This is a genomic window from Azorhizobium sp. AG788, from assembly GCF_943371865.1.
Lineage (GTDB): Bacteria > Pseudomonadota > Alphaproteobacteria > Rhizobiales > Xanthobacteraceae > Azorhizobium.
This window is the reverse complement of the sequence record NZ_CALRWL010000025.1, coordinates 1-57,035: the sequence shown is the minus strand read 5'-3', so window position 1 is coordinate 57,035 and position 57,035 is coordinate 1. Positions and strand designations below refer to the sequence as shown.

The 57,035-nt window shown below is 63.9% G+C and carries 49 protein-coding genes and 3 pseudogenes; 18 read left to right on the top strand and 34 right to left on the bottom strand.

Translation table 11 applies throughout. The features are described from left to right. Positions 1–523: 523 nt before the first annotated feature. Entirely contained in the window at positions 524–1,867 is a 1,344-nt protein-coding gene (locus AAG816_RS15510) for an integrase arm-type DNA-binding domain-containing protein (RefSeq protein ID WP_341990554.1), read from the top strand. Between the two features lie 344 nt (positions 1,868–2,211). On the opposite strand, the gene AAG816_RS15505 is transcribed toward AAG816_RS15510, so the two are convergent. Continuing rightward, positions 2,212–3,108 carry a LysR substrate-binding domain-containing protein gene (locus tag AAG816_RS15505; protein ID WP_341990553.1) on the bottom strand — a complete coding sequence of 299 codons (897 nt, stop codon included), beginning with the start codon at positions 3,106–3,108 and terminating at the stop codon, positions 2,212–2,214. Between the two features lie 112 nt (positions 3,109–3,220). Between AAG816_RS15505 and AAG816_RS15500 the strand changes: the two genes are divergently transcribed. The 3 genes from AAG816_RS15500 (at position 3,221) to AAG816_RS15490 (ending at position 5,233) form a co-directional block, all read left to right on the top strand. Continuing rightward, positions 3,221–3,865 carry a DsbA family protein gene (locus tag AAG816_RS15500; RefSeq protein ID WP_341990552.1) on the top strand — a complete coding sequence of 215 codons (645 nt, stop codon included), beginning with the start codon at positions 3,221–3,223 and terminating at the stop codon, positions 3,863–3,865. 70 nt (positions 3,866–3,935) lie between these two features. Next, positions 3,936–4,835, top strand: coding sequence for an MBL fold metallo-hydrolase (locus tag AAG816_RS15495; RefSeq protein ID WP_341990551.1), 900 nt, complete (start codon positions 3,936–3,938; stop codon positions 4,833–4,835). A 2-nt stretch (positions 4,836–4,837) separates the two neighbouring features. After that, the gene (locus AAG816_RS15490; protein WP_341990550.1) at positions 4,838–5,233 is read left to right on the top strand and encodes a nuclear transport factor 2 family protein; all 396 of its coding nucleotides are present in this window, start codon (positions 4,838–4,840) and stop codon (positions 5,231–5,233) included. 284 nt (positions 5,234–5,517) lie between these two features. Here the strand turns inward: AAG816_RS15490 and AAG816_RS15485 are convergent, their stop codons facing one another. The 14 genes from AAG816_RS15485 to AAG816_RS15420 form a co-directional block, all read right to left on the bottom strand. Beyond that, positions 5,518–6,237: an isochorismatase family protein gene (locus tag AAG816_RS15485; protein WP_341990549.1), complete on the bottom strand. Its 720-nt coding sequence runs from the start codon at positions 6,235–6,237 to the stop codon at positions 5,518–5,520. 28 nt (positions 6,238–6,265) lie between these two features. Next, on the bottom strand, positions 6,266–7,576 hold the full coding sequence (locus AAG816_RS15480; RefSeq protein ID WP_341990548.1) for an amidase: 1,311 nt from the start codon (positions 7,574–7,576) through the stop codon (positions 6,266–6,268). A gap of 12 nt (positions 7,577–7,588) precedes the next feature. After that, positions 7,589–8,917 (bottom strand): amidase, encoded by a 1,329-nt coding sequence (locus AAG816_RS15475; protein ID WP_341990547.1) that lies wholly within the window; start codon positions 8,915–8,917, stop codon positions 7,589–7,591. After that, on the bottom strand, positions 8,914–9,123 hold the full coding sequence (locus AAG816_RS15470; protein ID WP_341990546.1) for a hypothetical protein: 210 nt from the start codon (positions 9,121–9,123) through the stop codon (positions 8,914–8,916). Before AAG816_RS15470 ends, AAG816_RS15475 begins: the two co-directional genes overlap by 4 nt. Positions 9,124–9,137: 14 nt before the next feature. Next, positions 9,138–10,577 (bottom strand): amidase, encoded by a 1,440-nt coding sequence (locus tag AAG816_RS15465; protein WP_341990545.1) that lies wholly within the window; start codon positions 10,575–10,577, stop codon positions 9,138–9,140. Between the two features lie 9 nt (positions 10,578–10,586). Further along, a complete protein-coding gene (locus AAG816_RS15460) occupies positions 10,587–11,672 on the bottom strand; it encodes an AbrB family transcriptional regulator (RefSeq protein ID WP_341990544.1) in 1,086 nt (361 codons plus the stop codon). Positions 11,673–11,683: 11 nt separating this feature from the next. After that, complete coding sequence (locus tag AAG816_RS15455) at positions 11,684–12,703, bottom strand: ABC transporter ATP-binding protein (protein WP_341990543.1); 1,020 nt, start codon at positions 12,701–12,703, stop codon at positions 11,684–11,686. Further along, positions 12,700–13,764: an oligopeptide/dipeptide ABC transporter ATP-binding protein gene (locus AAG816_RS15450; protein WP_341990542.1), complete on the bottom strand. Its 1,065-nt coding sequence runs from the start codon at positions 13,762–13,764 to the stop codon at positions 12,700–12,702. The genes AAG816_RS15455 and AAG816_RS15450 overlap by 4 nt, the downstream gene beginning before the upstream one ends. A 49-nt stretch (positions 13,765–13,813) precedes the next feature. Next, a complete protein-coding gene (locus AAG816_RS15445; RefSeq protein ID WP_341990541.1) occupies positions 13,814–14,716 on the bottom strand; it encodes an ABC transporter permease in 903 nt (300 codons plus the stop codon). Between the two features lie 13 nt (positions 14,717–14,729). Further along, complete coding sequence (locus AAG816_RS15440; protein ID WP_341990540.1) at positions 14,730–15,683, bottom strand: ABC transporter permease; 954 nt, start codon at positions 15,681–15,683, stop codon at positions 14,730–14,732. 107 nt (positions 15,684–15,790) lie between these two features. Then, positions 15,791–17,410, bottom strand: coding sequence for an ABC transporter substrate-binding protein (locus AAG816_RS15435; protein WP_341990539.1), 1,620 nt, complete (start codon positions 17,408–17,410; stop codon positions 15,791–15,793). Between the two features lie 99 nt (positions 17,411–17,509). Further along, positions 17,510–18,940 (bottom strand): amidase, encoded by a 1,431-nt coding sequence (locus AAG816_RS15430; protein WP_341990538.1) that lies wholly within the window; start codon positions 18,938–18,940, stop codon positions 17,510–17,512. Between the two features lie 4 nt (positions 18,941–18,944). Beyond that, positions 18,945–19,163, bottom strand: coding sequence for a hypothetical protein (locus AAG816_RS15425; RefSeq protein WP_341990537.1), 219 nt, complete (start codon positions 19,161–19,163; stop codon positions 18,945–18,947). A 15-nt stretch (positions 19,164–19,178) separates the two neighbouring features. Further along, entirely contained in the window at positions 19,179–20,558 is a 1,380-nt protein-coding gene (locus AAG816_RS15420; RefSeq protein ID WP_341990536.1) for an amidase, read from the bottom strand. A 552-nt stretch (positions 20,559–21,110) separates the two neighbouring features. On the opposite strand from AAG816_RS15420, the gene AAG816_RS15415 reads away from it, so the two are divergent. Further along, positions 21,111–21,821 (top strand): GntR family transcriptional regulator, encoded by a 711-nt coding sequence (locus tag AAG816_RS15415; RefSeq protein WP_341990535.1) that lies wholly within the window; start codon positions 21,111–21,113, stop codon positions 21,819–21,821. Positions 21,822–21,922: 101 nt separating this feature from the next. Here the strand turns inward: AAG816_RS15415 and AAG816_RS15410 are convergent, their stop codons facing one another. From AAG816_RS15410 to AAG816_RS15365, 10 genes are all read right to left on the bottom strand, one after another. Beyond that, positions 21,923–23,524 carry a GMC family oxidoreductase N-terminal domain-containing protein gene (locus AAG816_RS15410; RefSeq protein WP_341990534.1) on the bottom strand — a complete coding sequence of 534 codons (1,602 nt, stop codon included), beginning with the start codon at positions 23,522–23,524 and terminating at the stop codon, positions 21,923–21,925. A 47-nt stretch (positions 23,525–23,571) separates the two neighbouring features. Beyond that, positions 23,572–24,978: an FAD-binding oxidoreductase gene (locus AAG816_RS15405; RefSeq protein ID WP_341990533.1), complete on the bottom strand. Its 1,407-nt coding sequence runs from the start codon at positions 24,976–24,978 to the stop codon at positions 23,572–23,574. Further along, positions 24,975–27,182, bottom strand: a complete 2,208-nt coding sequence (locus AAG816_RS15400) for a thiamine pyrophosphate-dependent enzyme (RefSeq protein ID WP_341990532.1) — start codon at positions 27,180–27,182, stop codon at positions 24,975–24,977. The genes AAG816_RS15405 and AAG816_RS15400 overlap by 4 nt, the downstream gene beginning before the upstream one ends. Positions 27,183–27,230: 48 nt before the next feature. Next, positions 27,231–28,010, bottom strand: coding sequence for an SDR family NAD(P)-dependent oxidoreductase (locus tag AAG816_RS15395; RefSeq protein ID WP_341990531.1), 780 nt, complete (start codon positions 28,008–28,010; stop codon positions 27,231–27,233). Continuing rightward, the gene (locus AAG816_RS15390; protein WP_341990530.1) at positions 28,007–28,816 is read right to left on the bottom strand and encodes a shikimate dehydrogenase; all 810 of its coding nucleotides are present in this window, start codon (positions 28,814–28,816) and stop codon (positions 28,007–28,009) included. Before AAG816_RS15390 ends, AAG816_RS15395 begins: the two co-directional genes overlap by 4 nt. Positions 28,817–28,818: 2 nt before the next feature. Further along, positions 28,819–30,252 (bottom strand): aldehyde dehydrogenase family protein, encoded by a 1,434-nt coding sequence (locus AAG816_RS15385; RefSeq protein ID WP_341990529.1) that lies wholly within the window; start codon positions 30,250–30,252, stop codon positions 28,819–28,821. An 18-nt stretch (positions 30,253–30,270) separates the two neighbouring features. Next, positions 30,271–30,975, bottom strand: coding sequence for an ABC transporter ATP-binding protein (locus AAG816_RS15380; protein ID WP_341990528.1), 705 nt, complete (start codon positions 30,973–30,975; stop codon positions 30,271–30,273). Then, entirely contained in the window at positions 30,959–32,794 is a 1,836-nt protein-coding gene (locus tag AAG816_RS15375; RefSeq protein ID WP_341990527.1) for a branched-chain amino acid ABC transporter ATP-binding protein/permease, read from the bottom strand. Before AAG816_RS15375 ends, AAG816_RS15380 begins: the two co-directional genes overlap by 17 nt. Before the next feature lie 4 nt (positions 32,795–32,798). After that, complete coding sequence (locus AAG816_RS15370) at positions 32,799–33,671, bottom strand: branched-chain amino acid ABC transporter permease (protein WP_341990575.1); 873 nt, start codon at positions 33,669–33,671, stop codon at positions 32,799–32,801. Positions 33,672–33,823: 152 nt separating this feature from the next. Continuing rightward, positions 33,824–35,056 (bottom strand): ABC transporter substrate-binding protein, encoded by a 1,233-nt coding sequence (locus AAG816_RS15365; RefSeq protein ID WP_341990526.1) that lies wholly within the window; start codon positions 35,054–35,056, stop codon positions 33,824–33,826. A 160-nt stretch (positions 35,057–35,216) separates the two neighbouring features. On the opposite strand from AAG816_RS15365, the gene AAG816_RS15360 reads away from it, so the two are divergent. The 5 genes and pseudogenes from AAG816_RS15360 to AAG816_RS15340 all read left to right on the top strand — a co-directional run. Beyond that, positions 35,217–36,227: an NAD(P)H-quinone oxidoreductase gene (locus AAG816_RS15360; RefSeq protein ID WP_341990525.1), complete on the top strand. Its 1,011-nt coding sequence runs from the start codon at positions 35,217–35,219 to the stop codon at positions 36,225–36,227. Beyond that, positions 36,224–37,006 (top strand): SDR family NAD(P)-dependent oxidoreductase, encoded by a 783-nt coding sequence (locus tag AAG816_RS15355; RefSeq protein ID WP_341990524.1) that lies wholly within the window; start codon positions 36,224–36,226, stop codon positions 37,004–37,006. The genes AAG816_RS15360 and AAG816_RS15355 overlap by 4 nt, the downstream gene beginning before the upstream one ends. Before the next feature lie 33 nt (positions 37,007–37,039). Further along, positions 37,040–37,780 (top strand): SDR family NAD(P)-dependent oxidoreductase, encoded by a 741-nt coding sequence (locus AAG816_RS15350; protein WP_341990523.1) that lies wholly within the window; start codon positions 37,040–37,042, stop codon positions 37,778–37,780. Positions 37,781–37,972: 192 nt separating this feature from the next. Further along, positions 37,973–38,689 carry a FadR/GntR family transcriptional regulator gene (locus tag AAG816_RS15345; RefSeq protein ID WP_341990522.1) on the top strand — a complete coding sequence of 239 codons (717 nt, stop codon included), beginning with the start codon at positions 37,973–37,975 and terminating at the stop codon, positions 38,687–38,689. Positions 38,690–38,761: 72 nt separating this feature from the next. Beyond that, positions 38,762–38,932: pseudogene (locus tag AAG816_RS15340) on the top strand (transposase domain-containing protein); the annotation flags it as partial. A 303-nt stretch (positions 38,933–39,235) separates the two neighbouring features. Here the strand turns inward: AAG816_RS15340 and AAG816_RS15335 are convergent. The 4 genes and pseudogenes from AAG816_RS15335 to AAG816_RS15320 all read right to left on the bottom strand — a co-directional run bounded on the left by AAG816_RS15335 (position 39,236) and on the right by AAG816_RS15320 (position 42,346). Beyond that, a pseudogene (locus tag AAG816_RS15335) lies at positions 39,236–40,208 on the bottom strand (glutathione S-transferase family protein). Continuing rightward, positions 40,192–41,253 (bottom strand): LLM class flavin-dependent oxidoreductase, encoded by a 1,062-nt coding sequence (locus AAG816_RS15330; RefSeq protein WP_341990574.1) that lies wholly within the window; start codon positions 41,251–41,253, stop codon positions 40,192–40,194. The pseudogene AAG816_RS15335 and the gene AAG816_RS15330 overlap by 17 nt, the downstream one beginning before the upstream one ends. 37 nt (positions 41,254–41,290) lie before the next feature. Next, positions 41,291–41,686, bottom strand: a complete 396-nt coding sequence (locus AAG816_RS15325) for a DoxX family protein (RefSeq protein ID WP_341990521.1) — start codon at positions 41,684–41,686, stop codon at positions 41,291–41,293. Between the two features lie 48 nt (positions 41,687–41,734). Next, a complete protein-coding gene (locus AAG816_RS15320) occupies positions 41,735–42,346 on the bottom strand; it encodes an NAD(P)H-dependent oxidoreductase (protein ID WP_341990573.1) in 612 nt (203 codons plus the stop codon). Positions 42,347–42,550: 204 nt separating this feature from the next. Here AAG816_RS15320 and AAG816_RS15315 point away from each other — a divergent pair, with 204 nt between their 5' ends. From AAG816_RS15315 to AAG816_RS15305, 3 genes are all read left to right on the top strand, one after another. Further along, the gene (locus tag AAG816_RS15315) at positions 42,551–43,480 is read left to right on the top strand and encodes a LysR family transcriptional regulator (RefSeq protein ID WP_341990520.1); all 930 of its coding nucleotides are present in this window, start codon (positions 42,551–42,553) and stop codon (positions 43,478–43,480) included. 39 nt (positions 43,481–43,519) lie between these two features. Beyond that, positions 43,520–43,966: an Rrf2 family transcriptional regulator gene (locus AAG816_RS15310; protein WP_341990519.1), complete on the top strand. Its 447-nt coding sequence runs from the start codon at positions 43,520–43,522 to the stop codon at positions 43,964–43,966. Between the two features lie 149 nt (positions 43,967–44,115). Next, positions 44,116–44,760 (top strand): NADPH-dependent F420 reductase, encoded by a 645-nt coding sequence (locus AAG816_RS15305; protein ID WP_341990518.1) that lies wholly within the window; start codon positions 44,116–44,118, stop codon positions 44,758–44,760. 363 nt (positions 44,761–45,123) lie between these two features. On the opposite strand, the gene AAG816_RS15300 is transcribed toward AAG816_RS15305, so the two are convergent. Continuing rightward, complete coding sequence (locus AAG816_RS15300; protein ID WP_341990517.1) at positions 45,124–45,369, bottom strand: hypothetical protein; 246 nt, start codon at positions 45,367–45,369, stop codon at positions 45,124–45,126. Between the two features lie 973 nt (positions 45,370–46,342). Here AAG816_RS15300 and AAG816_RS15295 point away from each other — a divergent pair. Then, a complete protein-coding gene (locus AAG816_RS15295; protein ID WP_341990516.1) occupies positions 46,343–47,092 on the top strand; it encodes a Crp/Fnr family transcriptional regulator in 750 nt (249 codons plus the stop codon). A gap of 515 nt (positions 47,093–47,607) precedes the next feature. Beyond that, positions 47,608–47,703 (top strand): annotated as a pseudogene (locus AAG816_RS15290) (IS5/IS1182 family transposase); the annotation flags it as partial. Positions 47,704–47,920: 217 nt separating this feature from the next. Here the strand turns inward: AAG816_RS15290 and AAG816_RS15285 are convergent. Genes AAG816_RS15285 through AAG816_RS15270 form a run of 4 tightly spaced genes read right to left on the bottom strand, consistent with a single transcriptional unit; the run spans position 47,921 to position 51,599 of the window. Beyond that, positions 47,921–48,205: a copper-binding protein gene (locus AAG816_RS15285; protein ID WP_341990515.1), complete on the bottom strand. Its 285-nt coding sequence runs from the start codon at positions 48,203–48,205 to the stop codon at positions 47,921–47,923. 25 nt (positions 48,206–48,230) lie between these two features. Further along, on the bottom strand, positions 48,231–48,701 hold the full coding sequence (locus AAG816_RS15280) for a cupredoxin family protein (RefSeq protein ID WP_341990514.1): 471 nt from the start codon (positions 48,699–48,701) through the stop codon (positions 48,231–48,233). A gap of 13 nt (positions 48,702–48,714) precedes the next feature. Beyond that, entirely contained in the window at positions 48,715–50,112 is a 1,398-nt protein-coding gene (locus AAG816_RS15275; RefSeq protein WP_341990513.1) for a copper oxidase, read from the bottom strand. Between the two features lie 20 nt (positions 50,113–50,132). Then, complete coding sequence (locus AAG816_RS15270; RefSeq protein WP_341990572.1) at positions 50,133–51,599, bottom strand: TolC family protein; 1,467 nt, start codon at positions 51,597–51,599, stop codon at positions 50,133–50,135. Positions 51,600–52,845: 1,246 nt separating this feature from the next. Here AAG816_RS15270 and AAG816_RS15265 point away from each other — a divergent pair. From AAG816_RS15265 to AAG816_RS15255, 3 genes are all read left to right on the top strand, one after another. Next, positions 52,846–53,295: a hypothetical protein gene (locus tag AAG816_RS15265; protein WP_341990512.1), complete on the top strand. Its 450-nt coding sequence runs from the start codon at positions 52,846–52,848 to the stop codon at positions 53,293–53,295. A gap of 155 nt (positions 53,296–53,450) precedes the next feature. Beyond that, complete coding sequence (locus AAG816_RS15260; RefSeq protein ID WP_341990511.1) at positions 53,451–54,644, top strand: DUF932 domain-containing protein; 1,194 nt, start codon at positions 53,451–53,453, stop codon at positions 54,642–54,644. 166 nt (positions 54,645–54,810) lie between these two features. Continuing rightward, positions 54,811–56,874 (top strand): ParB/Srx family N-terminal domain-containing protein, encoded by a 2,064-nt coding sequence (locus AAG816_RS15255; RefSeq protein WP_341990510.1) that lies wholly within the window; start codon positions 54,811–54,813, stop codon positions 56,872–56,874. Positions 56,875–57,035 lie beyond the last annotated feature (161 nt).

The window sequence follows — 57,035 nt, the reverse complement described above, 5'->3', positions numbered from 1 at the left end:
GTCGGATGACGCCGCCAAAGTTCCACGGCATCGCTCTCGCTCCACAGGATGCGGGGCTTGGGGCGCAAGGAAGGCGCGGACGCGGCGCGATGGAGCCCGTCACCATCAAACTTCAAGGCAGGTCTGGGGCAGCGCGGCGCCGATGGGCGCGCGCAGGCGCATGCGTTCATCCCATGGGCTTCATTCAGCCCATGGCGACGCAAAAGCTGAAGTGTGTGCGCGTGAAGGGAGAGAAGACGGCCTGTGAGAGCCTTAAAACCATCCGCAGATGGCGAAGAAATGGGAAATGGCGCGCCCGAAAGGATTCGAACCTCTGACCCCCAGATTCGTAGTTTATTATTATCGCTCGCCGCCACTATCCAGTTGTGCCCGCAAACTGCATATTACTGATATCTGTCAGAGGTTTGAGTGGATTGTCGCATTTTGGCGTGGACGCGCCATCTGACCCTGTGCGAGTCTAAAACCGGCTGAAAAACCGGCTTAATTGGGGGCCGCCACGCACGGGGTTTGCAAGGATTGCGCTATGGCCGACATCCGTATCCTCCTCAACGACAGATCAGTCGGCGAGTTGAAACCGCCAAATTCCGGTCAGTATCGCGCGCGCGATACCCAGCTGAAGGGCTTCCATGTCGTGGTAGGCACGCGGACCAAGACATTCGCAGTCCAAGGCGACCTGCGGAAGGACGGCAGGCGTGTCGCCTCGATCTCGGTGCGCATCGGCGATGTGACAGCAATGTCGACACGCGAGGCTCGCGCGACGGCAAAATCACATCTCGCGCAGATCGCAAAGGGAGAGCACCCGGAACCCAAGACGTCGAACCCAACAACGTTACGAGCACGTGCATTGCTTGGGACTGATTCTAATGAGCGGCGAGATGTAACTTCCAACAGCATTGCCCTGCGGCAGGCGTGGGAGCGTTATCGTGATGCGCACCTTATCCGCAAGGGGCGAAGCGCCGGAACGATTGAAGGCTACCGCGATCACATAGAACGCCTTTTCAAGGATTGGCTGGATCTTCCCTTGCAGATCCTCGCAGAGGATCCTGGAAAAGTCATTGCGCGGCACGATCAAATTACGACGGAGCACGGCCCTTACATTGCAAATGGCAGCATGCGGACGCTGCGGGCCGTCTATAATCATGCGCGCAAGGCGCATCGCCATCTACCAACCGACAACCCAGCAAGCGCCGTTGACTGGAACTGCGAGCAGCGCCGCAGCACAGCCATGGGACTGAATGACCTGCCGCATTGGTTTCAACAGGTCGCAGCGCTGCCAAATCCCATTCGTCGCGAATTCCACCTACTCTCGTTACTGTCAGGAAGCCGGCCGACAGCGCTCATGGAAGCGAAGCTGCATCATCTCGATCTTCGCCGCCGAGTGCTGCATATCCCACGGCCGAAAGGCGGCGCCGAACGAGCGTTCGATATCCCGCTCTCGCGGCAGATGGTCTTGTGTCTTCTGCGGGTGATACGGTTTGGCCGGCATTTCTATCCGCATGAAGCCAATCAATGGCTGTTCCCATCAGATAGCGCGAGTGGGCATCTGGCCGAGCAGAAAGAAGCACGGCACGTTCTAGCGAAATGGGGAAATGATCTGCGCCAAACCTTCCGGACGCTCGCCACATCTGCTGGCGTATCCGAGTTTGATGCTCGCTTGTTGATGAATCACGCCATTCCGGGAGTGAATGCCGGCTACATATCTCGGCACAAATTGCTCGAGCATCATCTTCGGACCCAGCAGCAGGCGATCAGCGACACAATTTTTTGCTCCATTGGCGAACTTGCCTGGAATGATCAGGAAATTGGCTCCTGGCTCGGCCCGCGAGCATCGCAGCGCGCGTTATATCGTGCACGCATCGGTGCGTAACAGTGGCTTGCGATCCACAATCAGCGCCCACGTCACCCCACCGCCGGAGCGAACTCACCGCTGAATAGAAGGTGGGGGGCAACGTCACACGCTCTCATGCCACCGCAATGCGAGCCTCTACCGTACGCAGCTAGAATTGCATTCAGGTAAAAAAACGAACCTCCGATCCGATAGGTCGCCATGGTTCAAAGATCGAGCCGACGTGAATATCAAAGGAGGAAAATTCAAACCCAACGAAATCATCCGGCCTCAATCGAGGAGGAAATTGAGATCTATGAGAATTTTACTTTGTTGAAGCCGATGTCATCTATATCATCGGTGAAAATGAAGTTCTAAATACAGATTTACTGTTGCTTCTCCCCGTCCACGAGCATCGCAAGGAACGCGGTCACCTTTGCTGGTCGGAACCGGGCAGCGGGATAGACCGCATGGATGCCTCCGGCCGGCAATTGCCACTCCCGCGCGGCATGAACGAGATGGCCCGACAGGATCAGGTCGGCGACCAGAAAATCCGGCAGAACCGAAATGCCAGCGCCGGCCAAAACCGCGGCGAGGACGGCCGGGGTCGTATCGATGGCGATCGCTGCTTGCATGCGCACCGCACGGCGCTCAAGATCTCCCCGCGAAAACTGCCACAGCAGTGGTTCTTTCAAAGCCATATTGGCGACAAAGGGCAGCGCCGCCACGTCCTCAGGATCACGAGCGGCCGCAATCTGGTCTGCGAACCCGGCGCACCCGACCAGGATCTGCCGAAACGATCCGATCTTCCGGGCTTGAAGCCCTGAATCCTCCAGCCAACCGACACGGATCGCCATATCAACCTCACCGGAGAGGAGATCCACGGTCTGGTCACGGAGCATCAATTCAACTTTGCAAGCCGGATAGCGGGCAGTGAAGGCCGTTACTGTCGGAACCACCTTCGTGATGCCGTAGTCATTCGGCGCCGTAATGCGCAGCGTCCCAGTGGGTTCGGCCGCTACTTGTGCCAGTTCGCCGAATGCATCCTCTGCCTCACGCAAAATCAGGATGCAGCGGGCGTGAAACATTCGGCCTGCCTCGGTGGGATGCACCCGCCGCGTAGTGCGGATCAGGAGGCTTGTGCCGATCTCACGCTCTAATTCAGCCACCTGCTGGCTGACGACGGCCTTGGTGATGCGAAGCCGCTCGGCCGCCCGGGTGAAGGAGCCAGTGTCGACCACCGCTGCGAAATAGGCCAGCCGGTTTAGATTCATGGCGGTCACTAGACGTCATCACACCTGAAATTGTCAATATTAGACATACAGTGTGTTAATTTTGTTGGCCTTCCACATACCGATCGGGCCTGCCACTTTACGGTCGGACAGGGAGCAAGACATGGCCGACCGGACACACCTCACCTACCTCTTTGATCCTCTCTGTGGCTGGTGCTACGGGGCTTCGCCGACGCTCGATCAGATCGCGTCCCGCAGCGACTTCAAGCTCAAGCTAGCCCCGATAGGCCTTTTTGCCGGTGAGGGTAGCCGCCCTATGGATCCAAGTTTTGCAGCTTTTGCCTGGTCCAACGACCAGCGCATCAAGCGCCTGACTGGGCAAGAGTTCAGCGAGGATTATCGAAGCCAAATCTTGGGCGACCATACCCGTCTGTTCGACTCCGGACCTGCAACCTTGGCGCTCACCGCCGTGGTATTGTCAGCCCCCTCCCGCGAACTGGAGGCTTTGAACGCCATTCAGCGCGCTCGCTACGTAGAAGGTCGCGACACCACCGATTTCAAGATCCTCTCCGATGTGCTGAACAGTTTGGGGCTGTCGGAGGTTGCTGCGCGCTTACATCTGCCCGACGAGAGCCTTCTCGACGCATATCGCGAGCGCATCAAGGCCGCTCGGAATACCTCGCGTCAGTTCGGCAGCAATGGCGTCCCCTCTCTTATTGTCGGTGAAGGTGGTCACGGACGCCTCGTAAAGACGAGCGCGCTGCTTGCCGGCATCAATGCACTGCTTTCCGAGCTGCGAGCCACCTGATTTCCACCCCCGCGCCGATCCATCTCGCGTCTGTGACGCTTGTATCCATATTTCGCCAAGGAGAAGAACCATGTTCAACCGGAGAGACCTCATGAAGACCACACTCGCCGCCGCCGGGATGGCCGCGATGGCCCCCGCCGGCCTCGGCAGCGCCGCCGCGGCGGACCTGACCTGGAAGCACTTCCCCGCCGGTCCGAACGGCTTCTTCCGCGCCCCGGTGCTGGTCAGCGGCCCCACCGAGGCCATCCTGATCGACGGCGGCTTCACCTTGTCCGATGGTCGCGCGGTGGCCGAGGCCATCAAGGCCAATGGCAAGAAACTGACCACCGTCTATGTCAGCCAGAGCGACCCGGACTATTATTTCGGCCTGCGTCCGATCCAAGAGGCCTTCCCCGATGCGCGCATCATCGCCGCCTCGGAGACGATTGCCGCCATCAACGCCAATGTGGAAAAGAAGCTGGCCACCTGGGGCCCGCAGCTCAAGGACAACGGCCCCCAGACCCTCGCCGACGTGGTGATCCCCAAGCCGTTCGACGGCAAGACGCTGACTGTGGATGGCCAGACCATCGAGATCATCGATGCGCAGGGCCTGCCCAACCGGCGCTATCTGTGGGTTCCCTCTCTTCAGGCGGTGTTCGGCGGCGTGCTGATCTTCTCGGGCGTGCATGTCTGGACCGCGGACACCCAGACCAAGGAACTGCGCGCAGCCTGGATTGCCACCCTGGACGCCATCGCCGCCCGCCAGCCCGCCGTGGTCGTGCCCGGCCACATGACGGTGGATGCCGCGACCAATGTCTCGGCCGTGCAGTTCACCAAGGCCTATCTCATCGCCTTCGAGGAAGAACTGGCCAAGGCGAAGGGCTCGGCGGCGCTGATCTCCACCATGCAGGCCCGCTTCCCCGGCCTCGGCATGGAAGTGGCCCTCAACATCGGTGCCAAGGTGGCCACCGGCGAAATGAAGTGGGGCTGATCATGGGCGCCAATCTCGATCTCGTGCGCTCCACCTACGAGGGCACGTCGGAAGACAATGGCCGCAACCTGCTGGCGGCCCTTGCACCCGACGCCGAGTGGACCGAAGCCGCCGGCTTTCCCTATGCCGGCACCTATGTGGGCCCGCAGGCCATCACCGCCGGCGTGTTCCATCGCCTGGGCACCGAATGGATCGGCTATCGCGCCGAGGTCCACACCTTCATGGAGGACGGCGATCGCGTCGCCGCCTTCGGTGTCTACTCCGGCACCTACAAGGCCACCGGCAAGTCCATGCGCGCCAGCTTCGCCCACCTGTTCGAGGTGAAGAACGGCAAGATCGTGCGCATGACCCAATATGTGGACAGCGCCATGGTGCGGGCGGCCCTCAAGGCGGATTAGAGCCACCGTCTGGGACCTTCCTGCGGTCGGCCGGATCAAAGCTTCGGCCATTCCTCAATGGGTGGCCGAAGCAAATGAGGGGGTCCTAGCACCGCCTGACGCAAGGACGCCATTAGTGGATGGCAAAAGCGAGTAAGGCTGTCTCTCCCAATTATATCAAATGGCGCTGCGTCTTAAGTCAAGCGGCCTGAGGTTGACCAAGTCGTATAACGCAATTAATGCAATTTTCGTGAAATAATAACAATCAAATTACTTGAAGGGAGAGGAGTCATCTCCTCAGAGACCTAATCACTCAAGGGCTTGCGAGACCGGATCATCTGATGGCCGCCGAACTTCCTCTCGCCGCCAGATAATCCAGCACGCGGTCCAGCGGCTCCACATCGCCGAATTTTGCGTCGATGTCGAACAGGTTCCAGGCGATGGCATCCGGTGATGCGGTCGCCCACCGCTTCGCGCACCACGATCGGCCGGAAGCCTTCCGCCATGGCATCTTCGGTGGAGTGGCGAACGCAGGCAGAGGCTGTGACGCCGGTGAGCACCACCGTATCCACGCCGATGGCCTTCAACAGGCTGGAGAGCGGGGTGCCGTGAAAGGCGCTGGCGCGCTTCTTCAGGATCACGAACTCCCCGTCGCGCGGGGCGAGGGCGGCGTCGATCTCCGCCTCCCAGCTCCCGGTCTTCATCGCCTCCAGCGGCACCTTGCGCGCCCACAGCCCCATGTCGCTCGCCGAGCCAGCGGTGACGTCATAGGCGGTGGTGGTGAAGACGATGGGCAGGCCCCTGGCGCGGAAGGCCGCGAGCAGGGCCTGATTGGCCGGGATCACCGTCTCCATGCCCGAGCAGGAAAACGGGCTGCCCGGCTGGGTCCAGCCATTGGCCATGTCGATGATGATGAGCGCCGGGCTGGTGCCGAAGCCCACCCGTCGCTCGAACCCCCGTTCGGCGTAGAAGGCGGAATTGGCGGCGAAAATCGACCCGAGGGTCTGGTTGAGCACATCGGTCATGGCTGGATCTCCGCTGGCGGTGGGGGCGTCAGGCGTCGGCGCGGTAGAGCGGGGTTTCCATGTCGATGACCGGCGCAAGGGCTTCGCCCAGTGCCAGCAGTCGTGCATCGCCATAGCGTGGCGCCACGATCTGGATGCCCACCGGCAGGCCCATGGGGCCGGTGGTGCAGGGAATGCCCAGGCAGGGCACATGCAGCAGCGTCCAGATGGCGTTGAAGATGTGATTGCCGGTGTTGTAGGTGCCTTCCGGCGCCTCGCCGGGGGAGGCGGGGGTGAGCACCACGTCGAAATCTGCATAGAGGGCTTCGAAGGCCCGCCGGCAGTCGGCGGCAAGGTTATAGGCCGCGATCAACTGCTCCGGGGTGATGCCCAGGGCATTGGTGACCCGCTCATGGAAATCGGCGTGCAGGCGATCGCCGAACTCCAGCGCCACGTCCAGGAAGGAGGCGCGGCCCTCCGCCATCATGATGGTGTTCTGTGCCTCGAAAAGACCGTCGAAGGCCGGCGGCAAGGTCAGCTCCACCAGGGTCGCCCCCGCCTTGGCCAGGCGCGCGCAGGCGGCCTCCAGGGCTTTTTCGCCGGCAGGCTCGATCTTGTGCCAGGACGGTGATTTGCACCAGGCGACCTTGAGCGAGGAGACCGCCGGCGCGCCGAGCGCCCCCGCATCGTCCAGGCGGAAGGCGGTGGCCACCAGGGTGAGGTCCGCCACCGAGCGGCCATACCAGCCTATTGTATCGAGCGAGTTGGCATATTGCTTGGCACCCTCGCGGCTCACCGCCCCCCAGGTGGGCTTCAGACCATAGATGCCGTTGAACGAGGCCGGGCGGATGTGCGAGCCGCCGGTCTGGGTGCCGAAGGCAAGTTGCACCTGCCGGTCGCCCACCGCTGCGCCCGAGCCGGAGGAGGAACCGCCCGGCGTATGGGCGAAGTTCTTGGGATTGCGGGTGGCGGCGCGCCGGCCAGCGGCGGCGAACTCCAGCGTGTCCGTCTTGCCTAGGATCACCGCACCGGAGCGCCGGGCGACCCCGACGCAGGCGGCATCGCGCGCCGGGCGATAATCCTGGAACACCGGCGAATTATAGGTGGTGGGCATGTCGGCGGTGTCGATCATGTCCTTGACCCCGAACGGAAGCCCATGCAGCGGGCCCATGGGCGCGCGCTTGTCCAGCTCGCGCGCGGCGGCGATGGCCTGGGCCTTGTTCACATAAAGCCAGGCCTTCACCCGTGGGTCGCGCGCCTCGATGCGCGCGAGGCAGGAGCGGATGAGGGCTTCGCTGGTGAGCTTGCCATCGCGGATGTGGGCGGCCGCCTCGGCGGCGGTCAGAAAACAGGGTTCCATGATGGGGCTTTCTCAGGCGGCGGCGAGGAGGCTGGCGCGGGTGGGGGCGAAATCGTCGAGCACGGGCTGGAGCGCCTGCGCCACCGCGAGGAGGCGGGTGTCGGACAGGCGGGGGCCCACAAGCTGGATACCCACCGGCAGCCCGAGATCCCCCAGCACCGTAGGGATGGCGACGCAGGGCGTGTGCAGCAGAGTCCACAGGCCGTTGAAGATCCAATCGCCTACCGTGTGCAGGCCCTTGGGCGCTTCCCCGGTGGCGGCGGGGGCCAGCACCGCATCGAAGCCAGAGGCGATGGCATCGAATTCGCGGCGGCAGATGTCGGCGAAATCGTAGGCCGCGACCAGCCGCTGGGGCGTCACGCCGCGTCCATTCTCCACCGTCAGCCGCAATTCGGGATGCATGCCGTCGCGGTCGCGCAGATATTCGTCATAGAGCGCCACCCGGCCGTCGCCGAACATAATCATGGTGTGCGCTTCCGACAGATCGGCGAAATGCGCCGGCAGCACGATCTCCTCGACGATGGCGCCCGCCCGCTGCAGGCGCTCCACCGCCGCCGCCATGGCCTGCTTCGCCCCGGCTTCGGCCTTTGCCCAATAGGGCGTTTCGCAATAGCCGATGCGCAGCCCGCGCGGATCGCGCGCCGCCAGATCCGTGATGCCCGGCAGCTGGAAGGCCTGCGCCCCCAGGATCAGGTCATCGACGCTGCGGCCATACCAGCCCACCGTATCGAGGATGGGCGAGATCATGTGCACGCCCTCGCGGCTCACCGTGCCCCAGGAGGGCTTGAGGGCGTAGATGCCGTTGAACGAGGCGGGGCGGATGTGGGAGCCAGCTGTCTGGGTGCCGAAGGCGCAGGGCACCTGATAGTCGCCCACCGCCGCGCCCGAGCCCGAGGACGAGCCGCCCGGCGTGTGCGCCAGATTGTAGGGATTGCGGCTGGCGGCCTTGCGGGAGTTGAACGCGAATTCCACAGTGTCGGTCTTGCCGAGGATAATCCCGCCGCTGTGGCGGACGATGGACACGCAGGCCGCATCCCGTGTCGGCCGATGCTGCTGCCAGGCGGGCGAATTGTAGGTGGTGGGCATATCGGCGGTGTCCATGATGTCCTTCACCCCGAAGGGCAGGCCATGGAGCGGGCCGGTCGCCGGACGCTTGTCCCGTTCGCGCGCCTGCTGGATGGCCAGATCCGGGTCCACATGGAGCCAGGCCTTCACCGCGGGATCGCGCGCTTCGATGCGGGCTAGGCAGGAGCAGATCAGCGCCTCGCTGGTGAGGCGGCCGGCCTTCATCTCCGCGGCCGCCTGGGCGGCGGTGAGGAAGCAGGGTTCAATCGTGCTCATTTGGGATCTCGCAGGGCGGTCACGGTGAAGAGATGGGCGGGTTCGTCCTCTTCCGAGGGCATGCGCGGCAGCGCGAGGCCGGCCGCGCGCACGGTCTGGGCCAGTTCGGAGAGGCGGGAGAACTGGTCTTCCGGCAGGCCCGTGAGCCCGTGGCGCGCGGCATAAAGCCGGATCTCGTCGGTGGTGGAGGTCTGGATGTCGGACATGATGGTCCTCCGGATCAGAGCGCGGGGCGGCGATCGCGCCAGGGCGTGGCGGATTCATAGGCTTGGGCGATCTGCAGCACGGTCGCCTCATCGAAGAAGCGGCCGACGATCTGTGCATTCAGCGGCAATCCGCCGGCGTCATAGCCGGTGCAGATGGAGAGCGCGGGATGGCCGGTGACGTTGAACACCGTGGTGGCGGTATCGGCGGTGAACGGTGTCACCGTTTCCGGTTCATCGAAGCGGGGGGCCACATGAAATGCGCCGGCGATTAGCAGCGCATCGCAGGACCGCACCAGCGCGTCGGTGGCGGCGACAAGGGTGCGGCGCAGACGGGTGGCGGCCAGATAGTCCGCCGCGCGCACGGTGAAGCCGCACATCATCTTTTCGCGCAGGGCCTGACCCATCAGAGCGCTGCGTTCGAGGAAGTCCTGCTCGTGGATGGAATAGGATTCCGACCAGTTGATCACCTTGGTCACGGAGCGGTAGTGCGCCAGCGGCGCGGGCAATCGCACGTCGCGGATGATGGCCCCTTGCCGCTCCAGGATACGGGCGGTCTCCTCCAGGGCGGCGGCATTGGCGGCGTCCTGCGCGGTACCTTCCGGGCCGAGGTCGCGGACGAAGCCGATTACCCGCCCGCGCACGCCGGTATGCAGGCCCTGGCGATAGTCCGGCACCGGCACATCGGCGCTGGAGGGGTCGTCCGGGTCGAAGCCGGAGATGGCCTGCATCACGATGGCGGTGTCCTCCACCGTCCAAGTGAGGGGCCCGGTGTGGTCCAGGGTCCAGCAGTTCGGCAGGCAGTGGGCGCGGCTGACCCGACCGAAGGTGGCCTTGAAGCCTTGCAGGCCGCAGGCCGCCGCCGGTAGGCGGATGGAGCCGCCGGTGTCGGAGCCAAGCGCGAACATGGCGGTTCCGGCGGCCACCGCCGCCCCCGCGCCGGAGGAGGAGCCGCCGGTGAAGCGGGCGAGATCCCAGGGATTGCGCGCCACCGGGAACGGCAGATCGTGATAGACGCCGCCATTGCCGGTGCCATATTCCCAGGTGTTCAGCTTGCCCAGCAGGATCGCGCCCGCCGCCTCCAGCCGCGCCACGGCGGTGGAGGTGGCGGTGGCCACATGATCCAGCATCAGCCGGGAGCCGCCCGTGGTGGGGAGCCCGGCCACATGGTAATTGTCCTTCACCGCGAACGGGATGCCGTGCAGCGGCCCCTTCCAGCGCCCGGACCTGATCTCCTGCTCAGCGATGCGAGCCGCCGCCAGCGCCCGCTCGGCCGTGACCTTGATATAGCTGTGCAGGCGGGCATCGACGGCATCGATCCGGGCCAGGAAGGCTTCGGTGAGAGTGACGGGAGACAGGCTGCCGCTGCCGATGAGGTGGGAGGCCTCGGCCACGCTGAGGAAATGCAGCGGTGTGGCGGTGTCGGAGAATGCCGAGGCTGAACCAGATGTGTTCATGACGACCTTTCATTCGGCGGGGGCACGGGCGGGGACAGGCCCCGGCGGCGCCGGCAGGACGCCCATGGCCCGCAGCAGGCGGAACAGATAGGGCGCGGACAGGATGACCAGGAAGATGCGGACCAGATGGAAGGCGACGATGATCGGCACATCGAGATGCAACACCTTGGCGGTGATGCACATTTCGGTAACGCCGCCGGGGGAGGTGGCCAGGATCATGTTGGCGGGCGAGATGCCGGTGGCATAAGCCACCAGCACGCCGACGGAGGCGCATCCCGCCATCAGCACCACCAGGTTCACCAGCGCGGCAGGAATGAAACGCCGCATGCTGTAGATGAGCGTGCGCTCGAATTGCGAGCCCACCTGGGCGCCGATCAACACCTGGCCCGCCGCCGAGAGCCAGGGCGGGATGGCGGACAGATTGGCTTCGGACAGACCCAGCACGCAGCCCACCGCCATGGGCCCCAGCAGCCAGGCATTGCGGAACCGAAACCGCGCCAGCACGGCGGAGAAGGCAAAGCCCGCCACCAATGTCACCACCAGCCCCACAGGGGCGAACGGCAGAACGCCATGGACGTTCGTGCTGTTGCCCCCGGCGCCGAACAGCGTCAGCGTGCTGGGGATGAGGATGGTGACCGAGACCACGCGCAGCAGCTGCGTCACAGCGATGGGCAAGGGCCTGCCGCCGAACCGTTCCCCGACCATGCTCATTTCGGCGATGCCGCCCGGCACGCTGCAGAAGAAGGCGGTGACGTGATCCACCCGCGCGGTCTTGGCCAGCAGGAAGGACGCGCCGGCACCTACCACCAGCGTGGTGCCGCTGGCCGCGATGATCACCGGCAAATAGGAGAGCACGGCCATGGCCGCCTCCGGGGTGAAATAGAGCCCCAGCGCGATCCCGAGAACCAGCATGCCGGCGATGCGGCCCTCGCTGGAGCCGGTCACCGGCAGGCCGAGGAAGGTGGCCAGCCCGCTGAAGACGATGGGTCCGATCATCCACGGCAAGGGCGTGCCGAGCCAGGCGAACAGGGCGCCGCCGGCCGCGCTGATGGCAAGGCCGAGCGCGACCCGGCGAAGATAACCGTGTGTGGGCATGGGAGGATCGTTCAACTCGCGATCAGTAGCGGCGCCTTCGAAAAGGCGAGGCCTTCGGCATATTGCAGGCAGCGGGCCTGCTGCCCGCCCCCGAGCGAGAGGAGATCCGGTTGCTGGCCGAGGCACGGCTCGCGCGCGGCGGCACAGCGCGGGGCGAAGGCGCAGCCGGGGGGCAAATCGGTGAGGTCCGGCGGCGCGCCGGGAATGGGATCGAGCGCCACGCCGCGCATGTCAGCATGGATGGTCGAGTTCATCAGGCCCTGGGTGTAGGGATGGCGGGGCTGGTCGATCACCTGCTCCACCGTTCCAGTCTCCACGAACTTGCCGGCGTACATCACCGCCACCTGGTCCGCGACCTCGCACGCCACCCCCAGATCGTGGGTCACGAAGATGGTGGCCATGCCCAATTCGCGCTGCAGCTCCCGCAGCAGCAGCAGGATCTGGATCTGCACGGTGGCGTCGAGCGCGGTAGTGGGCTCGTCGGCCAGCAGCAGCTTCGGCTTGCAGGCGAGCGCGAGGGCGATCATCGCCCGCTGGCGCAGGCCGCCGGACAATTCATGCGGATAGGCCTCCAGCCGTCGCTTGGCCGAGGGCACCTGCACCAGTTCCAGCAATTGCAGGGCCCGGGCGTTCGCAGCGCGGAAGGAGATGCCCTCGTGATAGACCAGGGTTTCTGCGATCTGCTGGCCGATGGTGAATACCGGGTCCAGCGCGGTCATCGGCTCCTGGAAGATCATGGAGATCAGCCCGCCACGGATGCGGCGCAACTGGTGCTCGGCGAGGGCCAGCACGTCGATGCCATCCACGCGGATCGCGCCATCCAGCCGCGCGGTGGGCGGAAACAGGCGCATCAGCGCCCGCATGGTCACGCTCTTGCCCGAGCCGGATTCCCCCAGGATGCAGAGCGAGGAGCCGCGATCCAGGGTGAAGGACACGCCGTTGACCACCGGCACATCAAGGTCGCGGCCGGTGAAGCGGACGGTGAGGTTATTGACCTCGACCAGAGGGGAATTGGTGTCGGGGGCGTTCAATGCAGGGCTCCATCCGATGGGGCGGCGCTGTGCCCGGAGCCGGGGCGATGGGCGTGGCATGCCACCGGATGGTTGCCGGCGCCCCGGATCACGCCAAGGGCGGGCTCGGTCTGCGCGCAGACCGCTTCGGCGATCGGGCAGCGGGTGCGGAAGCGGCAGCCGCTGGGCGGATTGATGGGGTTGGGCGGATCACCGGCCAGCGGCGGCTTGGACATCCGCTGGCGCGGGTCCATGGACGGACGGGAGGAGAGCAGCGCGCGGGTGTAGGGGTGCTTCGGGGCGCGATAGATCTCGTCCACCGGGCCGACTTCCACTGCCTTGCCCAGATACATCACCAGCACGCGGTCGCTGATATATTGCACCACATTGAGGTCGTGCGAGATGAAGATGTAGGTGAGCTCCAGCTTCTGCTTCAGCTCCTGTAGGAGGTTCAGCACCTGGGCCTCGACGGACTTGTCCAAGGCGGAAACCGCCTCGTCCAGGATCAGCAGGCGCGGCCCCATGGTGAGGGCGCGGGCGATATTGACCCGCTGGCGCTGTCCGCCGGACAATTCGTGCGGATAGCGCTGGGCGAACATGTCCGGCGTCAGGCCCACCATGCGCAGCATGGATGTGGTCCGGGTCTTGGCCTCCTTCACCGGCTTGCCCTGGGCGATGAGGCCGAAGGCGATGGAATCCTCGATGGTCATGCGCGGGTTGAGGGAGGAATAGGAATCCTGGAACACCATCTGCATCTGTCGGCGCAGATCCCGCACCGAGACACCGCGCAGCGCGCCCACTTCATCCCCGTCGAACACGATCTCGCCCGCATCCGGCGTCATCAGCTGCATGAGCAGGCGCGCGGTCGTGGACTTGCCGCAGCCGGACTCGCCGACGATGCCGAGGGTCTCGCCCTTGTGGACCACCAGATCGACCCCATCCACCGCCTGGACCCAGGCCTGCGGCCGCCCCAGCAGGCCGCCGCGGATGGGAAAGTGCTTCTTCAGCCCCTCGACGATAAGCAGCGGCTGCGCCGGCCCGCCGCGGTCGCGCGGGTCGATGTCATTGGCGATGGCGGTCATGGCGGCACCTCGCGGTTGAGCCGAGCGGAGGAGAGACATGCCGTCCTCCCTACTGCTTGACGTTCATGGCGTCGCGCAGGCCGTCGCTCATGAGGTTGAAGCACATGGAGGTGATGAAGATCATCACGCCGGGCAGGACGGCATTGAGCGGCGCCACATAGATGGACTGGCGCAGCGTATTGAGCATCAGGCCCCATTCCGGCTCCGGCGGCGTGACGCCGAGACCGAGGAAGGACAAGCCCGCCGCAAGCACGATGGAGACGCTGATTAGGCTGGAGGCATAGCTCAGGATCGGGCTCATCACATTGGGCACCACATGGGCGGTGACGATGCGCCAGTTGGCGGCGCCGGTGGCGCGGGCAGCCTCGATGAAATCCTGCGCGCGCATCTGCGTCGCCACGCTTTCTGCCACGCGGGCGATGGGCGGGATGAACACCAGGGTCAGGGAGAAAATGGTGTTGCCGACGCCGGCCCCGAGCACGCCGGATATGGCCACCGCCAGGAGCACGGACGGGAAGGCATAGAACACGTCAATGACGCGCATGATCACCATGTTCACGGCGCCGCCCACATAGCCCGCGATCACGCCCAGCGTGCCGCCGATGGTGGTGGCGAGGATGACCGGCGCAAACCCCATGAACAGTGACAGCCGGCCGCCATAGATCAGGCGCGAGAGCAGGTCGCGGCCCAGTTCGTCGGTGCCGAGCCAGTAGCGGGCATCGCCGGGGGCTATCAGCCGCCGCGCCATGCTGGTGCGATAGGGATCATGGGGGGCGATCCACGGCGCGAAGATGGCGGCCAGGAGGATGAGCATCAGCACGGCGAAGCACATCAGGCTGACCGGGTCGTGCATCAGGCGGCGCAACACATTGCGCCAGAAGCTGCGGGTGGCGGGGCGCTTGCCCTTGGTGGGTGCGCCGGAGCCGGTGAGGGCGATGGAGGGTTGCGACATGAAAAGGCTCCCGTCAGGCGCGCTTGATGCGGGGATCGACGGCGGTCTGCACCACATCGACGACGAGGTTGATCAGGACGAAGAACATGGCCAGCACCAGGATCGTGCCCTGGAGCACCGGCAGGTCGCGGGTGAAGATGGCGTTGTTCAAGAGAAAGCCGGTGCCGGGCCAGGAGAACACCGTCTCCACCAGAATTGAGCCGCCGAGCAATTGCGCCAGTTGCAGGCCCATCACCGCCAGTACCGCGGGCAGGGCATTCTTGACCACATGGACGAAAATACGCCGGCCCGGCAGCCCCTTGGCCTGGAGCGTCTGCATGAAGTCCTGCTGGCGCACCTCCGCCACGGTGCCGCGCACCGAGCGAGCGATGATGCCGGCCGGGATCACCGCCAGGGTCAGCGCCGGCAGGATGAGATATTGCAGGCTGTCCCAGCCGAAGCCGAAGGTGCCGGAGCCGCCTTCGCCCATGCCGGTGGCGGGCAGGAGGTTGAGGTTGACCGCGAAGATTACCATCAGGACCATGCCGAGCCAGTAATGGGGAATGGACACGCCGGCGATGGACGCGGCCGTGACGATGCGGTCCGCCGGCTTGCCCATGAGATAGCCGGAGACGACGCCGGAGACGCAGCCCAGCATGAAGCCGAACAGCACGGCGGCGGAAGCCAGGGTCAGCGTATTGACCAGAGCGGGCAGCACCTCGGACATGACCGGGCGCTGGGTCATGATGGACTCGCCGAAATCCCCCTGCGCCACATGGCCCAGCCATTTGAGATATTGCACCGGCAGCGGCCGGTCGAAGCCGTAGGCGGTGCGGATCTGGGCCACGCGCTCGGGCGAGGCCCCCTCGGGAATGATCGCATTCAGCGGATCGCCTGGCGCAATATGGATCAGCGCGAAGCACACCATCGAGACGCCCATGGCGATGGGGATGGTGTAGAGGATGCGGCGCAGCACGTAGATCAGCATGGGGCGTCCTTTCGAGCGTCTGGCAGCCCCCCGGGCGCGCGTGCCGTCCGGGATGGGCGCTAGGCCTGAGCCGGTCGGAGCGCGGCGCGCTCCGACCAGAGCCGGCGCTATTCGACGGTGACGGGCGTCAGGTCCTGGAACCAGCTCTGGGCCTGGACGAAGCCCTTCACGTTCGGCCGCATGGCGCGGGGATTGAGGTCGTGCACCACCCAGATCCACATGGCCTCATCGACGATGTGGCTGTGCAATTCGGCCAGGATCTTGTTCTGCTCGGCGGGGTCGAACGCTGCCTTGGCCTTGAGCGACAGCTCATCGGTCTTGGCGTCCTTGAAGTCGCCCCAGTTGAAGCCGCCCGGCACCTTGGCGAAGGAGGCGGCGGTGCCGATCAGGCCGATGTCCGGGTCCCAATAGGCCCAGCTGTTGTTGATGCCGTGCCGGCCCTTGTTCTCCGGCGCCCAGGCGCCGAGGCGGCGGCGGGCGCGCAGGGCCTCCCAGTCCAGCACCTCGAATTCCAGGTCGATGCCCACGTCCTTGAAGTTCTCCTTGATGAACTCGTTCATGGGCAGTGGCAGCATCTGCCCCGAGCCGGACGGGGAGATGATGAATTTGGCCTTCACCGGCTTGTCGGGGCCGTAGCCGGCTTCCTTCAGCAGCCTCTTGGCCTGTTCGGGGTCGTATTTGATGTCGAAGGTGGGCTTGCCGAACCAGGGATGCTTCTCATCCACCATGCCCTTGGCCGGGGCGGCGAGGCCGCCCAGCAGCTTCACCAGCCCCTCGCGATCGATGGCGAGGTTGGCCGCCTTGCGCACGCGCACGTCCTTGAACGGCGAATCCTCCAGGAAGGAGAGCTGGTAGGGCCAGACATGGGGATAGAGATTGGTGACGATCTGCATCTTCTGCGACTTGAGGCGCGGCACCGCGTCCGGCGGCGGCGCCTCGATCCAGTCCACCTGGCCCGACAGCAGCGCAGCAACGCGGGTGTTGGCGTCGGGAATGGGCAGCAGCACCAGCCGCTCCGACTTGGGGATGCGGGTCTTGTCCCAATGATTGGGATTGCGGACCATCTCCGCCCGCTCGCGCGGCTTGAAGGATTCGAGAATCCATGGCCCGGTGCCGGAGGGCTTTTCGGCGAACTTGCTCCAGTCCTTGCCCAGATCCTCCCAGCGCTTGGGGCTGGACATGAACAGGCCGGCGAGATTGTAGGGCAGGACCGCATCCACCCGCTTGGTGACGACCTCCACGGTATAGTCGTCGATCTTGCGCCAGGAGCCGATGTTCGCGTCATAGGAGGCGGCCTGGTTGGCCTGCGCCTGATCGAACTGCGGCGCATCCGTCTTCATCAGCTTGTCGAAGTTCCACACCACCGCATCGGCGTTGAACTCGGAGCCGTCATGGAATTTCACGCCCTGCCGCAGCTTGAAGGTCCAGATCTTCTGATCCTTGGGGTCGACGATCCAGCTCTCAGCAAGGTCCGGAATGACCTGCGCCGCCTTGTCCGCCTTGGACAGGTCCCAGCGGGTGAGGCCGTCATAGAGCGTGATGCCCAGGAAGCGGATGCCCTCCGCGCCCTGGCTCGGCTGGCCGGTGGTAAGGGGGATGTCGGCGGCGGTCATGGCCACCCGCAGAACGCCCGGCTTGCTTTGCGCCTGAGCCGGCTCCAGGCCCAGTCCCAGCCCGGTGGCCGTCAGCGACACCGCCGTCAGCGATACCCCCGAAAGCAGCTTCATAAACGAACGTCTGTTCATGGACGGAAACCTTCCCTGCTCATGTCCGGTTGCTCGTCGTGCGTTTCCCAGAACCTGGCGACCGTTGGCGGCCGCTCGTTGTCATTGCGCGGCAACGGCTTGTGCTGACACGTCGATCTCGGGCCGCCGGTGGCGGAATTGGGTGGCCCGCTCGAAGGCGTGCCCCAGGCGCAGGACGAGGGCATCCTCGCCGGGCCGGCCCGCAAGCTGCATGCCCAGCGGCAGACCGGCGGCGTCGAACCCGTTGCAGACGGCAAGGGCCGGTTGTCCGGTCAGGTTGAATTGCGCGGTCAGGGAGGGCGTCTTTGCCCCGAAGAAGGTGGGCGGCTCGTCGGGCAGCAGCTCCGGCGCCGGCTGGGCGCTGCCGGCGGTGAGCAGGATGTCCACATTCTTCATCACGGCGAAGGTGATGGCGGTGAGCTCGGCCCGCGCCCGCATGGCCTGCACATAGTCATCCGCCCGCAGCAGGGCGCCGGCGAGGATGCGGAAGCGCATGCTCCGGCCGAAAACGCGCGGCCGGGTGCGCAGATCGTGCTCATGCAGCGTGAAGATTTCCGCCGCGGTCAGCGGCATCTTGGAGTCGGTGAAGGTCCGCAGGCTCGGCAGGCGCACCTCCGAGACGGTGCAGCCCAGGCGCCGGAACGTCGCGATGCTGGCGTCCATGGCAGCGATGACCGCCGGGGCCGCCTCCAGCTCGTCCTCATACCAGTGCCGCACCACGCCGATGCGCAGTCCCGCCACCGGCGCGCTCAGGCCGGCGGCATAGTCCTCCGGCGGCAGATCCAGCGATCCCGGGTCGCGGGGATCGTAGCCGGCCATGACCGTGAGCATCAGGGCGCAATCCTCCACCGTCCAGGCCATCGGCCCGCAATGATCGAAGGAATAGGAATTCGGTTGCACCCCATACCGGCTGACCAAGCCATAGGTGGGCTTGAGGCCGGCAATGCCGCAGACGCTGGCCGGCATGCGGATGGAACCACCCGTGTCGCTTCCCGTGGCCGCCGGACACAGGCCGGCGGCAATGGCCGCGCCGGCACCGCTGGATGAGCCCATGGGCGAGCGCGAGAGGTCCCAGGGATTGCGGGCCGGCGGCCAGGGCAGGTCGAGCGAGGGGCCGCCCATGGCGAATTCCCAGGTGGCCTGCTTGCCCAACAGCACGCCGCCGCCCGCCCGCAGCCGGGCCTGCACGGCGCTGTCCTGCGTCGGCACATGGGTCTCCAACAGCTTGGAGTGCGCCGTCGTCAATAGGCCGGCGGTGTCATAGATGTCCTTCAGGCCATAGGGGATGCCCTGCATGGGGCCTGTGTCGATGCCCTGCGCGAACAGGCGCTCCGCCGCACGCGCCTCGTCCAGCGCCCGCTCCGGCGTCAGGGTGATGAAGCTGTTGAGCGTGCTGTCCAGCGCCGCGATGCGGGCGAGATAGGCCTGGGTGAGTTCCACCGGAGAGAGCGTGCGGGCACGGAACCGGCGTCCGGCCTCCGCGATCGTCAGCTCATGCAGGGGCGTGCCCATGGGCTCAATCTTCCCGCGGCATGAATTTGCGGGGATCGAACACCTGGGCGGGTTCGTCGGCGCGGTCACGCCCGCGCCGCAGCCGCATCAGCATGGGTTCCACATTGCCGTAGGCCTGAACCAGTTCCTCGAACAGGTCCGGTGGCAGATCGAGGCCGGCGTTGCGCGCCAGGATGGCGATCTCCTCGCGGGTGGCGGGCCGTGGGGGAACGGTGGTGGCCATGGTTCTGGGCTCCCTTCAGGCGAGGCGGGGCTTGGCGAGATGCCAGGAGGTGGCGCGCTGGTAGGCATCGCCGGCGCGCAGCACGGTGGCTTCGTCGAACGGGCGGCCCGCGATCTGCAGGGACAGCGGCAGCCCCGTGGAGGAGAAGCCGCAGGGCAAGGCGAGGGCTGGCATGCCGGTGAGGCTGAAGGGCATGGTCACCAACTGGCGTTTCTTGAAGAAATCGACGCCCTCCGGATCAGCGGGGTCGGCCGGCGCCAGCCAACCGGCGGTGACGAAGAGATCGAAGCGCGCGAACTGCGCCATCAGGCGGGTGCTCAGCTCTGCGCGCCAACGCATGGCCTGGACATAGTCCTCGGCGCGCACGAGGCCACCCACCATCACCCTGCTGCGCAGCAGCTTGCTGAAGTCGCGCGGCCGGGTGCGCAAATCCTGTTCGTGCACCGAGAACAGTTCGGAAATGGAGATGGTGGTCTTGGCGTCCACATAGTCGCGCAGCGGATCGAGGGTCACCGTCTCGACGATAGCCCCCAAATCGCTCAGGACCTCCACAGCGGCGTCGACGGCGGCGACCACCTCGTCGGTGGCGTCCTCTTCATACCAATGGCGCACGAGGCCGATGCGCAGGCCCTGGATCGATCCGGTGAGGCCGGCGGCATAATCCGCCGCCGGCGTATCGATGGAGCCGGGATCGCGGGGGTCATACCCGGCGCAGGCGCCGAGCATGAGCGCGCAATCCTGCGCAGAACGGGCCATGGGGCCGCAATGATCGATGGAAAAGGTATTGGGATGGACGCCGCGACGGCTGACGCGCCCGTAGGTCGGCTTGAGGCCGGTGATGCCGCACATGGCGGCGGGCCAGCGGATGGACCCGCCCGTATCGGTGCCGATCGCCGCCGGCACGAACCGCGCGCCCACCGCCGCGCCGGACCCGGACGAGGATCCTCCGGGCAGATAGTCTCGGTTCCAGGGATTGCGGGCCGGCGGCCAGGGCAGATCCCAGGACGGGCCGCCGATGGCGAATTCGAAGGTGGAGGTCTTGCCGATCAGGATGCCGCCGGCCGCTTCCAGCTTTTGCGCCACGGTGGCGCTGTGGTCAGGGATGCGGCCGGCGAAGATCCTGGAATGGGAGGAGGACAGGATGCCCGCAGTATCGACATTATCCTTCAAGGCGTAAGGGATGCCGTGAAAGGGCCCCCGGTCCTCGCCCCGCGCCAGCTCCGCCTCTGCCCGGCGGGCCTGGGTCAGGGCGGTTTCCGCGGTCACGGTGATGAAGCTGTTCAGGCTGCCGTCTAGTCGCGCGATCCGCTCCAGACAGGCGGTGACGACCTCGACCGGAGAGACGGTTCCGGCACGCATCAAGCGGCCGAGGTCCGCGATGCCCAGATCGCTCAAGCCAATGTCACCGGGGCCACGATCACCGAGGCCGCTGTCTTCCTGTGCTGCAGATTGGCAAGTCGGCATCTGTGCGTCCCGATCATCGTCGCCGGATTGGATACAATCACGCGAGCCCTGTCTCATCGCCCGCGAGCCATGCCTGCCCTTGCCTTCGCAATCCACATGCCAAGCCATGCCGTGGTACAGCGCGGTGGATCAAAATATGAGTAAGTAATTGAAATATATGAAATTAAATTTGGCGCGCCCGCATCAGCGTTTGGGCGCTTGTGCGGATGCCTGCGTAATTTGCATAGCTAAATCACCCACCACACCCAAGGTGCCCAATCCTGCCGCAAGGGTGTGCGGCGTGCGGAAAGCTGTGCCTAATCACACGTCAGGTTGGGACGATCATGGCGCTTAAGTAGCTGTTATATCGATATCCGTGGGTCTTTCTGGCTCTCGAATCGTGTTTGTGGCGCCTCTTGAAGTTGTGTACAAAACGGGCATGGGTATCGCCGCAGCGATGCCTGGGCGGATCGATCTGGGTTTCCCTGGTCGGGAGGGCGTTTCATGGTGACGCGGGCGGAAACCGTTACAAAGCAATTGCGCGCCGCCATATTGGACGGCGGCTACGCGCCAGGGGCCCGGCTCAACGAGATGGCGCTGGCGGAGGCAATGGCGGTCTCCCGCACGCCCATTCGGGCGGCGCTCAGCGTGCTCTTTGCTGAGGGCTTGCTCGATTACGAGCCGAACTGTGGCTATGTGGTTCGGCGGATCTCGCTGGATGATGCCGCGCATATCTATACGGTGCGGGCGTCCCTGGAAGGTTTGGCCGCCCGTCTGGCTGCGGAAATCGGTCTCGGAGACAGCGAGCGCGCCCGCTTTCAGGCCACCCTCGACGAGATGGAGCACCTCGTGTCGGGCCAGGCCTGGGAGGCAGAACAGCAGGAGCGGTGGGGCGCGTTGAACATCGCCTTTCACGGCATGATCTGCGCCGCGACCCAGAACAATTATCTTGCCGCCTCGATTCAGCGCACACGCACATTGCCGGTCCTGACCGAGCGAGGACTGAAGACCTTCGCGGCGGAGCGGGCCGTGGTCTGGTGGGATCGGGCGGCCTATCGCCGCTCACAGGATGACCACCTCGACATAGGCGACGCGATCCTGACACGCCAGGGCACCCGCGCCGAAGCGGTTATGCGCGAACACATCGAGCGATCCGGCAGGCTCATCAATCAGAAGCTTGCCATCCGTTCGGAGGCTCTGCTCGCCCTGCCTTAGCCCTTCGTTTAGGGGGAGAGCTTGGTTTACCCGGAGGCTTGGGGGCTTCACTTGTCGTTTGTGATGCCCTCGCGACCCCGAGGCATCCATCGTGAGCCTGACTATCGTCTCGCGTCGGCCTTGATGAGGTCGGCGGCCTTTTCGGCGACCATCATCACGGCTGCCTGGGTATTGGCCGAGACGATGGTTGGCATGATGGCGGCATCCACCACCCGCAACCCTTCAAGCCCATGTACTTTCAGGCGCGGGTCCACGACGGCGGAGGGGCCAGTCCCCATCGCGCAGGTGCCGACCGGATGATAGATGGTTTGACCCGTGGTGCGCGCGAAATCCAGCCATTGCATGTCGGATTGCACGTCCGGCCCCGGGTTCATCTCATAGGCCCGATAGGGGTCCATGGCGGTCTGCTCAACGATGGTCCGGGCGATCTTCATGCCGCCCACCAGGCTGTCGCAATCCTCCTGGACCGCCAGGAAATTCGGGCGGATGGAGGGTTGGGCGTAAGGATCCGCCGATTTCACATGGATCGAGCCGATGGACTGCGGGCGTAATTGGGTGACGCCGATGGTCATGCCGGGCAGATGGTCGAGCGCCCGGTCGGCGGCGTTGGCATAGCTCGCATGCATGAAAAAATATTGGATGTCGGGGGTTTCCAGCTCCGGCCGGGTCTTCACGAAGCCATGGGCCAGGCCGGTGCCGAGGGTGAGGATGCCGGTGCGGGTGAGAAAATACTGCGCCACCGCCTTGCCGAGTTTTAGGCCCCGGGTCTGCTCATTCAGGGTGATGGGCAGTTTTACCCGCCAATTCATACGCGTGGCGAAATGGTCGCGGTAATTATTGCCGACACCCTGCAGCGCATGAAACACCGGCAGGCCGGCGGCGGACAGCGTTTCGGGGTGTCCGATACCGGACAGTTCCAGCAATTGCGGCGATTGCACCGCGCCAGCGGTCAGGATGACCTCGCCGCGCGCCTGCGCCACCACATCCTTGCCGCCCAGACGATAGCGGATTCCGACGGCGCGTCGGCCCTTGAATTTCAGCTTCAGGACATGGGCGCGTGTGACAACCTTCAGGTTCGGCCGGCCGAGGGCGGGGCGCAGATAGGCATCCACCACCGTCCAGCGCCGGCCGTTCTTCTGGTTCACTTGGTAATAGCCGAAGCCATCCTGGTCGGGGCCATTATAGTCCGGGTTACGGGCATATCCGGCTTGCTCGGCGGCTGTGATGAAGGCTTCAGAGAGCACCGGGCGCTCCGCCACACGTACGATGTTGAGCGGGCCTGAGGTGCCGCGCGAAGGGTCGGCCCCCGGTTCGACGAAGGTCTCCATTTTCTTGAAATAGGGCAGCACGTCGTCGGCGCTCCATCCGGTCGCGCCGCGTTGTGCCCAGCCGTCGTAATCCTGGGGCTGGCCACGCACGAAGATCATGCCGTTGATGAGGGTAGAGCCGCCGAGCCCCTTGCCGCGCGGAACGACAATCTCGCGATTGCCGGTGCTTTCCTCCTTCTCGGTGGTGAAGCGCCAGTTAAAGGCGGCGCCGCTCAACAGCTTCGAGAAACCCGCGGGAATGGGAATCCAGAAGCCGTTGTCGGGGCCGCCCGCCTCTACCAGCAGCACCGTGTGCTTTTGATCTTCCGAGAGGCGCGCGGCGAGGATGCACCCGGCGGTGCCACCGCCGACAATGATATAGTCGAACGTTTCCATGCCATCCCCCTGCGGGGCCTCTTCTTGATGGGCGTACCTGCTCGCGCTCACGCGCGGACCGGCAGCACCTTTCCGGGATTGAGCCGCTGCTGCGGATCGAGGGCGGCCTTGAGGGTCTCGCACAAAGCGGTCTCCTCTGCCGAGCGGCGACGCAGAAGCTCGTCCACCCGGTATTGGCCGATGCCGTGCTCGGCCGATATGGAGCCGCCGAAGCTGGCCACCACGTCATGCACGAGGCGGTTGATGGCGACGCCGTCGTGGCTGGCATCCACCAAAACGTTGTAGTGCAGGTTGCCGTCACCCACATGGCCGAACACATTGGCGATGGCGCCCTGCGCTCCGGCCGCGAGTGCGGCGTTGGTCGCCTCGAGGAAGGCCGGAATGTCGGTGATGGGCACGGAGATGTCGTGTTTCAGGCTTTTGCCCTCGCGGGCTTCGCCCTCCGAGATGTGCTCACGCAAAGCCCAAAGCTGGGCCGCCTGAGCGCCCGATTCCGCCACCACGCCGTCGAGGGCGATGTCCTTTTCCAGCGCCGCCGCAAGCGCGGCCTCGGCGGCATCGCGCAGCCCGCTGAGGCTGGCGCCGGCCTCGATCAAAACGAACCAGTCGCCGGCGGCAATTGGCGGGGTCAGACCGGCATGGCGGCGGACCAGATCGAACGAGACACTGGAGATCAGCTCGAAGGCGGAAATGGAATCACCCAGTTCGTCCTGCGCCAGGGCCAGCAATTGCAGGGCGGCAGCCGGGGAGTGGACGCTCAGCAGTGCGGTGACTGTGTGCTTAGGGCGCGGCATCAGACGCAGAATGGCGGCGGTGACGATGCCGAGCGTGCCCTCGCTGCCGATGAATATCTGCTTCCAATCGTAGCCGGCATTGTCCTTACGCAGGCGCCGCATGCCATTGACGATGGTGCCATCGGCCAGGACGACTTCCAGGCCCAGCACCAGCGCGCGGGTCATGCCATAGCGGAGCACGCTCACGCCACCCGCATTGGTGGAGATGACGCCGCCGACGGTGGCCGAACCTTCCGCCGCGAGGCTGACCGGCAGCAGGCGGCCGGCGTCGGCGGCAGCGTCCTGCGCCACCTTCAGGATGCAGCCGGCGTCCGCTTCCAGCGTCATGCCGATGGGGTCGAGCGCGCGCACGGTGTTCATGCGGGTCAGCGAGAGCACCACCTGCGCCCCCGAGCCATCGGGCACCGCACCGGCGGCGAGGCCGGTATTTCCGCCCTGAGGCACTAGGGCTGCCCCCGCTTCGGCGCAGGCTCGCACCACCTGCGAGACCTCGGCCGTGGAGGCGGGCCGCACCACGCACAGCGCCTTGCCCGGAAACTGCCGGCGCCAGTCGATGGCATAGAGTTCCATGTCGGTCTCGTCGGTGATGAGCCCGGCAGGACCGACGATATCGGCGAGGTGCGTAAGGAGTGCGGCGTTGACGCCGCTGACACTGCTCATGACGCACCCTGCGCCAATAATGCGGGCGACAGCGGCGTGCCGCGCGCGGCCATGGCAACCGCCAGCCCATCCATCACTTCCGGCGTTCCGGCATAAGCGGCGCGCTCCAGGATCTTGGAGATGGTGGGCGAGGCTTCCTTGCCGGTGACGCGCTGGATCGGCTGGTCCAGCCAATCCATGTAGCGGCGCTGGATTTCGTCCGCGAGGAAGCTGCCGTAGGAGGTGCCGACCGAGCCCTGTTCAACGATCAGGACATTATTGGTCTTGCGGATGCTGTCACCGATGGTGTCCCAGTCCAGCGAGGCGCGGTCGAGGGTGCGCAGATCGATGATTTCGGCATCGACGCCGAGCTGCTCGACCGCCTCCTGGCTGCGGTGCACCATGGCGGAATAGGTCAGGATGGTGAGATCATTGCCCGGCCGCACGACGCGGGCCTGGCCAAGTGGGATGATGTAGTCGAGGTCGTCGGAAGGGATAGCGCCCATGGTCTGATAGAGATCCACATGCTCGATGACGAGCACCGGATCATTGCAGGCCAAAGCCGCATTCATCAGGCCCACATAATCGAACGGGCTCGAAGGGGCGATGATGCGCCAGCCGGGCGAGGTTGCGAACATCCCCGCCGGGTCGAGGGAATGCTGGGAGCCATAGCCGGTGCCCATGGCGATCTTGGTGCGTAGCACGAGCGGCACATCCACGTCGGCGCCGAACATGTGCCGCGCCTTGCCGATCTGGTTGAACACCTGATCGGCCGCGACCCACATAAAGTCGGGATACATGAACTCAATGATCGGGCGGTAACGTCCGTCCATGGCAAGCCCACCCGCGAGGCCGGCAAATGCGCCCTCGCTGATGGGGGTGCCGAATACACGGCCGGGAAAGGCGGCGGCAAGGCCGCGCGTGGCGCCATTGGTGCCGCCCTTCAGGCGGTGGATGTCCTCGCCCATGATGAGCAAGGTCTCATCGGTCTCGAAACGGCGATGCAGCACGTCGGCGATGGCGTCCACGAATTTGCGGTCGGTGGTTGCACCGGTGAAGGTCGAAGCCTCCTGCTTGCGCTTGCCCGCCAGCTCCGAGAGGTCACCACGAATACCGGCGTCGACGAAGCCGACATCGGGCCAGAGCGCCGGTCGCACCCGGCGGCGGTTGCCGTCTGGCTCCACCAGCCGGGCCGCGACATCCCCCATCAGAGCCTTACAGCGTTCGCGCAGGGATTCCAGATCCGACTGGGCGAGCGCGCCCATTTTGACCAAGGCGCGCCCGGTGCGATCGATGGGATCGCGGGCCCACCAGGAGGCTTCCTCTTCCTTGGTGCGATAGCCGAAGGCCGAGCCGGGCAAGGGGCCATTCTGGTGGAAATAGCGATAGACCTCGGCTTCGATCACCGCCGGTCCCTGGCCCGATCGCATCACGGCGAGCGCTTCCTGGGTCGCCAGATGCACCGCCAGCGGATCCATGCCGTCCACCCGCCAGGACGGAATTCCGAAGCCGGGGCCGCGGCCGGAGAGACGCGGATCGCGTGTCGCCTCGGCCACTGTGGTGGCGACCGCATAGCCGTTGTTCTCGATGAAGAACAGCAGCGGCAGATTCCATGCGGCAGCGAGATTCATGGTCTCCAGCACCGCGCCGATGTTCACCGCGCCATCGCCGAAATAGGTGATGGCGACATCGCCGGTGCCGGCGAGCTTGTGGGCCATGGCCGCGCCCGCCGCGAGCGGTACGCCGCCGCCCACGATGGCATTGGTGCCGATGGCGCCGCAGTCGCCCCAGCGCAGATGCATGGAGCCGCCACGCCCGTGGCCGAAGCCGGGCTCAAGCCCAAGGATCTCCGCCATCGATTGGTACATGAGCGGCTCGGTACCGTCCGGGAAGTCCGCCTTCGGGTCGATACCGGGAGCGATATAGGCCAAGGCTTTGGCAAGGAACTGATGGTGTCCGCGATGGGAGCCGTTCACCTGGTCTCCCGGCCGCAGCCCGACGATGGAGCCGGCCGCGCCGCCCTCCTGCCCGATCGATGAATGCGCCGGACCGTGCACCAGGCCTTCGCCGGCGAGTTCCAGCACCGTTTCCTCGAACGCGCGGATGAGATTCATCTGGGTTAGGAGTTCGCCCAGAAGCTTCGGATCGGCCTGCTGCCAGTCGGCTTCGGTGGTGCGCAGTTCGATCCAGGGTGCCGCGGCTTGCAGCGCGATGCGGTCGGCCATCATCATTCTCCTCAAGACCGGCCCGGGCCCGTCTCTTCGTTCTAAACTTCAGAGATATCCGTAGGCGGCCCAGCCGCCGTCGACGCCGAGCACTTGCCCGGTGATTGCGCTGGCATGGTCGCTGGCAAGGAAAACCGCCGCCTGGGCCACTTCGTCCGGTGTGATCAGCCGGCCCATGGGGGTGCGCTGTTCCAGCCGGTTGAGATCGAGGCGACCGCGCGCGGCAAGGTCGTCCAAAAAGGGCGTACGTACATAGCCGGGTGCGATGGCGTTCACGCGCACCCCGCGCGCCGCCCATTCCACGGCCAGCGCCTTAGCCATCATCACCACGCCCGCCTTAGAGACGCAGTAGCCGATGCGCTCCGGGGCTGCGACGACGCCATACATGGACGCCATCAGCAAGATCGAGCCGCGCCCGCGCTCTAGCATCCGCCGGCCCGCTTCCTGGGCGGTGAGGAAAACGCCGGTGAGGTTGATGTCCATCACCTTCCGCCAATCGGCGTCAGTGACCTCCAGGGTCGGCTGATTGGAGGAGATCCCGGCATTGGCTAGCACGATGTCGAGCCCGCCTAAATCGGCTGCGGCGTCGCAAGCCCGTACCACATCGGCGCGGCTTGTGACTGAACCGGTGATGGCGATGCTTTCGCCGAGATCATCGGCGACTGTGCCCGTCTTCGGATCAGGATCAAGCAGCACGAGGCGCGCGCCCTGGTCTCGCAAGGCCCGGCTCACGGCAAGGCCGATGCCCGAAGCACCGCCGGTGACGAGGGCGCAGCGGCCGTGCAGCAGGCCCGCGGCCGGGGCGGCGGAGGCGGTCAAAACGTTCACGGTTCCATCCCGACGAATTTGGCCATCAGTTCGAGTTGGCAATCGAGCATGGGTTGGCCGGGCTGAGTGCGGCAACCGCGTGCCTGTGCCGCTGCGAGAAGAGCCGTGGTGGCAGGTTGCATAATGATTTCCGCCACCGTCTGGTCAGCGGTGAGCCGGGACGCGTCGAGCGGCAACGGGTCGCCTTCTTTCAACCCGAGTGAGGTGGCGTTCACCACCAAGTCGTGACCGGAGGGATCGGGGCTGCCGATGTCCACGTGCAGGGTCGGGAACGCACCGGCAAGGCGGCTCGCGAGGTCTTCCGCCTTGGCGCGGGTCCGGTTGGCGATGGTGAGGCGCGACACGCCGGCTTGGGCGAGGGCGAAGGCGATTGCATTGGCCGCCCCGCCAGCGCCAGCCAGATAGGCGCTGCGGCCTGCGGGCTGGATGCCATTCTGGCGCAGGCCTGCGACGAAGCCGTGGCCGTCCAGCATCTCACCTACGAGCCGACCGTCCGCCGCGCGGCGAATGGTATTGACCGCGCCGATCAGGCGCGCGCTCTCGCTGACCTCATCGCACAAATCGACAACGGTGGTCTTATGCGGAACGGTGACGATGAACCCGCCAAGATTGCGCAGCAAACGCAGGCCTGCGACCACGCTGGCGAGATCGTCGGCGCTGGCATGGAGCGGCACCAGCACGCCGTCGTACCCTACGCGTTGCATCAGGGCGTTGAGCCCCTGCGGCGTTTTCACATGGTGGATAGGATCGGCCAATATGCCGAAGATCCGGGTGTGTCCGGTGATCTGGTGCGACGAAGTGCTCATGCTCAGCCTGCCAACGTGTAGGCGGTCTTCACCGCGGTGTAGAATTCGCGGGCATAGGCGCCCTGCTCGCGGGGGCCGTAGGATGAGCCCTTTCGGCCGCCGAAGGGGGCGTGATAGTCGACACCGGCAGTGGCGAGGTTCACCATGACCATGCCGGCCTGGGAGCGGCGGCGGAAATCGCTCGCGTGCTTCAGAGAAGTGGTGCAAATGCCGGAGGACAGGCCAAATTCGGTATCGTTGGCGACCGCGACGGCGTGTTCGTAATCATCCACGCAGATCACGCTGGCCACCGGGCCGAAGATCTCTTCCCGATTGATGCGCATGGCATTTTCGGTCTCGGTCATCAGGGCAGGGGCCATGTAATAGCCGGGGGTTGCGCGCTCCAGGCGCTCGCCGCCAATGACCGTGGCGCCCTCGGCTTTGCCGATGCCGACATAGTCAAGATCCTGGTCAAGCTGATCCTGGCTCACCACCGGGCCGATGTCGGTGCCGGCTTTGAGCGCATCGTCCACCTTGAGGGCGGTGAGCCGCTCAGCGAGCGCGCCGACGAAGCGGTTGTGGATGCCGCTCTGCACGATCAGCCGAGAAGAGGCGGTGCAACGCTGGCCGGTGGAATAGAACGCACCGTTGAGTGCACAGTCAACAGCGGTCTTCAGGTCCGCGTCGTCCAGCACCACGAGCGGGTTCTTGCCGCCCATTTCCAATTGAAATTTGGCGCCGCGCGCCACGAGATCGCCGGCAATGCGGCGGCCCACCGGCACCGAGCCGGTAAAGGAGATGGCACGCACCTTGGGAGAATTCACAAGCGCATTGCCGACCTGAGAGCCCGTGCCCATCACCAGATTGAACACGCCTTCCGGCAGGCCGGAGCGGGCGATGATTTCGGAAAGCGCCCAGGCGGAGCCGGGCACCAGTTCCGCCGGCTTGAACACCACGCAATTGCCGTAGGCGAGGGCTGGCGCGATTTTCCAAGCGGGAATCGCGATGGGGAAATTCCACGGCGTAATAAGCCCGACGACGCCTTCCGGCTCGCGGGTGACTTCCACCTCTACGCCCGGCCGCACGGATGCGAGCGTGTCGCCGGTGAGGCGCAGGGCCTCGCCGGAGAAAAACTTGAACACCCGTCCGGCGCGGGCGGCCTCGCCGATGCCTTCGGCCAGCGTTTTGCCTTCCTCGCGGGACAGTAAATGGCCAAGCTCCTCCTTGCGGGCGAGGATTTCCGTGCCGATGCGATCCAGCGCGTCGGCACGGAGTTCCGGGCTCGCGGCGGCCCAGGCCGGAAAGGCGGTGAAGGCGGCATCTATGGCGGCCTGCGCCTGCGCGGCATCAGCGAGGGCATATTCGCCGACCAGATCATTCAAGTTGGACGGGTTGATATTGCGGTTGATCCGCGTGCCTTCGACCCAGTCGCCGGCAATGAAGTTCTTGTGCAGCATGGCAACGGTTCCGAAGGTTCAAATCCCGAGATAGACGGTCTTGATGTGCGGGTCGGCGAGCAAACCGGGACCGGTGTTCTCGATGGCGATTCGGCCGTTCTCGATCACGTAGGCGCGGTCGGCGATCTTCAGGGCGTGGAAGGCCTTCTGCTCCACCAGCAGCACCGTTGTGCCCATCTTGCAGATGCGGTCGAGCACATCGAACATCTGTTGCACGATGATGGGGGCAAGGCCGAGCGAGGGCTCGTCCAGCATCAGGAGCTTGGGTGCCGCCATGAGGCCGCGCGCGATGGCTACCATCTGCTGCTCACCGCCGGAGAGAGAACCGGCCATTTGGCTGAGGCGCTCGCGGACGCGCGGGAAGATGTCGAGAACTTCCTCGTAGCGTTGGGCGGCGCCTTCGCGGGCATTGGGGTGGTAACACCCCATCAGCACATTGTCCTTCACCGTCATGACTGGGAAGAGCTGGCGCGCTTCAGGCACCATGACCAGCCCCCGCCCGACGATATCGGCCGGGTCCATGCGGTCGATACGCTGGCCATCGAAGGTGATTTCGCCGCGGCCCGGCTTCACCAGGCCGGTGATGGCGCGTAGCAAAGTGGTCTTGCCGGCGCCGTTGGCGCCGATGATGGTGACCACCTCGCCGCGACCGACGCGGATCGAGACATCTTCGAGGATGATGGTGCGGCCATAGCCGGCCGAAATCTCAGAGACCTTGAGCATCGGCGTAATCCTCTCCGAGATAGGCTTCGATCACGCGGCGGTCACGCACCACATCTTGCGGCGGGCCTTCCGCGATCAGCTTGCCGGAATCGATCACCGCGATGCGATCCGACAGGCTCATGATCGCCTGCATGTTGTGCTCGATGGCCACAACGGTGACGCCATGGTCGCGAATGGTGCGGATGAGCTGCACCATGCGCTGGGTGTCGGCCTGGCTCTGCCCGGCCATCACTTCGTCCAGTAGCAGGATGGTGGGTTCCGTGGCCAGCGTGCGAGCGACTTCCAGGCGCTTCAGGCCACCGATGGGCAGGGTGCCGGCCTCGACGTCCTTCACATCGTCAAGCCCGACAATCTGCGCCACCTTAAGGGCGGCGGCGCGGGCGTCCTCCACCTTGGGATGGCGCAGGAAGGCACCGATCATGATATTCTCCAGAACGGTGAGCTTGCCGAAGGGCTGCACGATCTGAAACGTGCGGCCGATGCCGCGCCGGGCGAAGCCGTCCGCACTCTTCGGCGTCACCGCCACACCATCCGCGCCGATGATCTCCACCGAGCCGGAATTGGGCCACAGAAAGCCCGATAGCTGGTTGAAGAACGTGGTCTTGCCCGCCCCGTTCGGACCGATGATCCCAAGGATCTCTCCGCGCCTGAGCGTGAGCGAGATATTGTCGGTGGCGATCAGTCCGCCGAATGTCTTCACCAGATTCTTGGCAACAAGGACAGGCTCTCCGGCGGTGCCGGTGATGGCGGTCAGCGCGGGCGCTTCGCGCACCGGAACAATACGCCCACCGCCCGGCAAAGCATCGATCCAGCGTCCGACCCGTTTGCCGAACGTGCCGACGAGGCCGCCGGGCAAGGTCAGGGTGATGATCACCAGAACCGTGCCGTAGACAAATCCGTGCAGGCCGTTGGCCGAGGCGCCGAGCCAGCCACGGGCGAGTTCCGCCAGCGGCACGACAAGCACCGTGCCCAGCAGAGGGCCCGCCACGGTGCCGAGGCCGCCGATGAGTGAGAACATGGCGATCTCGATGGACGTGGCCAGCGAGAACATCGTCGCCGGTTCCAGGAACGTCATGTACATGGCGTGGAAGGCGCCAACGAGGGCCGTCAGAGCCGCCGATATGGCGATTGCCTGCAACTTCACCGCATTGTTGTTAACGCCCGCCGCCAGAGCCGCCGGATCACGCTCGCGCACGGCGGTAAGATAAAATCCGAGGCGCGAGTTGCGGATCAGGTAAGACACTACGACGCACAGCAGCAGCAGGCCGAAGGCGATGTAGAGATAATTCATCTTGTCGCGGAAGATCATCCACGCCCAGCCGAGCTTCAGCGGCACGATCAGGCCCGCCGACCCCCCGGTGACTTCATGGAAATGGATGGCGAGCAGACGCACTACTTCCAAAAACGCGATGGTGGCGAGCGAGAAGAACGGACCACGCAGGCGGAAGCAGGGATAGCCGATGGCCAATCCGACGACGGCGGCGAGCACAGCGCCGACGCACATGCCGAACCACGGCGACAGGCCGAAATGGGAGATCAGCAGGGCGGTCGTGTAGCCGCCGATGCCATAGAACACCATGTGGCCGAGCGACAGCTGGCCGGCATAGCCGCCGACGATATTCCAGGCCGTGGACAGTGCGGCGAACACGCAGATGGTCACGAACACATGCACCACGAAGGGCGAGCCGGAGACCATCGGAATGATCAACAACAAGGCCAGCGCGATCAGGGAACAATAGACGCGCGGATTGGTGAGCGCGGTGAGAAGGCCGGGGCCTTTCGGCTGCACGGAAGGGGCGGAGGTGGCTTTCACGGTCATGGGCTCACTCCGTCCCGCGGCCGAGGCCGAACAGGCCGGTCGGCTTGAAGATCAAGATCAGGATGAAGATCACGAAATAGACGACCTCTTTGAGGTCGGGCGCGATGTAATATCCCGAAAGACTATCCACGACGCCGATGATCATGGCGCCGAAAAAGGCCCCATACATGGAGCGCATGCCGCCGAGCACCACAACCACGAAGGCGGTGAGGACGAAATAAGTGCCGATCGTGGGCGTGACGGGATAAAGCGGCATTACGAGCGCGCTCGCAAGCCCGACGCAGGCCGCACCCAGGCCGAAGGCGATGACATAGATGCGGTCCACGCGAACGCCCATGAGCAGTGCCGCGTTGCGGTTCTGTGCCGTGGCGCGGATGGCGCGCCCGAGCGGAGTGGACTGCATGAACAAGTGAAGACCGGCCACCAGCGCCAGGGCGCAGATGAACATCACAATCTGGCCGATCACCAAAGTGAAGCCGCCGATATTGATGGAATGCTGAACCACGGAAGGGGGGACCGAATAGAGGTCGGCGCCGAAGATCATCAGCGCGAGGTTCATCAGCGCGGTGGACAGACCGACGGTGGCGAAGATCTGGATATGTTCTTCGGCGGACAGCAGCGGCTGAATGATGAAACGCTGCACCAGGGCGCCGAAGGCGAACAGCAGCAGCACGATGGGGATCGCTGAGACATAAGGGTGCAAGCCGAATTTCGCTGCGAGCAGATAGGCACCATACATGCCGACCATCAGGAACTCGCCATGGGCGAAGTTTACCACTCGGACGATGCCAAATATGAGGGTCAGGCCAACGCTGATGATCGCGTACATGCTGCCGAGCAGGATGCCGTTGATCAGGAGCTGAATGAAAACGTCCATCGCGCGGACTCCAGGCGGACGGGGCGGGCGGAAAGCGCCGCGGGCTACGGCACGGCGAGCGTCAGCCGCCCCTGAGGAGAGGGCCGACGGCGTCTGTTGGGAAAGAACGGCCGCCGCGTAAGGCGGCGGCCGCAAGGTGCAAGCCGGCAGGCTCAGTTGGTGCCGACGCCGACCTTCATCTTGGCGACTGCGGCCTCTTCGGGGAACACGGTGACGAGTTCGCCGCCCTGCCACTGCATCAGGAAGGGAAGGGCGCGGGTGTTCTGGCCGTTCTCGGAGAACTTGGCGCCCCAGCCGGTCGCCGTGCTGCCGATGGGCAGGTCGACCTTCATCACCTGGGCGCGGACGTTCTCCGCCGTCAGGTCCTTGGCGGCGGCGATGGCGTCGAAGAACACCTTCGCGCCCATGTAGTTGGCGAGGCTGTGCCCGGAGCGGGGATTGGTATTGTATTTTGCCTTATACTTTGTCACGAACTGTTCGATACCCGGAGCCGCCTTCGGGTTGGTGTGATACTGTGTGAAATCTACGTCCAGCGCGCCTTCCATATTCTCGGGGCCGACCGCCACGACCGTGTCTCGCGTGGAATAGCCGCCGCCGGCACCGATCACCGCTTTGGGCTTAAAGCCCTGATCCTTCATCTGGCGGAAGAACAGCACGGTGTCGTTCTGGTAGGAGGTTTGCAGCACCACATCCACGCCGGCGCTCTTGAGGCGCAGGATGACAGGGGTGAGGTCAACGGACTTGGCAGAATAGGCCATTGCCTCGACGACATTCAGCTTCTTTTCAGCGGCGCGGGACTTCTGATAGCCGGACATGGTCTGGCCGTAGAGGGAGTCCTCATAAATGATGCCGATTTTCAGCTCTTCCGGCTTCTTGCCGAGGGCCGGGGCGATCGCATCGGAGATCGAATCGACCATGCGCACCGAGAAGTCCTTGGCGGTCGCATTGGTGCGGAAAACGTTCTTGAAGCCGCGCTCAGTAATCGGATCAGAGACCGCGCCGAGTTCGAAATAGGGCACGCCGGCCAATTCTGCCACTTGTGTCGCCGCAAGCGACAGGGATGAGGAGTAGGTGCCGAAGATGGCAGAGACATTATCGACCGAGGTCAGGCGACGGGCTTCGCCCACGGCCTGGTTGGGGTCCACCGCATCGCCCTTGATGAGGGTGATGGACTTGCCATTGATGCCGCCGGCGGCATTGCGCTCCTCGACGGCGATTTCCAGGCCCCGGAAGCTTTCGTCACCGAGCAGAGCGAGGCCGCCGGAGAACGGATAGAGCGCGCCAAATTTGATGACCTGCTGGGCGGCGGCGGGCGTGATCCCAACGAGCGGCGTCGCGCCCAGAAGCATAGCGGCAGCCAGCGCTGCCCGCGCAATTTTCCTCATCATTTCCTCCATGAACGCGCCGTAGACCGACGACATCAGCGGCCGCTCAAGAGCGACCTTTCCTCTAGCTTTGCAGATAACCAAGTTGCCTGACAAGTGGAAAATTGTTAGCGTCCGGCACCAATTGCGGCCAACCGATTAAGAGCCGCGCGGAGGAAATATGCCGATGTCAGATTTGCCCACATCCATGCGCCAGATCCGCTTCGAAGGGTCGGGCGGTCCAGACGTCATCCGTATCGAGACTGCGCCTGTCCCGGTGCCGGGTCCCGGCCAGGTGCTGGTGGAAGTAGTCGCCGCAGGGGTCAACCGTCCCGATTGTCTGCAGCGCGCTGGCGGCTATCCGCCGCCCCCCGGTGCCACCGATATTCCCGGCCTGGAAATCGGCGGACGGGTGGTCGCCACGGGCGAGGGCGTGACCACGCCGAAGCTCGGCGATGAGGTCTGCGCCCTGGTGATCAGCGGCGGCTATGCGGAATATTGCGTCGCTGAGGCACCGCTTTGCCTGCCGGTGCCGAAGCCGCTTTCCGTTCTCGAAGCCGCCGGATTGCCGGAAAATTATTACACCGTTTACGACAACATCTTTACCCGCGGCCGCTTGGTCGCCGGGGAGACCATCCTCGTCCATGGCGGATCGAGCGGCATCGGCTCCACGGCCATCCAGCTCGCCAAGCATGCGGGCGCGACGGTGTTCGCCACCGCCGGATCGCAGGACAAATGCGATTTCTGCACCAGCCTGGGTGCGGATGCGGCCATCAATTATCGCGCCGAGGATTTTGTCGCCGAGGTCAAGCGCCTCACCGACGGCAAGGGCGTGGATGTGATCCTCGATATGGTGGGTGGCCCCTATATCGCCCGCAACCTCGCCGCGCTTGCGCTGGAGGGTCGTCTGGTCCAGATCGCGTTCCTGCAGCCGAGCCGGGTGGATATCGATCTGATGCCCGTCATGTTGCGGCGGCTGACCATCACCGGCTCGACCCTGCGCGCGCGGTCCGTGGCGCTGAAGGCAGCCATCGCCGACCATCTGCGACGCGACGTGTGGCCGCTTCTGGATACGGGCACTGTACGCCCTGTGATTCATGCGACCTTCCCGCTTGAGCAAGCGCAAGCTGCCCACGCCTTGATGGAATCAAGTGCCCATTCCGGAAAGATCATGCTGGAGACGGGCAAATGAGCGGACCGCAAGGCACCCATCGCGGGCGTGTGATTCTCGTCACGGGCTCCGGCCGTGGCATCGGCCGTGCCATGGCCGATGCCCATGCCGATGCAGGCGCGGCCGTCGCCTATCTCGACCAAGATCCGGCCCTGGCGCAGGATGCCGCAGACTCCGCTAAGGCGCGCGGCGTCAATGCGGTGGGGGTGTCGGCGGATGTGGCGGATTACGATGCGGTTGCCGCCGCCATCGCAATCGCCGCGTCTGCCCTCGGCCCCATCGACGTGCTGGTGAACAATGCCGGCATTTCGCCCAAGAGCGGCGCCGACAAGCGCCGCGTGGACGCTTTCGCCATGGATCCCGCAGAATGGCGGCGGGTGATCGACGTCAATCTCACCGGCGCCTTCAATTGCAGCCGAGCGGTCCTGCCGGGCATGCGCGATCTTGGGCGTGGGCGCATCGTCAATGTATCCTCGGTCGCCGGCCGCACATATTGCGACATCGTCGCCGTGCATTATGCCGCCTCCAAAGCGGCGCTCATCGGCATCACCAAGCATCTGGCGGGCGAACTTGGGCCGCTGGGCATCACGGTGAATGCGCTCGCACCGGGCCGCATCGACACGCCGCTCATGCGCGGCACCCCACCCGAGGCCAATGAGGCCGCCCGCATGGCGACGCCTCTGCGCCGACTCGGGTCGCCCGAGGATGTTGCCGGCACGTGTCTGTTCCTCACCTCGGAGGCGGCGGGTTTCGTTACCGGGCAGGTGGTGGATGTGGCTGGCGGCTGGCTGATGACCTGATTCACCAGCGCTTCACAGACGGATCGTCTTCAGATGTTCGACTTCACCGGAAAAACACTGTTTCTGACCGGCGCCAATGGCGGGATCTCGCGGGCAGTGGCGCAGACATTTTTTGACCTCGGGGCCAATTGCGTGCTCACCGATCTCGATGCCGAAGGTGTCGAGGCGTTCGCCCGCAGCTTGGACCCGAGCGGCGCGCGTGTCGTGGCCACGCGCCAGGATGCCGCCGATCCCGACCATGCCGACCGCGCGCTTGCGGTTGTCAAAGATCGGTTCGGTGCGCTGGATTTCCTCGTCACATCCGCCGGACTCTATCGGGCGCGGCAGGTGGCGGAGATGGACGATGCGCATTGGCGCAAAGGCATCGCGGTCAATCTCGATGGCGTGTTCTACACCTGTCGGCGTGCGATCCCGCTGTTTGCAGACGGGGCGGCCATCGTCAACCTCGCCTCCATGGCCGGGCATCGCGGCAGCTTTGCCCATGCGGACTATTCCGCCGCCAAGGGGGCGGTGCTCGCTTTCTCGCGGTCGCTGGCCATCGAGCTTGCGCCGCGCGTGCGGGTCAATGCTGTCTCTCCGGGATTGATCGACACGCCCATGGTGCGTGGCCTGATGGATGCCAAAGGCGCGACGTTACTGGACCAGACACCCATGAAGCGCCTCGGGACCGTTGAGGAAATCGCCCGCGTGGTGGCTTTCCTGTGCTCCGATTGGGCCGGTTTCGTCACTGGCGAGACGATGCACGTCAATGGGGGCCTTTATATTGCAAGTTGAGAGGGAGGCGCTCTCCATCTTAAATGGATCGGGATCTGGGATCCGGTGCCTTCGTTCTGAGGCTGCCGGGAGGTCAATCCCGCTCCCTCCCTTGCAGGCGCGACGGACGTTCCGTTGTGATGGACGCGTGCAAGCGGTTCCGTTGCAATTGCCGCCGGCGCTCAGCGCACTGAGCGATCTGGAGTGAAGAGTATGACCAGGACCTACGACATCATCGGACGCGGTCCTTCGCTGGCGGACACCCTGGCGCAGCGTTTGCGCGAAGAAATCTCTTCGGGACGGTTGCGTCCCGGCGAGCGGCTCCCGACCGAGCAGCAGATTGCCGGAACTTATGGCGTTTCCCGCCCCATCGTGCGGGAGGCCGTGGGCCGCCTTAAGCACGACGGGCTCGTGCTGACACGGCAGGGGGCCGGGGCCTTCGTGGCGGAGCCGAGCGCCGCTTCGACCTTTCGCATCGACATCACCGATTTTCATAATGCCGACGAGATCCGTCACATCGTGGAACTGCTGATGGCCGTGGAATCCACCGCCACCGCCCATGCCGCGGTGCGCCGCTCGGTGCATGATCTTCAGCAAATCCAGGCCCAGCTTGATGCCATGCAGGCGGCCATCGACCGCGGCGACCCCGGTGTGGACGAGGACGTTGCCTTTCATCGCGCCATCGTCGAGGCCACCGGCAATCCGTTCTTCCGGGATCTGTCAGATTTTCTCGACCGGCGGGTGCGCACCTTCATCCGCGCCGCCCGGTCGAATACCGCGCGCATGCAGGGCTTGACCGAGGCCGTTCAGCGCGAGCATCAGGCGATTTTCGACGCCGTGGCCGCGGGTGACGCTGTATTGGCCCAGGCCGCCGCCATCACCCACCTGGAGAATGCCGCGGCCCGTTTGACGCTGTATCTCGCGCCCTGACGTCGTCGCGCTTTCAGTCGGTGCACCGTCCATTGCCAGCCCTGCTGGTCGCGGGCGCCATCGGCTTCGCGCTGGCCTGTCGTCGCCTCGCTCGTCGAGACCTGCAAGCTCAACGGCACCAAACCGCGGGTCTACCTCGCTGACGTCATTAATCGCATCTTCAACGGCCACCCCAGCAGCCGGATCGACGACCTCATTCCATGGGTCTACCCAGCACAGCCCGCCCTCAGCAAAGTGGCCTGACGACGACGCTTACGATGATGCGGGGGCGCAGCTCAACGCTGTAGCCGGAGACCAGCATTAGACACTCGGGCTTCAGTAGGTGAAAGCAGGGCCAACTTTCGCCGTTTGCTTGGATATAGACGCGCTCAAGACTGAGCGCGTTAGACACCGGTGGCGTGTATGCAGGCCGAGACGATGACGCCGGTGAGCACTATCAATGCCGATGGCCTTCAAGAGGCTGGAGAGCGGGGCGAACCGCCGCGACCGAGCCATCACCCCCGAGTTTGACCGGGGAACCTCGTCTGCCGAGAGAGTCAGACGCGGCTATCGCCCTTCGGCAAGGTTTGAACGGTCCGAGGTCCGTTCGAAATCGCGATCAGGGCCGACGGGTATGATGCCGCTTGGATTGAGCCATGCGTGGCTACCGTAATAGTGCGCCTTGATGTGAGGGAGATCGACCGTCGGTCGGATGGCCGGATGTTGATACAGGCCTCGCGTATAGGCCCAGAGGGCCGGATATTCGGTCAGCATCCGGCGGTTGCACTTGAAGTGTCCATGATAGACCACGTTAAATCGCACGAGGGTCGTGAACAGCCGAATGTCAGCCTCGGTCAATCGATCGCCGACAAGGCAGCGTTGGCGCGCCAGACGCAGTTCCAGCCAGTCGAGCGTCTGAAACACCTCTTCGACAGCCGCTTCATAGGCGCCCTGCGTCGTCGCGAAGCCGGAGCGATACACACCGTTGTTCAGGGTCGCGTACACACGCGTATTGATGGCGTCGATCTCATCGCGATGAGCAGCGGGGTAATGGTCGCCGGCAGCCGCGCCGCGGCCGTCAAAGGCGGTATTAAACATGCACAGGATGTCCGTGGACTCGTTCGAGACGATCCTTCGGGTCGCCTTGTCCCACAGCACCGGCACGGTCACACGTGACGTGCAGGTCGGATCCGACAGCGTGTAAATCTCGTGCAGGAACCTCGCCCCGTTGACCCCGTCGGGGATTACCCCGGCGCCTTCATCGAAGGTCCAGCCATCGTCGCCCATATGCCAATGAACGACGGAAACGCCCACCAGATCGCCGAGCCCTTTCAGGTTGCGCATGATGAGGGTGCGGTGCGCCTAGGGACAGGCGAGCGAGACGTAGAGGTGATAGCGGCCCGGAGCAGGCTTGAATGGCCCATCGCCATCGGCGAGTGACCCAATCGCGAAAGACCGAGGAAGGACGGCGCAATTCGCCATCGGTGAGCACGCTCTCGACGCCGCCGCGTCGCCAGGTGCCGTTAATCAGCGCACCCATTTTGAGGCACTTGGCCCAGCGCAGCTTTCACCGCAGGAGCAACCTCGGTGCCCAGCAACGTGATCGAGCGCTGCATGGCCTCAGTCTCCAACATGGCTGAACTCATTTGGAAGGTCAGGCGCGAGATCCCGCCGAGCGCGTCGTTGGCCGCGAGGATCTTGTCGCGCACGGTCTGCGGGTTTCCGATCAAAAAAGCGCCCTGCGGACCGCACATCGCATCAAACTGCGCCCGTGTCGCCGTCGACCAGCCGCGTTCACGCCCGATCTCGGTGAACATGTGGGCCCAGCCGGGAAAGAATGCGTCCGCGGCGCTGCGATCAGTGTCGCCGACGAACCCCATGGCATGAATGCCGACCTTCAGCGTCTCCGGCGCGTGCCCTGCTCGCCTGCCTGCCTCGCGATAGAGATCCACAAGCGGGCGGAAGCGAGCAAAGCTCCCGCCGATGATCGCCACCATCAATGGAAGGCCAAGCGTACCTGCGCGGACAAAGGATTGCGGCGTGCCGCCGACGCCAAGCCAGATCGGGATCCTGTCCTGATGCGGCCGGGGAAAGACGCTCTGACCGGTGAGCGCCGGCCGAAACCGACCGCGCCAGGAGATGGAAGTCGCCTCGCGCAGCTTGAGGAGAAGATCAAGCTTTTCGGCGAACAGGGCGTCGTAGTCTTCCTTCGCGAACCCGAACAGCGGATAGGCCTCGCCAAAGGAGCCACGCCCCACGACGATTTCCGCGCGGCCTTTGGCGATGAGATCAATGGTTGCGAAGTCCTGGAAGACCCGCACCGGATCTGCGGCGCTCAGCACGGTCACCGCGCTGGTCAGGCGGATGCGCTTGGTGCGGGCCGCTGCCGCTGCAAGGATGACGGCCGGTGCGGAATCGAGAAACTCCTTGCGGTGGTGTTCGCCGATACCGAACACGTCGAGGCCGACGCGGTCGGCGGTTTCCACCTCCGCCAGCAACGCCTCCATCCGATCCGCTGGGGGGAGGGTCTTGCCCGTCGCGGGGTTGGGAATGGTGGCCGCAAAGCTGTCGATGCCGATTTCCATGTTCATAACCCTCTGTTCGCCGCCGGGCTTTCAATCATCAGCGCGTGCGGAGACGCCGCCCGTCGAGGCTGAGGGCACCCGCGCCGAATGCCGCCACCTGCAGAAGGCCACCCGCGATCGCGACGTTCTTCAGGAAATGGATCATCTGATTTTGATCGGCGAAGTTGGTGTGGAAGATCACTGCGGTCGCCAAGGTGAAGGCAGCGAGCACAAGGCCTGTGATCCGGGCCTGATAACCGATCAAGATCACGATGCCTCCGGCCAGTTCAACAATGACGGCGATCAGGTAAGAGATCATCGGCAGCGGCAGGACCATCGCCGCGATGTAGCCTTGCGTCGCACCGGGCGCGGCAATCTTGCCGAGCCCGCTGGCGATGAAGATGAAGGCAATGAACAGACGGCCGACGGCCGCAAGAAGGTTGGTCTGGGACATGGTCGTCGGCCTTGACGTCTGGAAGCGGGATGTCGGATGCGTGCGGGATCAGGCCGCCAGAGCGGCGATCAGCGCCTTCGCGCCGGCCAGCGCCGCCGCCTTTGCTTCCTCGCCAAGGGCCAGGCCCTCGGCCCGGATGATCGTGACATCGGTCAGGCCGATGAAGCCCAGCGCGGTGGTCAGGTACGATTCCTGATGATCGAGAGCCGCCATCGGGCTTTCGCCGCTGTAGACACCACCACGCGCGGACGCCAGGTAGACCTTTTTGCCGGTCACCAGGCCCTCGGGACCATTCGCGCCATACTTGAAAGTACGGCCCGCCACAGCCACTCGGTCGATCCATCCCTTCAACTGCGTCGGGATCGAGAAATTGTACATCGGCGCACCGATGACGATGATATCGGCGGCGAAGAGATCGTCGATATACGCGCCGCCGGTGGCGAGATCCTGGCCGAGCAGAGGATCGGAAACCGCGCCACCTTGAAACACCGCCATATGCGCGCCCGACAGATGCATCACCGCGTCGACGACCAGATCCCGCCGGATAACCTGCGCACCCGGATGCAGCGCGAACTGCCTGGCCACGATATCGGCGGTGAGGGAACGGGTGGCCGAATAGCCGCCGAGGATGCTGGAGTCGATATGCAGGATGGTGGTCATGGATTGATCCTCCGGCCGCCCGATGACGGGGGTTAAAGCAGTGCGGGAAAACAGTTTCTTGATGGCGTCGAACATGGAGGGATGGGTGCCACCCTCCGACCTGGCGGGGAAGCCGGCATAAACCGATCCAACCCATCTATTTTACCGATGGTACAAGCTCGGCAGGACGGCTATCGTCCGGCCAGTAGATACGAGGAAGCCGACATGCTCGACGGCGTATCGCTTGACCAATTGCGGACCTTCCTTGCCGCCGCCGACGAAGGCAGCTTCTCCGCCGCCGCGCGTCGCCTTCGGCGGACGCAGTCGGCCGTCAGCGAATCCATCGCCAACCTCGAAGCCCAACTCGTCGTTGCGCTTTTCGACCGTAGCGCACGCTATCCGCGGCTCACGCGCGAGGGCTCGATCCTGCTCGCCGATGCGCGGGGCATTGTCGCGGGCGTAGATGGCATGAAGGCTCGCGCCAAGGGGATTTCCGGCGGGTTGGAGGCGGAACTCGCCGCGGTGATTGACGTCTTCTTCCCCATCAGCGTGATCGCCGAAGTTGCTCGCGCATTCCGCGACCAGTTTCCGGCCACGCCGTTGCGGCTTTATGTCGAGGCGCTCGGTGGCGTTGTGCAACCCGTAATCGATGGGCGCGCCAGTTTCGGCCTCGTCATTTCCCTACCGACGCTTCCCGCCGGGCTCGTGGCCGAGCGCGTCACCAGCATCGACTTCGTCATGGTCGCGAGCGTCGACCATCCGCTGGCGGCCCATGCCGGACTCATCCCGCGCGACGAGCTGGCGCGGCACGTCCAGCTCGTGCTGACGGACCGATCCGACCTCTCGGCGGGTCGGGAGTTCGGTGTCATGTCGCCATCAACTTGGCGGCTGGCCGACCTCTTTGCCAAGCACGCGTTTCTTCTCAGTGGCTTGGGCTGGGGCGGGATGCCGCTTCATGCCGTGGCACAGGACATCACCGATGGACGGCTGGTGGTGCTCTCGATCGAAGACGTGCCGCCTGGCGGATTGAAGCTGCCCATGTCCGCCGTCTACCGGAACGCGGCGCCGCCCGGCCCCGCAGGCCGGTGGATGATCGAGCGCCTGAAACAGTGCCCGAACGAAAGCCAGTCCGGCGGCTCGTTGACAGGACCATAAGTGTGTCGTAGTCATATCGACAAATAAGGGAAGCCCGTGATGCCGACCAGTACGCGCTTTGCCGTCGCCGTCCATGTCCTGACGGCACTCGCCGTCAGCGACGGCAAGCCGCTGCGTTCCGAGGATCTCGCCTATTCGGCAAATACCGGAGCGGTGGTCATCCGCGGATTGCTGTCCCGCCTGAATGATGCTGGGCTGACACGTTCGCAGCTCGGTGCCGGCGGCGGCGCGCTATTGGCGAAGCCAGCCGAGAAGATACGGTTGATCGATGTCTATGAAGCCGTCGAGAACACCGAGCTATTTTCAGTGCACAGGACACCCCCCTGCGAAAACTGCGCTGTGGGGGGCAACATACTTGAGGCCATACGCCCAACCTTGTCGCGGGCTCGAACGGCGCTCGAAGATGAACTCGGCAAAACTACAATAGCGGACATTGCTTCCGAGGTCGCCCGGCTCGGTAAGTTCTCTATTCCGCTCGTCTGGTAATCGTTTTGCCCTTAAATGTCATAGAAGTGGTGACACACAATCATTTAAGTTCCGCTGAGGCCTGAAAGCAACAGTGAGAAACCGTCCAGCCTTCCGGGGGCACTGACGGTTCCCATCCTCCCAAGTCCCCCACTCATCAGGAGACCATCATGAGTATCGGTATCATCGGCGCCGGCGCCCTCGGCTCTAACTTCGCCCGGGCCCTTGCCCGCAAAGGAATCTCGGCCACGATCTCGAACAGCCGCGGACCGGACTCTCTGGCCGCCCTGGTGCAGGAATTTGGCTCCTCCATCAAGGCAGGCACCGTTGAGGAGGCGGCCAGCGCCGACATTGTCCTGGCAGCGGTCCGTTGGGTCGATGCCGGCAAGGTGTTCGGCGCGTTGCCGGCCTGGAACGGACGGATCGTCATCGACGGCACCAACCCGGTGGAATTCATCGATCCGAATTCACCCGATGCGACAGACCCCAGTAATCCCCTCGCGGCCTATGGCATCAAGGCGGTCGATCTGGCTGGAAAGCACTCGAGCGAGATATTCCGCCAGTACGTTCCGGGCGCGAGGGTCGTCAAAGCGTTCAATCACCTCGACGTCAACGTCTTGAATGAGCCCGAGGCGTCGGGTGGCAAGCGCGTGCTGTTTTATTCGGGCGATGACGCTGCCGCAAAGACCGAGGTCCGCGCGATCATCGACGCCATCGGATTTTTCCCCGTTGATCTCGGCCCGCTCGATGTTGGTGGACCTCTGGCGTCGCTGCCCTTCGGCTCGCTGTCGGCCCACCAGTTCATAAAGATTTAGTCCGCTATCGAGGAGTTGTCCGCCGTCTTTTCTCACCGGCGGCGGACAATTTCCTCGTGAAATGAAGAACGAGAATAGCATTCCGGTGACGGGTTCAGGGTCAGTCTGCACGTCGGCTTGCCATGCCGGAGAAGTCGGGCGTCGCGCCGCGCTGTCTGACCCAAAGATCAACGTCGCGGCTCACGAGCTCGGCCCCTTGTCGCCCCGGATGGAGCTCGGGAAGCCGTGCTCGGCACCGATCCTTTCGAGCACATCGACCACGTCCGCGCCCTTGCAGGACAAGATCCATAATTGCGCGAGAGTTATGAGCCGCGCCAACAAGGGGCGCGGCTCGATCTCAAAGTACAGCGAGGCAGGGACCTGCTAGAGGGGCTGCTTGGCATGGGTCGAAGCCCAACCCGCGCTCTTAAGCACTTGCGGATTTTCCGGCTTTTGGGAGGACGTATACGCAGGCGCCTCGCCGCTCGGAAAATTCTCCTTCTGGACGTCGACGAACTCGTGACGTTCACGCTCCTCCTGAGAAACCGTGGACGGATAATAGTCAGCGAATGCAGGTGCCGCCGATAGCAGAGCCACCATGCCACCGAGCAGGATTTTGCCGAAAGTCATATCAAACTCCTTTTCAACGCATTGTTACGATGACCGGAAGTTGGAACAAACGACGTCGATACGATGTGAGAAATCACACACACAAATTCACAAAAATTTGAATTCGGGAATGAGTTGATCGTATGAAATATTTTATTATCAAGATAATTACGCGTAAACACCGTTTATCGCTGACGATTATATATTTAACTCGATATTCGAATAAATATGCATGCTCCCTAAGGAATCCTCTTGCATAGCGATATGCTACTCTGGCAGATATCTATCGATCTAGGTCGCCCTCGGAAGGAGGGGGCACATGCTTGATCTCAATCAGAAGGAGAAATCCGAACAAGTAGCGGCCTTTGGGCCGATTAATATCGCCGTCACGTTTATGTGCGGTTGTCCTATCAGACGAGCGACATACGGTCGCCTTTATTAGCGGCCAGAATAATTTCTCTGATTTGTTTGGCTATTTTATATCATGGGTAGCCTTGATGATGCCGTTTCGAGTGCATCGATGCCTTGTTTTGTTGCTTTCCGCCATCTTCGTGATGTCTGCGGTGATGGTTCATGGTGCCTTGAATTGGGGTCATGAAGCCGGCGTTTTCGCGAGCGTCGCACAGGAGTTCTCCGCCGATCAGAAGCAGTCATGCCCAGATGACGACGGAGCATGCGGCACCGCGATGAACCACGGTCCGACACCTTCCGAGTGTTCCGCGATGAGCTGTGCTGTCCTGTGGCCCACTCGGGATCCGGTATCGACTGAGCGGAACGTTCGTCGGCTCGCTTTTCGTTTTGGAAGCCATTCCACTCATGGTTCCTGGCATAATCGGCTGGATCGGCCGCCTCGGCTGACCTGATCCTGGCACTGAGGGACGTTGGCGTGGCGGGTGCATCCCCAGCATCGACGTGTCTATCGGTGTAGCGGATGCGGTCCGTGCGGCAAGCACCTGCCGGTCCAAATCTCCTCTCTATTGAACTCCCCGTGTGAATGCGTCCGCGCCTGCTGGCATCTGCCTGTATGGAGCGCAACGTTTCGACGCGCGCCCACAAGGCCATTGTCATGAAGAATATCTCTGTAGTAGCCCCCGCTCGCTCAGAAGCCTCCGATCACGCCAGCCTCCTAGTCTTTTTACAAGACGCAAGTCTTCAGCTCGGTGCGCACAGGCGAACCATAATGAAGGCACAACGCTTCGAGATCTCGGTCGATGCTGCGTCAGCGGTATACGTCGTCGCAGACGGACGCTTGCGGGTTTCCACGCCAACGCTGCATGGTATCGACGTCTTCATAACCGACGTTGAGCGTGGCGAACTGATCGGGGAATCTGCCGCTTTTGGGAACAACAATGTGCCCCTTGTTGTCGAGGCGTCCGAGACCTCCGACACGTTTGTCATTGATCGAGCGAATTTTCTTCGAGCGATCGAGGACCACGGAGGCTTTTCAACCGCGGTTATGCGCGCCATGTGCCGGCGACTTTGCCGTGTGAACCAACACCTCGCCGATACTGTCACGCTGCCGATGCACGCCCGTTTGAAGGCCGAGCTGATGCGGTTGGCGCGATTGGGAGCCGACGGCACGCTGATAATAGACCGCCTGCCCACTCATGAAGAGCTCGCGTTGCGTATTTCGTCGCAGCGCGAGGCAGTCACTAAAGAACTCACAAAGTTCATACGTGCCGGACTAGTTGCTCGAAGTGGTCGCGGCCTCTTAATTATAGAAGACCTTAATACATATGTTTGATTGATAACATTTGAGCCGCGCCCCGAGAAGGGCGCGGCTCAACGCTTTTCAAAGAGAACGTTGCGTTTCGCATTTAGGGGGTGGTTGGGGCAGGTGAACCCAACTGTGCGTTCTGCGTCGCCGGCACGACGTGGTGTTGGACAGTTGCTGCCCGCTGTGGCAGGGGACCCCTCGGATAAGCCTCACGCTGGACGTCTCGGAACTCGTGGCGCGCGCGTTCCCTCCCTGACAACGTCGGTGAATACGTGTCCGCCATGGCAGCTGGTGCGACTATTGTAGCGATAACGGCAAAGGCGAAGAGTTTGCAGATTTTCATGATGATATCCTTGTAGATGTTCACCCAGAAAATTGACAGTTAGCAAAATGTCACTGCCTCCGATGTGAGGAATGTCACGCCGGACTTTTGCGCTCTACCCATGAACCTCCTCCTATTGCAGCATTGTATTTTGGATCGTCGCAGGTGGCGCCCATGATCATCTCGACGTTATGGACAGGCGGCCTATCTCGACATCATGCTGAAGATCATCCGTCGCCGGGATGGGGTGAACGGCTTTAAGGTCCTCCCGCGTCGCTGGGTTGTTGAGCGCACGTTCGGATGGATGATCCGCTGGCGTCCCCAAGCGTAGTCGCTATGCAGAAAGCGGTTAATGATCCGGTTGGATGAAGGACTCCGTCATGTGGCGCGCGCAAGGGCACACAGCGTTGGCATTTGGCGCGGCCAGTATCTCGCGTGCGAGCAAGAGCATGCGTCTCTGCGGTCCATGTTCATCGGGGAACCTCTGGTGGACGGGGGGGCGCTTCAGCGCTCCCCCGGGGGATAGCGAGATGCTACATCGCCTTGTCGAGCTTCGTGACCGTCAGTCGGCCGTTCACCCGGTCGGCCTCGAACTTCACTTTGTCGCCCACCTTGACTGCCTTCAGCATGGTGGGGTCGGCGGCGACGAACACCATCGTCATACCGTCCATGTCGAGGTTCTTGATCGGCCCGTGCTTGAGCGTGACCTTGCCCTGGGCCTCGTCGATCTTGATGATCTGCCCTTCTACCGGTACGGCTTGCGCTAAGGCGACGGTCGACAGCATGGAGAGCGCTGCCGAAATCATTAGTTTTCGCATGTATATTCTCCTTTATTCAGCCCAATTACTTGACGATGATGGTGCCTGACATTCCTGCTTCCCGGTGACCTGGGATCAGGCAGGAGAAGTCGAACTCACCGGCATTTGTGAATTTCCAGACGATGTCGCCGGTCTGCTTCGGAGCCAGGCGCTTGGCGTTGGGATCGTCATGTTCCATGTCAGGGTTTTTCATCATCTCGGCCATGTGCTTGAGGTTTTCGTCGAGCGTGCCGATGACGATCTCGTGGTCGAGTTCACCATTGTTGCGGATAACGAACTTGACCTGCTCGCCCTTGCGAACGTCGATCCGGTTGGGGATGAACACCATCTTTCCATCCGAGTCGCGCATGGTGATCTGGACGATGCGTGCTGGTTTCTTGGGATCGCCGGGCTCGCCATAGGCGAGGTTGGCCCCGTGGGAATGGCCCGCGTCGGCCAACGCTGCGGTCGACAGAGTGAGGGCCGCAAACGCGGCGATCAGGTATCGTGATTGCATATCGAAATCCTTCTCAATGATTGCCGTGGAGAGATGAATTGCCGGGCTTCACGACGGTGAACTCGGCGGTTTTCCTCCTGTCGAACGCGGCGGGAGGCTCGCGTTCGGCTTTTTTCGGTTCGCCCTTCCATTCGAAAGCGACCGTACCTTCCGGGTGCTTGAACCATCCCGGATCCTTGTAGTCGCCGGATGCGAGCCCCTCGCGCACCTTGACGACCGAGAACATGCCGCCCATCTCGACCGCCCCGAACTGGGCGAAGCCTGTCATCATCGGCAGGGTGTTGTCGGGCAGCGGCATCTCCATCTCGCCCATATCCGCCATGCCCGCCGTGCCCATCGGCATGTAGTCGGGGACGAGCTTGCGCACTTTCTTGGCGAACTCTTTCTTGTCGACGCCGATGAAGTTGCCCACGTCGTGGCCCATGGCGTTCATGGTGTGATGTGACTTGTGGCAGTGGATCGCCCAATCGCCGGGCGCGTCGGCGACGAAATCGAAGGCGCGCATCTGCCCGACGGCACAATCGATGGTGACCTCCGGCCAGGCAGCGCCCTCCGGCACCCAGCCGCCGTCGGTGCACGACACCTTGAAGTCGTAGCCGTGCATGTGGATCGGGTGGTTCGTCATGGTGAGATTGCCGAACCGGATGCGGACCTTCTCGCCTTTGCCGGCAACGATGTGGTCGATGCCGGGGAAGACACGGCTGTTCCAGGTCCACATATTGAAGTTGGTCATCTCGGCGACCTTTGGCACATAGGTGCCTGGATCGATGTCGTAGGCCGCCATCAGGAACACGAAGTCCCGGTCGACGCGGCGGAAGGCCGGATCCTTCGGATGCACCACGAAGAAGCCCATCATGCCCATGGCCATCTGGACCATTTCGTCGGCATGGGGGTGGTACATGAAGGTCCCGCTCTTCTGGAGCTGGAATTCGTAGACGAAGGTCTTGCCCGGCTTTATGTGCGGTTGGGTTAGCCCTCCGACCCCGTCCATCCCGCAGGGCAGCAGTTGCCCGTGCCAATGGACAGTGGTGTGTTCCGGTAGCTTGTTGGTGACGAAGATACGGACCTTGTCACCCTCGACCGCCTCAATGGTCGGTCCGGGTGATTGGCCGTTGTAGCCCCACAGATGGCCGACCATGCCGGGCGAGAACTCGCGAACGACCGGTTCGGCGACGAGATGGAACTCCTTCCAGTCGCCGTTCATGCGCCAGGGCAGCGTCCAGCCATTGAGCGTGACGACGGGCTGGTAGTCCGGCCCGCTCGTCGGAACGAGCGGCGGCTGCATGACCGCTTCTTTCATGGTGGCAGCTTCGGGGATGGCGGCCGCCTGGGCACGGCCTGACACCGCGCTTGCGCTGATCAGCGCCATGCCACCGGAGGTACCGAGGAAATTTCGACGTGAGATTGTCATGGGTGTTCTCCCAGTTCCGGTCAGTCCCCGCCGCCTTGGGCGGCCACAGCCTTGGCAGGGCCCTCGCCGGACGAACCGGCTGCGCTGCCTCCGCCGATGATCGCGGTCTCAAAGTCCACGGTGGCGATGAAGAAGTTCCGCTTGGCGACGATCGCGGCGATGTTGGTGGCAATGCTTTCACGCGCCGTTGTCAGAAGCTCGAAGACGTCGATCAGCATGCCGTTGTATTCGAGCAGGGCTTGCTCGTTGATCGTCTGGCGCAGCGGCAGAATGCTGTTCTGATACTGGCGGGCAATGTCGTAGCTGCCGCGATAGGTGAGATAGGCCGCGCGCGCTTCTGAACGCACGTTCACTGCTTTCTCCATCAGGCGGTTGACCGCCTGCATATAAATCTCCCGCGATCGGCGCATGTTGACTTCGCCGCCGTCGAAAATCGGGATCTGAATTTCGAGCTCGAAGCCGCGCGGAGCCGAGCTCTCCTGCACGCCGTCTGCAGTTGATCGCTCGTAGTTTCCACGCCAGCCACCATTGAGCATGGATATGAACCGTGTCGCCTCGGTCAGCCCGAGGGTCTTCGCCGTCACGTCGAGCTCCAGGCGCGCCGTGATTAGATCGACGCGCTTTCGAATTGCATCGACTTCGACCTGCTGTGCCGTCTGGATTCGGGGCATTCCGGGGAGTTGTCCGGGCAGCTTGTAGTCGAGGTTCTCGCCCCACAGGCCCAGCATGCGGGTCAGTGCCTCGCGATCCGTACCGACATTCAATCGAGCCTGGGCAAGCTCGTTCGACACCTCGGCGTAGAAAGCACTTGCGCGCGCTTGATCGAGCTTCTTTGCGGCGCCGGTTTCCCCAAGCTTGCGCGTGAGGTCGGCGGCGGCATCCGCTGAAACCCGCGCCTGCTCCAGGAACGACGCCGTCTGACGTGACGCAACGGCACGGTAATAAGCTCGGCGCGTCTCCGCAGCGGTGCGGAAGGTTGCCTCGATCGCCCTCTGTCGGGCCGCCTCAAACTGCGTCCTGGCGATCTCGCTGCGCGCCGGCAGCGTCAGGAGCGCCAGGATGTTGGCGATGACCCGACGTTCGATCTCGAGCGAACCGCTGGCGGAGAGCCGTTCGACCCCAATGACCGGGTTCGGTGGCAAGCTAGCCTCGACGAAGGCAGCCTCGGAAATGCCGAGCGCATTGTACTCGGCCTGAAGGCCCCGATTATTGATGAGGGCGAGTTGGACGGCACCATCTGCGGTCAAGGGCTTGGTCAAGAGCGCCTTCACACGGCTTTGGACTGCGGAAGCCTCGGCCGATGATGCGATCTTCAAGGTGTCCTTGCCGATCGCGGCAGAGACCTCAGCCGACACCGGTTTCATGCCACCATCCGGCGTGAATGTTGCGCAGCCGCTTAGCAACGCGGCGACGGCGCCGCTCGCGATGAGCCGTCTCCAAGGCAGGGCAGGAAGAGGCCTCGACTGGCTATCGATTGTGAGCCACATCATTCGCCCCCTGCTTTGGGAGCGACACGTTCATTGCGCTCGATCCAGGGCTTCGGATCGACTGGACGGTAGTCGACCGTTCCCGCGGTGACGGGCGCGTAGCGCAACGGCTTCACGCTCGAACTCGCATCGGACGGGCTGGGACCTGCTTCGATTGCGGGTGGTCCGGAGCATGCGGATAGGATGACGGCGAAGGCCGTCAGCAAGACAGGTTTCATGGAGATCCTCGGAATCGGCCCAGTCGGTCCGAGCGGCATGGCCGCACGGTATCGAACAGCGATCTTCAGCGGCTGCGGAGACGCAGCAGCGAAAGTCGTCGGCAGAAACCCAAGGACGGAAACGGAGACGGATGGAGTCCGTCAGCGAAAAGAGGTCGTGAGGGGAGGCGGCCGACGATCAAACGTCGGCGGATCTCGGCGGCCGCTCGAGGCGCGTCGCGGATGATCCCTTTACACCCGACTCGAACGACGGATGATCTATGGCCCGCTCGGAGGCGATAACGACCATATCGTATGCACTCGCCGGGATTGCCGTGTGGCACGCCATAGCGCAGCAGGAACTCGATGTGTCGCTGTGGTTATGCTTATCAGCGCAGGCTTGGCCGTTCGCATTCAAACAAGCCAAATTCTGGCCCAGGTCGCTGTCGCCGTGCTCATGCGATTCGCTAGAATAACTGGCGGCGATCGGCGCGTTGTGCCCTTTCCCGCCGCTAGACACCATCAATCCGCTCGCAATGCCCCAACCCGTGCTTGTCACCGAAAAGGCGAGCACGGTCAGAAGAATCACGAATGAGCGGAGCGGATGCATCATATCACGTTGCAAGATACCAGTGACTCCGCCAATGGCAAGGACCAATCTGGCGCCACATGAAAACCTCCGGAGTTGGTGTCGGCAGTCATACCAATTCCCCGCGAGGCTTCCGTTATGGAACGCCTGCTTGCGAATGCGAAGGCGTTATATGGCTCAGGATGGCGAGCAACGCTCCACGTAACTTCAACGTGAAATTTTTTCCTTGCTGTCGCTTTTGCTGAAAAGATGTAAGCGGCGACATCCATCGATCAATACATTGTGAAAAATATTATATGATGATTCAGTCTTGAAGATTGAAGCATTTCCACCCTCCCGTCGCCTCACTGCAAGGTGCCGATGTAGTAACGTGGTGTGACAGCGGAAACCGGCGTGTCTGATCGTCCTCCACCACGTCTGGAGCGAAGCCGGCACGAAGATCACGGCAACGGGCCGTAGCTTGACGCTCGCCGATCTCCACCACGCGATCATTGAAGATGCCATCGAACGCGTGCAACCCATTATGATGCCGGTGGTCGCCATCACCATCGCGGGCCTGATTTCGATCCTGGAGCAAAGACGCTCGCTACGAGATCATGCCGCTTATCGCCGCGCGGATGACCGATGGCATGGTTTTTTCGCCCTGATGACGCTCGTTGCCATTTCGGCGATCCAAGCCCCGTCAAGAGATGGGGGCCGGTGCCCAATACTGCAGCGGTACGATCGGGGCCTGTTGCCAGCAGCTCGTGGCCGAATGAGACGTGCGCTAGAGAAGGCACGGCCGCCCCAGCCCAAAGACCTGGCGAAGGGCGAATTTCTCATGACGACAGAACGCCTCAGCGAGGCCATTGTGCGTAAAGGTGGAGTTGTGCGCGGAGTGCCGTCTCGAGGAGGCGGGGATCAGACATGAGCCTCAGGTTGCGGCCGAAGGTAAGGCTCCGCTCGACGTAACGCATCTCTAGGTACCTCACCGTGCCGATAAGAGTGAGAGGCCGGTTGGGATTTCCGTGACGGGTTGAGGGCCGGGAGAGAGGCTTCCGGCGCCCGTCATGGAGGGTGATCCCCATGAACATGCAGGTTCTGGATGTCGGTCGCGACGTCAGTGGCGGCTACAAGGTGGATGTCACGCGCGGCGAGCGGGTCGGCCGCGTGTCGTCGGAGTGGTTTTCCCGGCCGGATGACGAACGGTTCCTGTCACTCGGCGAGCTGGCCGCGATGGTGCGGGGCCGGGCCGATCACAGCCGGTCGCGCCTGGTGGAGACGGCCCGCATCCATGTGGAGGCGAGCCGCTCCAATGCCGAACGGCTGGCGCTGGTGCTGCCCGGGGCGGATGCGCCCGTCGAGCCGAACCATTGGTCCTTCGGCCAGCTCGCGGCCCAAATCGGGGCGCCGGCCGCGTATCTACGTCAGTTGCCTGCTGCACTTGCCGGCATCAATCTGCAATATGGCCTGACCGCGCACCGCGCCGAGCAGATCAAGACGTTCGAATCTGCCAATGGCCGCGTCGAGTTGCGCGCTGTCACCGGCCCGGACTATGGCCGCATCTATGATCACGAACTGGTCGAGGCGGTGCAGCGCATTGCTGGCAACGGCACCGGCGACACGCGCTGGAAGGTGCCGGGCGTGCTTGACTGGTCGACGGGCGTCTACAATCCGCGTGTCGACATCACCAAGGATACGACGACGCTCTACGCCTCCGACCGCGACGTGTTCCTGTTCCTGGTCGACGATCTGAACCCGATTGAGGCCGGGCGGCTGTCCGACGGCTCGCCGGACCTCTATTTCCGGGGCTTCTACTGCTGGAATTCGGAGGTGGGGGCCAAGACGCTCGGCATCGCGAGTTTCTATCTTCGTGCCGTGTGCCAGAACCGTAATCTCTGGGGCGTCGAGGACTTCCAGGAGATCACCATCCGCCACTCAAAATACGCCGCCTCCCGATTCGCGCACGAGGCAGCGCCGGCACTCACCCGCTTCGCCAATTCCTCGCCGATGCCCTTCGTCAACGGCATCAAGGCGGCACGCGAGAAGATCGTCGCGCGTACCGACGAGGACCGCAGCGACTTCCTGCGCAACCGGGGCTTCTCCAAGGCGGAGACGGCTAAGATCATCGACACGGTGCTGGCCGAGGAAGGGCGCAAGCCCGAGAGCATCTTCGACTTCGTGCAGGGCATCACCGCCGTCGCGCGCGACAAGCCCCACCAGGATGCGCGGCTCGACCTCGAGGGCCGGGCCAAGAAGCTGCTCGATCGGGCCGCCTGACTTCCGGAAAGCCGGAGATGCGGACATTCGTGTCTCCGGCTTTGCGCTTTTGCAGATCTGCGGTTCTGCGGCGTCGCCCTCCAGAGTGAAAGGGCGGCGCTGCGCTTCGTGACGGGTTGGAGGCCGAGAGAGAGGCTCCCGGCCGCCCGTCGCGGAGGTGCCTTCCATGGCGACCAATGTTCAGAAGATCACGCTTTCGCCCTCGCGTGACATCCCCTTCAACAAGCTCCTGCTCAGCCAGTCGAACGTCCGGCGCATCAAGGCCGGGGTCTCAATCGAGGAATTGGCGGAGGACATCGCCCGCCGTGGCCTGCTGCAAGGCCTCAGCGTCCGGCCTGTCGTCGACGACGCCGGTATCGAGACCGGCATGTTCGAGATCCCGGCCGGCGGGCGGCGCTATCGGGCGCTGGAATTGCTGGTGAAGCAGAAGCGCCTCGCCAGGACCGCGCCGGTGCCCTGCGTCATCCGGGAGGGTGGTATTGCCGAGGAGGATTCGCTCGCCGAGAACGTCCAGCGCGCGCCGCTGCATCCGCTCGACCAGTTCCGCGCTTTTCTGGCGCTCCGTGAGAAGGGTCAGTCCGAGGAGGAGATCGCCGCCGCCTTCTTCGTCTCCGTTGGCGTCGTCAAGCAGCGCCTGAAGCTTGCGTCGGTCTCGCCGGTGCTGCTGGAGGTCTATGCCGAGGACGGCATGACGCTCGACCAGCTCATGGCCTTCACCGTCTCCGGCGACCATGCGCGCCAGGAACAGATCTTCGAGCGGCTGAAGACCTCCTATGACAAGCAGCCCTATGCCATCCGCCGCATGCTGACCGAGGGTGCTGTCCGCGCCTGTGACAAGCGGGCTCAATTCATCGGCCTCGAGGCCTATGTCGAAGCCGGCGGCATCATCCTGCGCGACCTGTTTCAGAGTGATGATGGCGGCTGGCTGCAGGATGTCGCGGTCGTCGACCGGCTGGTGGCCGAGAAGCTCAAGGCCGAGGCGGACGCTGCCGCCGCCGAGGGCTGGAAATGGGTCGAGACGGCGCCCGACTTCGCCTATGGCCACACCTACGGCCTGCGCCAGTTGCGCGGCGAGATCATCCCGCTCACCGCCGAAGAGGAAGCCGGCCGCGACGCCCTCCAGGCGGAATATGACCGACTGTCAACGGAATACGCCGATGCGGATGAACTGCCGGATGAGGTGGACGCCCGGCTCGGCGAGATCGAGACGGCGATCGAGGCCTTCGAGGCGCGTCCGATCACCTTCGATCCGCAGGAGGTGGCGCGCGCGGGCGCCTTCGTCAGCATCGCCCATGATGGTGCGGTGCGCATTGAGCGCGGCTATGTGCGGCCGGAGGACGAACTACCGGTCGAGCTTGAAGTCGTCACGGAAGACGCCGGCCCGCACGTCGGCGCGGTTGCGGCCATGCGTACCGGCGAGGCCGTCATGGCAGATGCGCCGATGCCCGAGCCCGAGGAGGATGAAGGGCTGTCTGCGCTCTCGGACCGGCTGATGACCGAGCTGACCTCGCACCGCACGCTCGGACTGCGCCAGGCGTTGGGCGAGCGGCCCGATGTCGCCTTCCTCGCGGCCCTGCATGCTCTGACGCTGAAGAGCTTCTATCGCTACGGCTCGGATAGCTGCCTCGAACTCGACCTGAAGAGCGTGGCGTTCAGCGCGCAGGCGCCGGGGCTGAACGACAGCGCCTCGGCCGCAGCGATCCACGCCCGGCATGAGGGATGGGCCAAGGTCCTGCCAAAAGAATCGTCTGATCTCTGGGACACTCTGGGAGAATGGGACAGCGACAGCCGCTCCGGCCTGTTCGCCCATGTGGTGAGCCTGTCGGTGAACGCCGTTCACGAGGCCTGGAACCGACGCCCGCGCGCGCTCAAACATGCCGATCAGCTCGCTCGTGCCGTCGACCTCGACATGGCAGCCGTCGGGTGGAGACCGACCGTGGACAATTTCCTCGGCCGGGTCACCAAGGCCCGCATTCTGCTGGCGGTGAGCGAGGCGAAGGGGCCGCGCGCGGCAGAGCGCATCGCGCATTTGAAGAAGGGCGACATGGCCCGCGAGGCGGAAGCACTGCTGGCCGATACCGGCTGGCTGCCCGAAACGCTGCGCGGAGCCGAACCGGCGGCAGGCGAAGAAACGGCGGCGCAGGACGGCACAACGGCCATGGGCGAAGACGAAAGCCCTGAGGATACTGAGGACGCCACGGACATCCCCCCTGCTGTGGCGGCGGAGTAACCCTCAACACGATCCTGAACCTCGGCCCGCCGGCTCTGTCGGCGGGCCTTTGTTTTTGAAAAGCTCGCCATGTCCGGGATTGCTCACGATCTGTCGCACAGGCTCGCTGATCGGGCCGAAGCCGTCTGCCGTCACTATCTCTCCAATGGGCGCCGGGAGGG

Excerpts from the sequence above, each read along its gene's own strand:
- AAG816_RS15410 (WP_341990534.1), bottom strand. The coding sequence starts at position 23,524 with ATGGAAACGTTCGACTATATCATTGTCGGCGGTGGCACCGCCGGGTGC.
- AAG816_RS15480 (WP_341990548.1), bottom strand. The coding sequence starts at position 7,576 with ATGGAACCCTGTTTTCTGACCGCCGCCGAGGCGGCCGCCCACATCCGC.
- AAG816_RS15470 (WP_341990546.1), bottom strand. The coding sequence starts at position 9,123 with ATGTCCGACATCCAGACCTCCACCACCGACGAGATCCGGCTTTATGCC.
- AAG816_RS15325 (WP_341990521.1), bottom strand. The coding sequence starts at position 41,686 with ATGTCCCAGACCAACCTTCTTGCGGCCGTCGGCCGTCTGTTCATTGCC.
- AAG816_RS15510 (WP_341990554.1), top strand. The coding sequence starts at position 524 with ATGGCCGACATCCGTATCCTCCTCAACGACAGATCAGTCGGCGAGTTG.
- AAG816_RS15485 (WP_341990549.1), bottom strand. The coding sequence starts at position 6,237 with ATGACCGATGTGCTCAACCAGACCCTCGGGTCGATTTTCGCCGCCAAT.
- AAG816_RS15305 (WP_341990518.1), top strand. The coding sequence starts at position 44,116 with ATGAGTATCGGTATCATCGGCGCCGGCGCCCTCGGCTCTAACTTCGCC.
- AAG816_RS15385 (WP_341990529.1), bottom strand. The coding sequence starts at position 30,252 with ATGCTGCACAAGAACTTCATTGCCGGCGACTGGGTCGAAGGCACGCGG.
- AAG816_RS15295 (WP_341990516.1), top strand. The coding sequence starts at position 46,343 with ATGCGTCCGCGCCTGCTGGCATCTGCCTGTATGGAGCGCAACGTTTCG.
- AAG816_RS15460 (WP_341990544.1), bottom strand. The coding sequence starts at position 11,672 with ATGCCCACACACGGTTATCTTCGCCGGGTCGCGCTCGGCCTTGCCATC.
- AAG816_RS15310 (WP_341990519.1), top strand. The coding sequence starts at position 43,520 with ATGCCGACCAGTACGCGCTTTGCCGTCGCCGTCCATGTCCTGACGGCA.
- AAG816_RS15260 (WP_341990511.1), top strand. The coding sequence starts at position 53,451 with ATGAACATGCAGGTTCTGGATGTCGGTCGCGACGTCAGTGGCGGCTAC.
- AAG816_RS15285 (WP_341990515.1), bottom strand. The coding sequence starts at position 48,205 with ATGCGAAAACTAATGATTTCGGCAGCGCTCTCCATGCTGTCGACCGTC.
- AAG816_RS15300 (WP_341990517.1), bottom strand. The coding sequence starts at position 45,369 with ATGACTTTCGGCAAAATCCTGCTCGGTGGCATGGTGGCTCTGCTATCG.
- AAG816_RS15440 (WP_341990540.1), bottom strand. The coding sequence starts at position 15,683 with ATGCTGATCTACGTGCTGCGCCGCATCCTCTACACCATCCCCATCGCC.
- AAG816_RS15375 (WP_341990527.1), bottom strand. The coding sequence starts at position 32,794 with ATGACCGTGAAAGCCACCTCCGCCCCTTCCGTGCAGCCGAAAGGCCCC.
- AAG816_RS15345 (WP_341990522.1), top strand. The coding sequence starts at position 37,973 with ATGACCAGGACCTACGACATCATCGGACGCGGTCCTTCGCTGGCGGAC.
- AAG816_RS15400 (WP_341990532.1), bottom strand. The coding sequence starts at position 27,182 with ATGGCCGACCGCATCGCGCTGCAAGCCGCGGCACCCTGGATCGAACTG.
- AAG816_RS15495 (WP_341990551.1), top strand. The coding sequence starts at position 3,936 with ATGTTCAACCGGAGAGACCTCATGAAGACCACACTCGCCGCCGCCGGG.
- AAG816_RS15380 (WP_341990528.1), bottom strand. The coding sequence starts at position 30,975 with ATGCTCAAGGTCTCTGAGATTTCGGCCGGCTATGGCCGCACCATCATC.
- AAG816_RS15350 (WP_341990523.1), top strand. The coding sequence starts at position 37,040 with ATGTTCGACTTCACCGGAAAAACACTGTTTCTGACCGGCGCCAATGGC.
- AAG816_RS15490 (WP_341990550.1), top strand. The coding sequence starts at position 4,838 with ATGGGCGCCAATCTCGATCTCGTGCGCTCCACCTACGAGGGCACGTCG.
- AAG816_RS15370 (WP_341990575.1), bottom strand. The coding sequence starts at position 33,671 with ATGGACGTTTTCATTCAGCTCCTGATCAACGGCATCCTGCTCGGCAGC.
- AAG816_RS15390 (WP_341990530.1), bottom strand. The coding sequence starts at position 28,816 with ATGAGCACTTCGTCGCACCAGATCACCGGACACACCCGGATCTTCGGC.
- AAG816_RS15275 (WP_341990513.1), bottom strand. The coding sequence starts at position 50,112 with ATGACAATCTCACGTCGAAATTTCCTCGGTACCTCCGGTGGCATGGCG.
- AAG816_RS15320 (WP_341990573.1), bottom strand. The coding sequence starts at position 42,346 with ATGACCACCATCCTGCATATCGACTCCAGCATCCTCGGCGGCTATTCG.
- AAG816_RS15425 (WP_341990537.1), bottom strand. The coding sequence starts at position 19,163 with ATGGCCACCACCGTTCCCCCACGGCCCGCCACCCGCGAGGAGATCGCC.
- AAG816_RS15430 (WP_341990538.1), bottom strand. The coding sequence starts at position 18,940 with ATGGGCACGCCCCTGCATGAGCTGACGATCGCGGAGGCCGGACGCCGG.
- AAG816_RS15355 (WP_341990524.1), top strand. The coding sequence starts at position 36,224 with ATGAGCGGACCGCAAGGCACCCATCGCGGGCGTGTGATTCTCGTCACG.
- AAG816_RS15415 (WP_341990535.1), top strand. The coding sequence starts at position 21,111 with ATGGTGACGCGGGCGGAAACCGTTACAAAGCAATTGCGCGCCGCCATA.
- AAG816_RS15500 (WP_341990552.1), top strand. The coding sequence starts at position 3,221 with ATGGCCGACCGGACACACCTCACCTACCTCTTTGATCCTCTCTGTGGC.
- AAG816_RS15445 (WP_341990541.1), bottom strand. The coding sequence starts at position 14,716 with ATGTCGCAACCCTCCATCGCCCTCACCGGCTCCGGCGCACCCACCAAG.
- AAG816_RS15280 (WP_341990514.1), bottom strand. The coding sequence starts at position 48,701 with ATGCAATCACGATACCTGATCGCCGCGTTTGCGGCCCTCACTCTGTCG.
- AAG816_RS15360 (WP_341990525.1), top strand. The coding sequence starts at position 35,217 with ATGCCGATGTCAGATTTGCCCACATCCATGCGCCAGATCCGCTTCGAA.
- AAG816_RS15365 (WP_341990526.1), bottom strand. The coding sequence starts at position 35,056 with ATGAGGAAAATTGCGCGGGCAGCGCTGGCTGCCGCTATGCTTCTGGGC.
- AAG816_RS15315 (WP_341990520.1), top strand. The coding sequence starts at position 42,551 with ATGCTCGACGGCGTATCGCTTGACCAATTGCGGACCTTCCTTGCCGCC.
- AAG816_RS15475 (WP_341990547.1), bottom strand. The coding sequence starts at position 8,917 with ATGAGCACGATTGAACCCTGCTTCCTCACCGCCGCCCAGGCGGCCGCG.
- AAG816_RS15255 (WP_341990510.1), top strand. The coding sequence starts at position 54,811 with ATGGCGACCAATGTTCAGAAGATCACGCTTTCGCCCTCGCGTGACATC.
- AAG816_RS15405 (WP_341990533.1), bottom strand. The coding sequence starts at position 24,978 with ATGAGCAGTGTCAGCGGCGTCAACGCCGCACTCCTTACGCACCTCGCC.
- AAG816_RS15270 (WP_341990572.1), bottom strand. The coding sequence starts at position 51,599 with ATGTGGCTCACAATCGATAGCCAGTCGAGGCCTCTTCCTGCCCTGCCT.
- AAG816_RS15435 (WP_341990539.1), bottom strand. The coding sequence starts at position 17,410 with ATGAAGCTGCTTTCGGGGGTATCGCTGACGGCGGTGTCGCTGACGGCC.
- AAG816_RS15465 (WP_341990545.1), bottom strand. The coding sequence starts at position 10,577 with ATGAACACATCTGGTTCAGCCTCGGCATTCTCCGACACCGCCACACCG.
- AAG816_RS15330 (WP_341990574.1), bottom strand. The coding sequence starts at position 41,253 with ATGGAAATCGGCATCGACAGCTTTGCGGCCACCATTCCCAACCCCGCG.
- AAG816_RS15450 (WP_341990542.1), bottom strand. The coding sequence starts at position 13,764 with ATGACCGCCATCGCCAATGACATCGACCCGCGCGACCGCGGCGGGCCG.